The following is a 56187-nucleotide window of genomic DNA, read 5'->3' on the forward strand; positions in this document are numbered from 1 at the left end:
AGCAGGTGTTGTTACTGAAATTATTGAATAATAAATAGAAGATATTAAAAGAAGGGGCGACCCTTCTTTTAATATCTAAAAAAATATGTGAAAATCCAAAAAAAATCTTAATTAGGGCTTGAGTTTTCTTTGAAATTAATATAAAATGATATAGTGTGCAATTGACATGCGATGAGGCAAAAGGTTGCTTAATTTTTAAGGGAATTTTTGCCGAGAATGTCCGATTTAAAATCGGGCGACTGGTATTACCTTGTCACTGGACCGGTTGATAAAAAAAATATACAAAACACCCGGTTAAGTGTATAGGTGATTCCACGTCGCATGTGTAAAATATAACATGCGATAGAAGGAGGGAATTTTATGTCAAAAAACAATGGTAAGGGAAAACAAAAAATAAGAATCAGACTTAAAGCATATGATCATGAGATTCTTGACTCATCAGCTCGTAAGATTGTAGAAACAGCTAAGAGAACAGGAGCAACAGTATCAGGTCCTGTGCCTCTACCAACAGAAAGACAAGTTATAACAATCTTAAGAGCAGTTCACAAGTATAAGGATTCAAGAGAACAGTTCGAACAAAGAACTCACAAGAGATTAATTGATATTACAAACCCTTCACCAAAGACTGTAGATGCGTTAATGAGACTTAACTTGCCTGCAGGCGTTGACATTGAAATTAAATTATAATTCTTAGCATGATTGCACGTTATGTGTAATCCGCTGTAAGATTATAGGAGGTGTAGATATGAAAGCTATATTAGGAAGAAAGATTGGTATGACTCAAGTTTTCACAGAGGACGGATTAGTTATACCTGTAACAGTAATTGAAGCTGGACCAGTTAAGGTTGTACAAAAAAAGACTGTTGAGAAAGATGGATACAACGCAATACAAGTTGGTTTCAGTGATATAAAAGAAAAGAAAGTTAACAAACCACTTAAAGGACATTTTGATAAAGCAGGAGTAGAATACAAGAGATATTTAAGAGAGTTTAGAGTTGAAAATGCAGACGAATATGAAGTAGGACAAGAAATTAAAGCAGATGTTTTCAGTGCAGGAGACAAAGTAGATGTAACAGGAATTTCAAAAGGTAAGGGATTCCAAGGTGTTATCAAAAGACATAATCAATCAAGAGGACCAGAGAGCCACGGTTCAAAATATCATAGAGCTGTAGGTTCACTAGGTGCATCTTCATTCCCATCAAGAGTATTTAAGACTAAGAAACTTCCAGGACATATGGGACATGAAAGAGTGACAGTTCAAAATCTTGAAGTTGTTAAAGTAGATGCAGAGAAGAACTTAATCCTTATAAAAGGAGCAGTTCCAGGACCTAAAGGTGGATTATTAACAATAAAACAGAGTGTTAAAGCTTAAGAAAGTTACTTTTTATAGAAGGGAGGACATAAAATGCCAAAGGTAGCTTTATATAATGTATCTGGACAACAAATTGGTGATATAGAGTTAAGTGATAGCGTATTTGGTGTTGAAATTAATGAACACGTATTATATGAAGCTGTAAAGAATCATCTTGCTAATAGAAGACAAGGTACTCAATCAGCTAAAACTAGATCAGAGGTGAGAGGTGGCGGAAGAAAGCCTTGGAGACAAAAAGGAACAGGTAGAGCACGCCATGGAAGTATAAGATCACCTATCTGGAAAGGTGGCGGAGTTGTATTTGCGCCAAAACCAAGAGATTACAGTTACAAATTACCAAAGAAAATCAAGAGACTTGCTATGAAATCAGCATTAAGCTCAAAAGTAGTAAATGGAGAAATAATAGTATTAGATGAACTAAAAATGGATAGACCTAAAACTAAAGATATGGTATCAATCTTAAACAACTTAAATTCAAATAAAAAAGCTCTTATAGTAATGAGCGAAAAAGATGAAAATGTAGTAAAATCAGCAAGAAACATACAAGGTGTATCAACTACACTTGTAAATACATTAAATGTTTACGATATATTAAACTGCGATTCTTTCATAATAACTAAGGATGCGGTTCGAAAAGTGGAGGAGGTGTATGCATAATGCGTAGCCCACACGATATTATAATAAAACCTATTATTACAGAGCAAAGTATGAATGATATGTCAGAAGGAAAATACACCTTTGTAGTAGATAAAAGGGCTAATAAAACTGAAATCAAAAACGCAATTGAACAAATATTTGGAGTTAAAGTTAAAAAAGTTAACACAATGAATATGAAAGGTAAAGTAAAAAGAATGGGTATCCATGTAGGTAGAAGACCAAATTGGAAGAAGGCTATTGTTACTTTAACTTCAGATAGTAAAGGTATAGAGTTCTTCGAAGGTATGATTTAGCGGTAGAATTAGTTAGAAGGAGGGAACGGAAATGGGTATAAAGAGTTTTAAGCCTACTTCACCAGCTAGAAGACAGATGACTGTTTCCACTTTTGAAGAGATTACAAAAAAAGAGCCGGAAAAATCATTAACAGTATCTTTAAACAAAAAAGCTGGAAGAAATGCTCATGGTAGAATAACAGTTCGTCATAGAGGTGGCGGAGCTAAGAGAAAATATAGAATTATAGATTTTAAAAGAAATAAAGATGGAATTCCAGGAAAAGTTGCTGCTATAGAATACGATCCAAACAGAACTGCAAATATAGCACTTATTAATTACGCAGATGGTGAAAAAAGATATATTATAGCTCCATACAAATTAAAAGTTGGAGATATTATTGAATCAGGAGAAAATGTTGATATTAAAATAGGTAATGCATTACCTTTAAGAAATATACCAGTTGGTACTACAATTCACAACATAGAATTAAAGCCTGGCAAAGGTGCACAATTAGTTAGATCAGCTGGTAACTCAGCACAACTTATGGCTAAAGAAGGTGACTACGCTTTAGTTAAACTTCCTTCTGGGGAAGTAAGAATGATAAGATTAGAGTGTAGAGCAACAATAGGTCAAGTTGGAAACATAGATCATGAAAATATCACTATAGGTAAAGCTGGTAGAAAGAGACATATGGGTATAAGACCTACAGTTAGAGGTAGTGTTATGAATCCTAACGATCACCCACATGGTGGTGGTGAAGGTAGAGCACCAATCGGTAGACCGACACCTGTTACTCCATGGGGTAAACCAACTCTTGGATACAAAACTCGTAAGAAGAATAAACCATCAGATAAATTTATTGTTAGAAGAAGAAAGAAATAATGTAGTTTTATATAAACTAAGATGCGTCGGTTAAAAATAATGTGGCTTTGAAAGGAGGATCATAGATGGGTAGATCACTAAAAAAGGGTCCTTATTGTGATCCTAAGTTATTAAAGAAGATAGAAGAAATGAACAAAAAGAATGAAAAGAAAGTTATAAAAACTTGGTCACGTCGTTCAACTATTTTCCCACAAATGGTTGGTCACACTTTAGCTGTTCATGATGGTAGAAAGCATGTGCCAGTTTATATAACTGAAGATATGGTTGGTCACAAATTAGGAGAATTTGCTCCAACAAGAACTTATAGAGGTCATGCAGATACAGAAAAAACAACTAAAGTTAGATAGATAATAGATAGATAAAGGAGGGAATTCAGGTGGAAGCTAGAGCTATCGCTAAATATGTTCGTATTTCACCCAGGAAAGTTCAGATAGTAGCAAATTTAATAAGGGGCAAAAATGTTAATGAAGCTCTTGCTATTTTAAAGTTTACTCCTAAAAAATCAGCTAGATTATTAGAAAAAGTTGTTAAGTCAGCCCTTGCTAATGCTGAAAACAACTTTGATATGGATAGAGACAATCTTTATGTAGCTGAGGTTTATGCAAATCAAGGTCCTACATTAAAAAGATGGAGACCGAGAGCACAAGGTAGAGCATATCCGATTCTAAAGAGAACTAGTCATATAGGAGTAGTGCTTAAGGAAAGAGAATAGATAAGGAGGGACTGAAATGGGTCAGAAAGTAAATCCACATGGACTTAGAGTTGGTATTATAAAGGATTGGGACTCTAGATGGTATGCTGGAAAGAAAGAATTTGCGGATTTTCTAGTAGAAGATTATAATATACGTAAATTTTTAAAACAAAAATTATATATAGCTGGTATTTCAAAAATAGAGATTGAAAGAGCGGCTAATAGAGTAAGAGTAACTATAAATACTGCTAAACCAGGAATGGTTATTGGTAAAGGTGGTCAAGGAGTAGAAGAGTTAAGAAGACAATTAGAGAAATTAACTAAGAAAAAAGTTATAGTAAACGTTGAAGAAGTTAAAGTACCTGAATTAGATGCTCAATTAGTAGCAGAAAATATAGCAGCTCAAATTGAAAGAAGGGTATCTTTCAGAAGAGCTATGAAGCAAGCTATTCAAAGAAGTATGAGAGCGGGCGCTAAAGGTATCAAAACTGCTGTATCAGGAAGATTAGGTGGAGCAGACATGGCTAGAACAGAAGGATACAGCGAAGGAAATATACCTTTACAAACTTTAAGAGCGGATATAAGCTACGGTTTTGCTGAAGCAGATACTACTTATGGTAAAATAGGCGTTAAAGTATGGATATACAAAGGAGATGTACTTCCAACTAAAAAAGCTGACAAAAAGGAAGAGAAAAAAGAAATGTAGTTTTAATCCCTTAGGAAGGAGGAAAAAAATATGTTAATGCCTAAGAAAGTAAAACATCGTAGAGTACACAGAGGTAGAATGAAGGGTAAAGCAACTCGTGGTAATAAAATAGCTTACGGTGAATTTGCATTACAAGCTTTAGAACCAGCTTGGATTACTTCAAATCAAATAGAGGCTGCCAGAAGAGCTATGACTAGACACGTTAAGAGGGGCGGTAAAATCTGGATCAAAATATTCCCAGATAAGCCAATAACTCAAAAGCCAGCTGAAACTCGTATGGGTTCTGGTAAAGGTTCACCAGAATATTGGGTAGCTGTTGTAAAGCCTGGCAGAATATTATTTGAAATGGCAGGAGTGCCTGAAGATGTAGCAAGAGAAGCTATGAGATTAGCATCACATAAATTGCCAATAAAATGTAAATTTATAACTCGTGAAGAGGCAGCTCAAGAAGGTGGTGAAGCTAATGAAAGCTAAAGAATTGCGTGAATTAACAACTCAGGAATTGAATACTAAATTAACTGATCTTAAGTCAGAATTATTCAATCTTAGATTTCAATTAGCGACAGGACAATTGGATAATCCAATGAGAATAAAAGCAGTTAGAAAAGACATTGCAAGAGTTAAGACTATTTTAAGAGAAAGAGAATTAAATAAGATGAACGCATAGTAGTTCCAGAAAGGAGGACTATTTAACGTGAGTAGAGGAAATAGAAAAGTTAGAATAGGTCGTGTAGTAAGTGACAAAATGGATAAAACTATTGTAGTTGCAGTTGAAACATTTGTATCACATCCATTATATGGAAAGCAAATGAAAAGAACTACAAAGTTTAAAGCTCATGATGAAAACAATGAATGCGGAATTGGTGATATTGTAGAAATCATGGAAACAAGACCTTTAAGTAAGGATAAGAGATGGAGATTGGTTAGAATAGTAGAAAAAGCTAAGTAATCCTAAGGATTTGAAAGGAGGTTATCTCATGATTCAAGCAGAATCACGTCTAAAAGTTGCTGACAATTCAGGAGCAAAAGAATTATTATGTATAAAAGTTTTAGGCGGAACTAGAAGAAGATATGCTAATATCGGAGATATAATAGTATGTTCTGTTAAGAGTGCAACACCTGGCGGTGTTGTTAAAAAAGGAGACGTTGTTAAAGCTGTTGTTGTAAGAACTAATAAAGGTGTTAGAAGACCAGATGGTAGCTATATAAGATTCGAAGAAAATGCAGCTGTTATAATCAAGGATGATAAATCACCTGTAGGTACACGTATTTTCGGACCTGTAACAAGAGAATTAAGAGAAGGTAACTTTATGAAAATAATATCACTAGCACCTGAGGTATTATAAGAGGAGGTGTAGGTAATGCATGTAAAAAAAGGAGATACAGTAGTAGTAATCTCAGGTAAAGATAAAGGAAAAAAAGGTAAAGTGCTAACAGCAATGCCTAAGCGTAATAGAGTTATTGTAGAAGGCGTAAATATGCAAACTAAGCATACAAAGCCTAGTCAAAAATCTCCGCAAGGAGGAATTATACACCAAGAAGGACCAATCCATGTATCAAATGTAATGTTATACTGTGAAAAAGATAAAAAAGGTGTTAGAGTTGGATATAAAGTGTTAGAAAACGGTGAAAAAGTAAGAGTTTGCAAAAAATGCGGTGAAGTTTTAGATTAGTTCTTACTGCTGAAAGGAGGTACACCAAATGACATCACGTTTAAGAGAGAAGTATGTAAACGAAGTAGTTCCAGCTTTAATGGAGAAGTTTAAATATAAAAACATTATGGAAGTACCAAAGATAGAAAAAGTTGTACTAAACATGGGAATTGGTGACGCAAAAGATAATCCTAAGTCACTAGAAGCTGCTGTTGAAGAATTAACTTTAATAGCAGGACAAAAAGCTGTTGTTACTAGAGCAAAGAAAGCAATATCAAACTTTAAAATACGTGCTGGTATGCCAGTAGGTGCAAGAGTTACATTAAGAGGAGAAAGAATGTATGATTTCTTAGATAAATTCATGAACATTGCTCTTCCAAGAGTAAGGGACTTTAGAGGTGTATCAAGTACATCATTTGACGGAAGAGGAAACTACTCACTTGGTATTAGGGAACAGCTTATTTTCCCTGAAATTGACTATGATAAAATTGACCGTGTAAGAGGTTTAGATATAACTGTAGTAACAACTGCTAAGACAGATGAAGAAGCTAAAGCATTACTTGAACTAATGGGTATGCCCTTTAAAAAGTAAGAAGGAGGGAGTTAAGTGGCAAAAAAATCATTAATTGCTAAACAGAAAAGAAAACCAAAGTTCAGCACAAGACATTATAATAGATGTAAAATATGTGGTAGACCACATGCTTATCTAAGAAAGTTTGGAATATGCCGTATTTGCTTTAGAGAATTAGCATATAAAGGGCAAATACCAGGAGTTAAAAAGGCAAGCTGGTAAAGTTAGCTAATATGGAAGGAGGTAAACCCTAATGGTAATGACTGATCCAATTGCAGATATGCTTACAAGAATCAGAAATAGTAATAATGCAAAACATGAAACTGTTGACATCCCAGCTTCTAATATGAAGAAAGCAATAGCTGAAATCTTGTTAAATGAAGGTTTCATTAAGGGATATGATATTATAGATGATAACAAGCAGGGTATTATAAGAATACAGCTTAAATACGGAAAGAATAATGAAAGAGTAATTACAGGATTAAAGAGAATTTCAAAACCAGGATTAAGAGTATATGCTAAGAGAGATGAAATACCAAGAGTATTAGGTGGACTTGGTATAGCTATTCTTTCAACATCAAAAGGAATAATGACTGACAAAGCAGCAAGGAAAGAAGGCGTAGGCGGAGAGGTTATCTGCTACGTTTGGTAAAGTTTTTAAACCAGAGAACAGGAGGTGTAGTCATGTCTAGAATAGGGTTAAAACCAATAGCGATTCCTGCTGGCGTTGAAGTAAAACTAAGCGACAATAATTATATGGTTGTTAAAGGACCAAAAGGACAATTAGAACAGCAACTTCATAGAGACATGAAAATAAACATAGAAAATAATGAAATAACAGTAGTAAGACCTACTGAAAATAAAAAGCATAAGTCACTACACGGATTAACAAGAACTTTAATAGCTAACATGATTGAAGGTGTGACTAAGGGTTATTCTAAGACATTAGAAATCGTAGGTGTTGGATATAGAGCGCAAAAACAAGGTAACAAGCTTGTATTAACTCTTGGTTTCTCACATCCAGTAGAAATGGAAGCTCCTGAAGGTATTGAAATAGAAGTACCTGCTAACAATAAAATAATTGTTAAAGGTATAGACAAACAAAAAGTTGGTAACTATGCTGCGGTAATAAGAGATTTAAGAAAACCAGAGCCTTATAAAGGTAAAGGTATTAGATATGAAGGCGAAGTTATTAGACGTAAAGAAGGTAAGACTGGTAAATAGCAGGAAAGGAGTGATTAAGAGTGTTTAAGAAAGTACGTAGGAACGAAAACAGAAAGAAAAGGCATTTTAGAGTAAGAAACAAAGTACATGGAACTCCTGAAAGACCAAGATTAAACGTATTTAGAAGCGCTAAGCATATATATGCACAAATAATAGATGATGTAGCAGGAAAAACTTTAGTTGCTGCTTCAACTCTAGATAAAGAAATTAAAGAAAATGTTAAATATACAGGAAATAAAGAAGCAGCTAGATTAGTTGGTAAATTAGTAGCTCAAAGAGCTTTAGAAAAGGGTATTGAAACTGTTGTATTCGATAGAGGTGGATTTTTATATCACGGAAGAGTTAAAGAACTTGCTGAAGGTGCAAGAGAAGCAGGACTTAAGTTTTAGTTAAAGGAGGGGAATTAATGCAACGCGGACGTATTGATGCTAGCGAATTAGATTTAAAAGAAAAAGTTGTTAACATAAATCGTGTTACAAAAGTTGTTAAGGGTGGTAGAAACTTCAGATTTAGTGCATTAGTTGTTGTTGGAGACGAAAATGGTCATGTTGGAGTAGGTATGGCTAAAGCATTAGAAATACCTGATGCAATAAGAAAAGCTATACAAGATGCTAAAAAGCACTTAATTAAAGTTCCTATTGTTGGAACTACTGTTCCACATGAAATAATAGGAGAATTCGGTGCTGCTAGAGTTCTATTAAAGCCAGCTGCGGAAGGTACAGGAGTTATTGCAGGAGGTCCTGTACGTGCAGTATTAGAGTTAGCTGGTATCAGAGATATAAGAACTAAGTCATTAGGATCAAACAACCCTAGAAATATGGTTAATGCTACAATAGAAGCACTAAAGCAGCTAAAAACAGCTGAAGAAGTAGCAAGATTAAGAGGAAAATCAGTAGAAGAGTTATTAGGGTAAGGGGGTATACACCTTGGCAAAAATAAAGATCAAACTAATAAAAAGTAAAATAGGTAAAACTGAAAAGCAAAAAAGAACAATTGAAGCTTTAGGTTTCAAAAAAGTTGGTCAAATAATAGAGAAGGAAGATACTCCTCAAATTAGAGGTATGATACAAAAAGTAAGCCACATGGTTGAAGTAATTGACTAGTTAAAGAGGAGGTGTTTAGAGTGAAGTTACATGAACTTAGACCAAATGAAGGAAGTACAAAGGCTCGTAAGAGATTAGGTAGAGGTACTGCTACTGGACAAGGAAAAACTGCTGGTAGAGGTCAAAAAGGTCAAAAGTCACGTTCAGGTGGCGGAGTAAGACCAGGATTTGAAGGCGGACAAATGCCATTATATAGAAGACTTCCAAAGAGAGGTTTTACTAATAGATTTGCAAAAGAATATGCAATAGTTAACATAGAAACATTAAATAGATTTGAAGATAATACAGAAGTAACTCCAGAATTACTTCTTGAAACAGGTATAATCAAGAAAGTAATGGATGGAGTTAAGATACTTGGTGATGGTGAATTAAATAAAAAATTAACTGTAAAAGCTCATAAATTTAGTAAATCTGCTATTGAAAAAATTGAGGGAGTTGGGGGAAAGGTAGAGGTGATCTAATATGCTAACTACTCTTAGGAATGCGTGGAAAATTCCTGATTTAAGAAAGAGAATGTTATTTACCTTATTAATGCTAGTTATATTTAGATTGGGGGCTAATATTCCAGTACCAGGAATAGATAAGCAAGTAATAGCTGAAATGTTTAAAGGTGAAGCTGGTGGGCTTCTAGATTTTATGAACTTGATGGCTGGTGGTGCTTTTAAAAACTTTACAATATTTGCACTAAACATTTATCCTTACATTACAGCTTCAATAATTATTCAATTACTTACAATTGCTATTCCTAGCCTTGAAGCTTTAGCAAGAGAAGGGGAAGAAGGAAGAAAGAAACTTGCTAAATATACAAGATATGGTACAGTAGTGCTAGCATTAATACAGGCAATAGGTTACAGTGTAGGTTTCTTTAATAGAGCTTTAATAAATAAAGATTTTCTTTCAGTATCAGTTGTAGTAATTACATTAACTGCAGGTACAGCTTTCCTAATGTGGTTAGGTGAGCAAATTACAGATAAAGGTATAGGTAATGGTATTTCGCTCATTATATTTACAGGTATTATTTCAAGAGTACCTGGTGGATTAGCAAAGATGATTAATCTTCTTAAAGTTGGGGAAACAAATGTTATTGAGATATTAGTATTCTTAATACTTTCAGTGTTAATAATTGCAGGGGTTGTTGCAATACAAGAAGGTCAGAGAAGAATACCTGTTCAATATGCTAAAAGAGTAGTAGGAAGAAAAATGTATGGTGGTCAAAGTACTCATATACCATTAAAAGTTTTAATGGCAGGTGTAATTCCTGTAATCTTCTCAACTTCATTATTAGCATTTCCTCAAACTTTAGCGTTCTTCTTTAAAGGAGGATTTGCTGAGTGGGTTAACAAGTATTTATCATTAAACGGCAACCCTGGTGTTATAATTTATTCAACATTGAACGCTTTATTGATAATTTTCTTCACATATTTCTATACAGCGGTTCAATTTAATCCTTATGAATATGCAAACAACTTAAAACAATATGGTGGTTTTATTCCTGGAATAAGACCAGGTAAACCAACAGCAGAATATTTAAACAAAGTTATTTCAAGAATTACATTAGTAGGAGCATTAACACTTGCTATAATAGCTTCACTTCCAACTATTATCTTATCTACTACAAATCTTAATATTAGATTTGGTGGTACTGCACTTTTGATAGTAGTTGGTGTTGCTCTTGAAACTATGAAGCAGATAGAAGCTCAAATGTTAATGAGACACTATAAAGGATTCTTAAAGTAGCTTTGGATTACTCCACAAGGAGATGATTGTTTTGAGATTGATATTATTAGGACCCCCTGGAGCTGGTAAAGGTACCCAAGCTTCAGGGATTGTAAAAAAATATAATATTCCACATATATCAACAGGAGATATCTTTAGAAAAAATATAAAAGAGGGCACTGAATTAGGTAAGAAGGCAAAAGAATATATGGATAAGGGACTTTTAGTTCCTGATGATATAGTTGTAGCTATTGTAAAAGACAGACTAACTGAAAGTGATTGTAAGGATGGATTTTTGTTAGATGGATTTCCTAGAACAGTAGCTCAAGCAGATGCACTTGAGGCTGAATTAAAGAACTTAAATATGCAATTAGACAAAGTAATAAATATTGAAGTTGATAAAGAAGCACTTATAGAAAGAGCAGTAGGAAGAAGAATCTGCAAAGAATGTGGAGCTACATTCCACATCAAGTTTAATCCTCCCAAACAAGAGGGGATCTGTGATGTATGTGGAGGGCAACTATATCAGAGAAAAGATGATACAGTAGAAACAGTAACCAAAAGAATAGAAGTATATCTCGAGCAGACTAAGCCCCTAATTGATTATTATAAAGATAAAGGTATACTTGCAAATATCGATGGAATGCAGAGCATTGATAAGGTATTTGAAGATATCGTAAAGGCTTTAGGGAGCGGTAAATAATGATTATAATAAAATCTAAAAGAGAAATTGAAAAGATGAGAAGGGCGGGTAGGCTTGTTGCTGAGACTCACGCCTTTCTCCAACAATTTATCAAGCCTGGCATTACAACGAAAGAGTTAGATAGAATTGCTGAAGATTTCATACTGAAAAACAATGGTAGACCAGCTTTTAAAGGATATAACGGTTATCCAGCTTCTATTTGTACGTCAGTCAATGAAGAGGTTGTTCATGGTATACCTGGATTAAAAAGGCTAAAAGATGGCGATATTATAAGTATAGACATTGGTGTGATTGTAGATGGTTATTATGGTGACAGTGCTAAGACACATCCAGTAGGAAATGTATCAAAGGAAGCTCTTAGACTTATTAAAGTAACTGAAGAATCTTTTTATGAAGGTATAAAATATGCAAAAGTAGGATATAGACTTTCAGATATATCCCATGCAATTCAAAAATATGTAGAGAGTAATGGTTTTTCAGTTGTAAGAGATTTTGTTGGGCATGGTATCGGACAAAAAATGCATGAAGACCCACAAATACCTAACTTTGGCCCACCAGGCAAAGGACCAAGATTAAAAGAAGGTATGGTTTTAGCTATTGAACCAATGGTGAATGCAGGAACATATCATGTTCGAATTCTTAGCGATAATTGGACGGTAGTTACGTTTGATGGAAAACTGTCATCTCACTACGAACACACCATAGCCATTACAGATGGTGAGCCTGAAATATTGACTGCTTTATAACAAATAAGAGGTGAATTTTATGGAGACTACTAGTGATATTCAAATAGGTCAAGTTGTTAGATCAAAAGCTGGTCGAGATAAGGGAAGAGTTTTTGTTGTTATTGATATTTTAGATGATAAATATGTATCGATAGTAGATGGTGACTTAAGAAGACTTGATAAACCAAAGAAGAAAAAAATAAAACACTTAATTGTCTATAAGACTGTATTAAAAAACATAAGAGAAAAGATTGAAAAGGGAGAGAAATTTAATAACGCTTATGTTAGAAAATCTCTTAAACCTTTCAATGAAGAGATATAATTTCCTTGAATAGGAGGTTAGGTTGCCTAATGTCCAAAAAAGATGTTATTGAGGTAGAGGGTACTGTTGTAGAGGCTCTACCAAATGCGATGTTTAAAGTAAGGCTTGATAATGGACACGAATTGTTAGCTCATATATCAGGCAAACTGAGAATGAATTTTATAAGAATTCTTCCAGGTGATAAAGTAACAGTTGAATTATCTCCGTATGATTTAACTAGAGGTAGAATTACATGGCGTAAAAAGTAGCAAGGAGGGATTGCTGTGAAAGTAAGGCCATCAGTTAAACCAATTTGTGAAAAATGTAAAATTATTAAAAGAAAAGGTAAAGTAATGGTTATTTGCGAAAATCCTAAGCATAAACAAAAACAAGGTTAATATTATAGACACAATATACTAGCTATTTATTATACTTTTTAGTATAATATTTATTTGGGTTAATGAATATCGCGGCTGCTAAGAAATAAAGAGTTGTATACAGATAAAACTAATTGATTCACAGTATTAGGAGGTGTAGAGATTAATGGCCAGAATTGCTGGTGTTGACTTGCCAAGAGATAAGAGAGTAGAAATAGGATTAACTTATATATTCGGTATCGGAAGATCAAGATCAAATGAAATATTAGCTAAAGCTGGTATTAATCCAGATACAAGGGTTAAGGATTTAACTGAAGAGGAAGTAAGCAAATTAAGACATATTATAGATAACGAGTATATAGTAGAAGGTGACTTAAGAAGAGAAATAGCTTTAAATATCAAGAGATTAAAAGACATTAACTGCTACAGAGGTATCAGACATAGAAGAGGTTTACCTGTAAGAGGTCAGCGTACAAAGACTAACGCAAGAACTAGAAAAGGTCCTAGAAAAACAGTAGGTAAGAAGCGCAAAAAGTAATAGATAAAGGAGGGACTGTAAGTGGTAGCTAAGAAGAATAGAAGAGCTCGCGTTAAAAGAAGAGATAGAAAGAACATCGAAAGAGGTCAGGCTCATATTAAATCAACATTCAATAATACAATAGTTACTTTAACTGATACTCAAGGTAATACTATTGCTTGGGCTAGCGCAGGTCAGCTTGGATTTAAAGGTTCAAGAAAATCAACTCCATTTGCTGCTCAAATGGCTGCTGAAACTGCTGCTAAAAAGGCTATGGAACACGGATTAAAAACTGTAGAAGTATATGTTAAAGGGCCAGGAGCAGGTAGAGAAGCAGCAATAAGATCATTACAAGCTGCTGGGCTAGAAGTTAGCCTAATAAAAGACGTTACTCCAATTCCACACAACGGTTGTAGACCACCTAAACGTAGAAGAGTATAATTATATAGATACAGGAGGTGTAGAGAATGGCAAGATATACAGGTCCAGTTTGTAGACTTTGTCGTAGAGAAGGACTTAAACTTTACTTAAAGGGAGATAGATGCTATACAGATAAGTGTGCAATTGCTAGAAGAAACTATGCTCCAGGACAACATGGTAAGTCTAGAAGAAAGTTATCAAACTATGGTATCCAGTTAAGAGAAAAGCAAAAAGTTCGTAGATATTATGGAATATCAGAAAAGCAAATGAGAAAATACTTCGGAATGGCAGACAAAATGAAGGGTATCACAGGTGAAAACCTATTAAAAGTATTAGAAATGAGATTAGACAATGTCGTATTTAGATTAGGATTAGCTTCAACTAGAGCAGAAGCTAGACAATTAGTTACTCATGGACACTTTACTGTTAATGGTAAAAAAGTAGATATTCCTTCATATCTAGTTTCTGTAGGAGATGTTATTGCAGTAAAAGAAAAGAGCAGATCATCAGTTAAGTTTAAAGAATTAATTGAAAACCATCAAGGAAGAGTACCAAAATGGTTACAATTTACAGCAGAAAAAATGGAAGGTAAAGTTATCGCTGAGCCTTCAAGAGAAGATATAGAATTACCAATCGAAGAACACTTAATCGTTGAGTTATATTCTAAGTAATAGATAAATTAGAATCAGTTGCCCTCAGTATCACAAAAAAGCTTATAGGGAGGGTTATTAGTAAATGATTGAAATAGAAAAGCCAAAAATTGAGATTGTTGAGATGAGCGAAGACAATACCTATGGTAAGTTTGTTGTAGAACCTTTAGAAAGAGGTTACGGAACTACTTTAGGTAATTCACTTAGAAGAATATTACTTTCATCTTTACCAGGTGCTGCTGTTACCTCAATAAAGATTCAAGGAGTATTACATGAATTTTCCACCATTCCTGGAGTAGTTGAAGATGTTACTGAGATAATATTAAACTTAAAAAGTTTAACAGCTATAATGCATACTAATGAGCCAGTAACATTAAGAATAGAAGCAGAAGGACAAGGAGAAGTAACAGCTGGAGATATTATTACAGGGCCTGAGGTTGAGATCTTAAACAAGGACTTACACATAGCTACGCTTGATGAAGATGGAAAGCTTTATATGGAACTTGAAATGGCTAAAGGGCGCGGATATGTTCCAGCAGAGAAAAATAAAAAAGAGAATCATACAATAGGAGTAATACCTATAGATTCAATTTTTACTCCTGTTAAAAAAGTAAACTTTAAAGTTGAAAATACAAGGGTTGGTCAAATTACTGATTATGATAAGTTAATCTTAGAAGTTTGGACAGATGGTAGTATTAAGCCAGATGAAGCTACTTCATTAGGTGCTAAGATTATGAGTGAGCATTTAAATCTGTTCATTACATTGACTGACCATGTAAATGATGTTGAGATTATGGTTGAAAAAGAAGAAGACAAGAAAGAAAAAGTACTAGAGATGACAATAGAAGAATTAGATTTGTCAGTTAGATCATATAACTGCTTAAAAAGAGCGGGTATTAACACAGTGGATGAATTAACTAAGAAAACAGAAGAAGACATGATGAAGGTTAGAAATCTTGGTAAAAAATCCCTTGAAGAAGTTCAACGCAAATTAGCAGAACTCGGATTGAGCCTAAAGAAGAGTGATGACTAAGAAGTAAGGAGGGAAGAGGGATGGCAAAATTAAGAAAACTAGGTCGCAGAACTGACCACAGAAAAGCAATGTTAAGAAACTTAGTAACTAGCTTATTAAAAAATGGAAGAATTGAAACAACAGAAGCTAGAGCAAAAGAAACTAGAAAATTAGCTGAAAAAATGATAACTCTTGCAAAAAGAGGAGATTTACATGCTAGACGTCAAGTTTTAGCATTTGTATATGATGAGACTGTTGTTAAAACATTATTTGATGAAATTGCACCTAAATATGCAGAAAGAAATGGTGGTTATACAAGAATATTAAAAATTGGACCTCGTAGAGGCGACGGTTCAGAAATGGTAATAATAGAATTAGTATAGATAGTGTAGGGGATTAAGTTGTTAGCTTAACTTAGTCCCTATTTTCTTAAGTTTTCATATGAGTGGGGATAGATATGAAAGAAGTAATGGTTAAAATGGATAATGTAACATATGAGTACACTAATAATGAAGAAGAGCGTATAGCAGCAGTAAAGAATATTAATTTGGAAATATATAAAGGTGAATTTCTTGTAATTTTAGGACATAACGGTTCAGGTAAGTCTACTCTTGCTAAACTAATGAATGCACTTTTACTACCATCTGAAGGTAAGGTTTATGTAAATGGGATAGATACGACTGATATGAAGAGAATTTGGGATATTAGACAGACTGCTGGAATGGTATTTCAAAATCCAGATAACCAAATTGTTGCAACCATAGTAGAAGAAGATGTAGCGTTTGGACCTGAAAATCAAGGTATAGAACCGATTGAAATAAGAAAAAGAGTAGACGAGGCTTTGGCTGCAGTTGAAATGTTAGAATATAAAGAGTACGCACCACACCTGCTTTCAGGTGGACAAAAGCAAAGAATAGCTATAGCAGGAGTTTTAGCTATGAAACCTGAGTGTATAATTCTAGACGAACCAACAGCTATGCTTGATCCATCTGGCAGAAAAGAAGTTATGAGCACAATAAAAAGACTTAATAAAAATGAAAAGAAGACTATTATACACATAACACATTATATGGATGAAGCTGTTTTAGCAGACAGGATAATTATCATGGAAGAAGGACAGATTATAATGGAGGGTACTCCTAAGGAAATATTCAGTCAAGTAGAAAAATTAAAAAGCATGGGATTAGATGTGCCACAAGTAACTGAATTGGCATATAAACTAAGAAAAGAAGGTATTGATATACCTGCAGATATACTAACAGTTGAGGAATTGGTGAGTGTACTATGACTATTGTTATAAAAAATCTAACTCATATTTATAATCCAAAAAGCCCATTTGAGACAAAAGCTTTAGATAACATAAATTTAGAAATTGCTAAAGGAGAGTTTGTAGGTTTAATTGGACATACGGGTTCTGGTAAATCTACCTTAATTCAACATCTTAATGGTCTTTTAAAGCCTACATCTGGTAAAATCTTTATTAATGATTTGGATATAACATCTAAAGATGTAAGCTTAAGAGAGGTTAGGCAGAAGGTAGGACTAGTATTTCAATATGCTGAATATCAGCTTTTTGAAGAAACAGTAGCAAAGGATATAGCTTTTGGACCTAAGAATTTAGGTTTATCCGAAGATGAGATAGAGAAAAGAGTTAAAGAATCAATGGAAATGGTCGGACTAGATTATGAAGCCTTAAAAGATAGGTCTCCGTTTGAGTTAAGTGGAGGTCAGAAAAGAAGGGTTGCTATAGCGGGAATACTTGCTATGAAGCCAGAGATTCTAATACTAGATGAACCGACAGCTGGATTAGATCCAAGAGGTAGAGATGAAATACTAGGGCAAATTAAAAAATTACATGAAAAATATAAGATTACAATAATACTTGTTTCACATAGCATGGAAGATATAGCTAAATTGGTTAATAGGTTGATAGTTATGTATAAAGGTAAAATAGTGATGACTGGAACACCTAGGGAAATTTTTAGTAAAGCTAATGAGCTTGAGAAATTGGGGTTAGGAATACCTCAAATAACATACTTCATGAAAGCTCTAAAGAAAAAATGGGTGAGTATTAGAGATGATGTAATAACAGTAGATGAGGCTAAAGAAGAAATTCTGAAAGCTATAAGGGGAAATAATTATGATTAGAGATATTACTATAGGTCAATACTATCCTGGAAATACAGTTGTTCATAAGTTAGACCCTAGGGTAAAGATAATAATAACATTTTTGTTTATTATGGCATTGTTTTTTATAGATAAGTTTTTACCATATTTATTTATATTAGGTTTTATTTTAATGGCTATTTTAATATCTAAAATTCCAATAAAATACATATTGAAGGGTTTAAAACCTTTACTTCCTATTATTTTAATTACATTTGTATTGAACCTATTTATGACTAAAGGACAAGTAATTTTTGAAATAGGCCCTTTAGACGTAACAATAGAAGGTTTAAATAAGGCGTTATTTATGGCACTTAGATTAATCTTTTTAATAGTAGGTACATCATTACTTACATTAACAACATCTCCAATATCACTAACTGACGGCATAGAAAAATTATTGAATCCATTTAGAAGAATAGGAGTTCCAGCTCATGAATTAGCAATGATGATGACGATAGCATTAAGATTTATTCCTACTTTACTTGAAGAAGCAGATAAAATTATGAAGGCTCAGATGGCTAGAGGAGCAGATTTTGAAAGTGGGAACATTTTGAATAGGGCTAAGAGCTTAGTTCCATTATTAGTTCCATTATTTGTGAGTGCCTTTAGAAGAGCAGATGAATTAGCTATGGCTATGGAAGCAAGATGTTATAGAGGTGGAGAAAACAGAACACGAATGAAACAGTTAGTATTAAAGGAAAGAGACTTCATAGCATTAGGTATAATGATTGCTTTGTTTGTAATAATAGTATTGTATAGATATTTGTAGGTGGTATGTTCAATGAGGAACATAAAATTAGTTATTGAATATGATGGAACTCATTATTTTGGGTGGCAGAAGCAGCCAGAATTAAAAACTATTCAAGAGGAAATTGAAAAGGCAATTAAAAAAATAACAAAAGAAGAGGTAAAATTAATAGGTTCTGGTAGAACTGACAAAGGAGTACATGCAAGAGGACAGGTAGCAAATTTTCATACTAATTCTAAAATTCCTGCAGATAAGTTCAAATTTGCATTAAATAGCGTGTTACCATTTGATATATCTATAAAAGAATCTATTGAGGTAGATGAAAGTTTCCATGCAAGATATTCTGCTAAAGGAAAAGAGTATAGGTATTTAGTTTTAAGCAGTAAAACAAGGAGTCCTCTTTTGAGAGATTATTCATATCATATACCTTATACTTTAGATTTATCTAAGATTAAAGAAGGTGCTAAATTCTTTATTGGAACACATGATTTTAGAGCATTTATGTCATCTAGAAGCTGTATAGAAGATACAGTCAGAACTATTTACAAATTAGAAATAGTCGAAGAAGGAGATTTAATTGAGTTTAGAGTTACAGGAAATGGTTTTTTATATAATATGGTAAGAATCATAGTAGGTACTTTAATTGAGGTAGGGTGTGGAAAGAAAAAAATAGAAGATATACCTAAAATTATAGAATCAAAAGATAGGAACAAAGCAGGTCATACAGCCCAGCCTCAAGGATTATATCTAGAAAAGGTAATTTATTAGTAGTGTCTTGACACGCAAGGCTCGTTGTATTACAATATATAGAGTGTGAGAATAATGAAAATCCACTAGCCCCGGATTTTTCATATAAATCTCAAAGCAATTTTGGTAAATAGGGAGGGAAAAAGGTTGAAAAGCTTTTTAGCTAAGCCACAAGAAATTGAAAGAAAATGGTATATAATAGATGCAGAAGGTAAGACTTTAGGTAGATTAGCTAGTGAAGTAGCAAAAATCTTAAGAGGAAAGCATAAACCAATATACACTCCACACGTTGATACTGGTGACCATGTAATAATCATTAATGCAGAGAAAATAGTTTTAACTGGTAAAAAATTAGAGCAAAAATACTACAGATACCATACAGGATATCCTGGTGGTTTAAGAGAAGTTCCATATAAGAAATTAATGGCTGAAAATCCTGAGAAAGCAGTATTCTTAGCTGTTAAAGGTATGTTACCAAAGAATAGATTAGGAAGAAAGATGATTAAAAAGTTAAGAGTTTATAGAGGTTCAGAACACAACCATCAAGCACAAAAACCTGAGGTTTACGAAATATAGTGCTTAAGGAGAGGAGGACTGTAAGTGGCTAAGGTGCAATACTACGGAACTGGTAGAAGAAAGACTTCTGTTGCTAGGGTAAGATTAGTACCTGGTGAAGGTAATATTACAATAAATAAAAGAAGCATAGATGAGTATTTTGATTATGAAACATTAAAAGTTATAGTAAGAGAACCATTAGTTATAACAGATACTTTAGGAAAATATGACGTTATTGTAAAAGTAGAGGGTGGCGGATTCACTGGTCAAGCTGGAGCTATAAGACATGGTATTGCTAGAGCTTTACTTAAGGCTGACGAAGAGTTAAGACCAATACTTAAAAAAGCAGGAATGTTAAGAAGAGACCCAAGAATGAAGGAAAGAAAGAAATACGGATTAAAGAAAGCAAGACGTGCTCCACAATTCTCAAAGAGATAAAAAAACACTGGACTTTGTGTCCAGTGTTTTTTTCATGTTCTTTGGCTATTTTAAGAACTTACCATCCTTATAGAATAATTCACCATCTGCATAAATTTCTCCACCATCTTTCATATCACATAGCATATCCCAATGGATAACAGATTTATTTTTACCACCTGATTCTCCATATGCATTTCCTAAAGCTAAGTGAATAGTTCCACCTATTTTTTCATCAAAAAGCATATTCCTAGTAAACTTTTTAATACCATAGTTAGTGCCTATTGCAAATTCACCTATGTATCTTGCTCCTTCGTCAGTATCTAATAGTGCATGTAATAAGTCTTCACCTCTTGTAGCTTCAGCTTTTACAACCTTACCTTTTTTGAATGTTAAACGTATATCTTCAATTTCTTTTCCCATATATATTCCAGGAAAACTGAATCTAATATACCCTTCAACACTATCTTCGATTGGTGCTGTAAAAACTTCACCGTCAGGGAAATTAATATTTCCACAACAATTAATCCATTTTCTTCCTCCTACTCTTAATTTTAAATGAGTATCTTTAGATTTTATCTCAATAAAATCTTTATCTTTTAGATAGTCAATTATCTTTTCATGATGCTTTTTAACATTTTCCCAAGCTTTAATAGGGTCATCTTCATTTAGTAAGCAAGCATCAAAAATGAATTCTGTATATTCATCTAATGACATATTACTTTCTTGTGCACTTGAATGAGTAGGATATTGGCATAAACACCATCTTAACTCTCCAGAATCAGCTCTTTTGTGAAAAATGTCGCTGATTTTTTTGTTTGATTTAACACTTAAAGCCATTCTTTTTGGATTAACACCTGATAATTCTTTAGTGTTGTACTCACCACTTATGCTAAGAATAGCATCAATTACTTTAACCATATTTAACTTCAGTGGAGATACATAGCTTAATTGCTCTTCGTTTGCTTCCTTATAGAATATTTCATTTATTCCAGCAGGTTTTAGAAAAACTTCAGGGTGAGCGCCTACTCTTAAGGCTTCCCTATAAACTTCTTTGATTAAAGGCATTGCTAAATCTGAACCTTGTATAACAAAAATATCCCCCTTTTTGATCTGTAATGAATAATTTACCAATACATTGGCCATTTTCCTTAATCTTGGATCAACCATAAAATACCCCCTTTCAGATTACCTAGTATATATTCTACAAAAATTACTAACATCCTCTTAAATTACCAGATTTACTAATAAATTATGAAAACTATTATTAATTAAACAAAAGTATTGTAATATAGACAAAGCCTTTTTAAATATTATTAAATGAGAATTTCAACGGGAGGAATACTATGAAGCTAATAATTATAAAAAAAGAATGGATAATTATATTTCTTTTAATATTAATAAGTTTTATCTTTTATATAAATTCGAATAATTTCGTAACAACATCTTTATATCTACCTATTACTGACAAAGTAATAATTATAGATCCAGGGCATGGAGGAATTGATCCAGGGGCAGTTGGTAAGTTAGGAAAAAAAGAAGATGATATTAACTTACAAATAGCCCTCAAGTTAAGGAGATTAATAGAACAGACAGGAGGAATAGCTATTCTAACTAGAGAAGAAGATAAAGGATTATATACAGAAAAATCGAAAACCTATAGACAGAAAAAGAACGAGGATTTAAGAAATCGAAAGATATTTGTAAACGAAAGTGAAGGAGACATATTTATAAGTATTCATTTAAATAGTTTTCCACAATCTAAATATTATGGAGCTCAAACGTTTTACAAAAAAGGATGTGAAGACAGTAAGAAATTAGCAGAGATTTTGCAAGAAGAATTAAGAAATGTTCTAGATAAAAACAACAAGAGAGTTCCACAGGATAGAGATAATATATATTTACTCAGAGAAGTAAACATTCCTTCTGTGTTAATAGAATGTGGTTTTCTTTCAAACCCCAATGAAGAAAGACTTTTAAGTGATAGTAAATATCAGGAAAAAATTGCTTGGGCAATATATATAGGTATTATGAGATATTTTAAAGAAGTGAAAAATGAATAAAATAATATAGTTAAAGGGTATTATTATTCTATGGAAAACATTTATGAAATATAATCTACGTCTCAAAAGAACAAAATCTTTGATTTGAATAAATTATAAGGAAGATTTTGCTTATATCCATAAACGGAAATTATATTTAAAATTATTCACAATTTAATAAGGTATATAATTTCCTATGGATTATAAAAAAAGGAGGAATACTAATGGGAAAAATATTAGGAGCATACGTACTTCCTCATCCGCCAATTATAATACCTGAAATAGGAAAAGGACAGGAAAGTAAAGCTGCAAAAACTATTCGTAGTATGAAGCAGATAGCGTCTGATATCAGTAAAAAAAAGCCTGATACTATAATTATTGTTACTCCACATGGACCTTTATTTACTGATGCAATATCAATTCTTTATGAAGATAAACTTGTAGGAGATTTTAGGAAATTTGGGAGTGAGGAAATATATTTTGAGATAGTTAACAATAAAAGAATTGTGGATAATATTATAGAGAAAGCATCTTATAAAGATATTGTTTGTGCAAAAATTGATAAAGAGTTTGCATCAGACTATGATGTTGACTATAAACTAGATCATGGTGCTTTAGTGCCATTATATTTTATAAAAAAAGAGTACTCTGATTTTAATCTAGTACATATAACTTACGGTTTATTGTTACCTATTGAGTTATATAAATTTGGGATGGTATTAAAACAAGTCATTGAAGAAAGTAAAGAAAATATAGTATTTATAGCTAGTGGTGATTTATCTCATAAATTAACAAAAGATGCTCCTAGTGGTTACAATGCAAGAGGTAAAGATTTCGATGAAATGATAGTAAAGTTATTAGAAGCTGGAGATAGAGAAGGATTAATGAAGATAGATTTTAATTTCGCAGAAATAGCTGGAGAGTGTGGTCTTCGTTCAATTATGATAATGTGTGGTTTATTAGATGGATATAAAACTATATCAGAAGTAATTTCATACGAATATCCTTTTGGTGTTGGTTATTGTGTAAGCTATACAGAGATTGAAGGAACCTCTAAAGATAATATGCTACTTGACAAACTTATTAAGCATGAAAAAGAGAAAATGCAAAGAATAAGAGAAAATGAAGATGAATATGTAAGATTGGCAAGAGAAAGTCTAGAGTATTTTATTAAGAATGGTAAAGTTATGGATATGCCTGCTGATATTAATAATGAAATGATTATGAACAAAGCAGGAGTTTTTGTATCAATAAAAAAAGACGGTAAATTAAGAGGATGTATAGGTACTATAGCTCCAACTGAAGAAAATATAGCAAAAGAGATTATAAGAAATGCAATTAAAGCAGGTACTGAAGATCCACGTTTCTATCCTGTAGAAGAAGATGAACTTGAAAGGTTAAAATATTCTGTTGATATTATTAAGGAGCCAGAAGAAATAGATACAATAGAAAAATTAGATATTAAAAAATACGGTGTTATTGTAAGAAAAGGATATAAGATGGGAGTTCTTCTACCAGATTTAGAAGGTGTGGATAGTCCAGAAGAGCAGGTACTAATAGCCTTAAGAAAAGCAGGCATAAGACCTGATGAAGGATATATTTTAGAACGATTTGAAGTTATAAGGCATTGTGGATAGATTGTTAATAATTACATGTGGATAAATTGTGTATTGTGGAAAAAAATTATTATGTAAAGTTAAACATTGTTAAACTAAGTAAATATGGTATTTATAAGTTTACATAAGTTATCCACCACTATATGTGGATACTGTTGATAATGTGGATAAAAATAGTGGATAATTTAGAAGCGGCCTATGGCCGCTTTTGTGTTATATTACATTCTTTTATCATATAATCTTATAGAATGAAGGAATAACGGGGGTTATATTTATGTTTATAATCATTTCAAAAAAGAAGTTATATTTAGCTATATTGATATTAGTTATAATAATTGTATTTTTAATAGCGGTTAAATTTTTGTTTTTAAGACATATACCAATATTTATTGATAAAGAGATTACTCATGAAATTGAGAAAATTTTCAACTTAAGAAGTCAAGCTATTTTAAAACAAGATGAAAGTTTGCTGTCGATGCTTTATAATACATCGACAAAATATGGTAGATGGGCTTTTGAACATGAACTTAAAAGAATGAAATATTTACATAAATGGGCTGATAAGCAGGGAGTGAAGTTTATAAGTATAAAGCCAAAAACTATAATTAGAAAAGTGAGAGAAAAGGGACAAGGGTTTTATATTAATTTAATGGTATCTACTGAATATAAATACGTTTATGAAAATGAAAGTAATATAAATTTATTTAGAATAGGGACATATCATTCATTGGATATTGTTAAGGGTGAAGAGGATGAATGGTTTATTACAAGAGAATGGTATACTGATCCATTTGCAGATTCACTAAAATTAGATGATATTAAGACAGAAGAGATAAAAACTTATATATTATCGCATAAACCTAGAGATTTATCTAAAATAAGTAAGCGAAGGAAATCAGCAGTTGAATATGCAGATAAGTACTGTGGAGCAGCTGGATCTGAAAAAACAGGCTATAGATATAACAGCAAATATATAAATTATAATTCTAGAGGAGGCGATTGTGCAAACTTTGCATCTCAAATTTTGTTTGAAGGAGGAAAATTCAGAAAGACTTATACGTGGAATTATAATAAAGGTGGCAGTAAAGCTTGGGTTAACGCACATGCATTTAAAGATTATATGCTGTACAGTGGTAGAGCTTCATTAATAGCTTATGGTAGTTATGAAAAAGTTTATAAAGCTGCTTACAAACTACTTCCTGGTGATTTTATAGCTTATGGTAGAAAAGGAAAGGTAACTCATATCTCTGTTGTTACAGGTGCAGATTCTAAAGGTTATCCACTGGTAAATTGTCATAATACAGATAGATACAGAGTACCATGGGATTTAGGCTGGAGCGACAAAGGTATAAGATTTTGGTTAGTTCGTGTTCATTATTAATCTATAGAAACACACAGAAAATTCAAAATAATAAAAAGATTACTTCTTTATCTTTACTACTTTACTTTTGTAAAGCAATAAAGTATAATTTGTATTATCATCAAATATAAACTTAAGGAGGAGATACAAATGAAGAAAAGTTACGCATTACTAATTTTAGCACTTATTTTATTATCTTTATCTTTCACAGGTTGTGGTCAAAAAAATACAGAAGACCAATCATTAGAAGAAATTAAGAAAAAGGGATATTTTGTTGTTGGCCTTGATGATAATTTCCCTCCAATGGGTTTTAGGGACAAGTCAGGTGAAATTGTAGGATTTGATATAGATATGGCGAAGGAAGCAGCAAAAAGAATGGGTGTAGAAGTTAAATTCAAGCCAGTAGATTGGGATGGAGTAATATTAAGTCTTAAAAAGAAAGATATTGATTTAATCTGGAATGGTTTAACAGTAACAGATGAAAGGAAAAAGCAGATTAGCTTTTCAAAGGTTTATCTTTCAAATAGACAGATTATAATTGTTAATAATGATTCAGCTATAAATAGCAAAGATGATTTAATAGGAAAAGTAGTAGGTGTTCAACTTGGAAGCAGTAGCGAGCAAGCTTTAAATTCAGATAAAACTTTAGTTGAAACTTTAAAGAATGTAAGGAAATATTCAAATAATATTGAAGCATTATTAGATTTAAAGGCAAAAAGAATTGATGCAGTTGTTATAGATGAAATAGTTGGAAGATACTATATAGCTAAAAAACAAGATGAATACAGAATACTTGAAGAAAATCTTGGAGATGAATCATATGCAGTTGGAATAAGGAAAGAAGATGTTTCATTCAGAGAAGAATTAGACAGAGTACTTGATGAAATGAAAAAGGACGGAACAGCTGCTGAAATATCTAAGAAATGGTTTGGTGAAGATATAGTTATTAAATAGGGAGAGAATAGAAAATGACATATATTTTAGATGTTACAAGATTTATACTAAGAGGTGCTATAACAACTTTTAATTTGTATATTGTAACAGCTATGTTGTGTGTGCCTTTAGGGATTTTATTGGCTGTGTTTAAAATATCGAGATATAGTATTTTATCAAAAGTAATAGGTCTATATACATGGATATTTAGAGGTACTCCTTTGCTTTTACAATTATTCTTTGTGTATTATGGGCTGCCTGTAATAGGTATTTCTTTGATGCCTTTTACGGCAGCTGCTCTTACTTTTGTATTAAATTATTCAGCATATTTAACAGAAATATTTAGAGCTGGAATTGAATCAATAGATAAAGGTCAATTTGAAGCAGCTAAATCGCTTGGAATGAATTATAGGCAAACTATGACTAGAATTATAATTCCTCAAGCTGTAAGAAGAGTTATTCCACCAACTTGTAATGAAGCTATAAATCTTGTAAAAGATACTGCACTAGTGGCGGCTATAGGTATGGGTGACTTGTTAAGAGCAGCTAAAGAAGTACTTACGAGGGATTTTACAATAACCCCATTTATTATAGCTGCATTACTTTATTTGGGAATAAGTTCTGTAATTGTAGCCATATTTAGAAAAATTGAAGATAGATATTCTATATCTGATTAGGAGAGAGTATTATGATAAGAGTAGTTAATGTGAACAAGAGTTTTAAAGACCTTAAAGTATTAAAAAATATATCTTTTAATGTAAATAAAGGAGAAGTAATATCAATAATAGGTCCTTCGGGTTCTGGGAAAAGTACTCTTTTAAGATGTATAAGTCAGCTAGAGGAAATAGATTCTGGATATATAGAAATTGATGGTGTACCAATTACTAAAAATGGATATAAAAAGATAGGTATGGTTTTTCAAAATTTTAATTTATTTCCTCATAAAACTGCACTTGAAAATATTATTGAAGCTCCTATTATAGTAAAAAAAATCAATAAAGATAAAGCAATAAAATTAGGGAAAGAACTGCTTTCAAAAGTAGGTTTACTTGATAAACAAGATTATTATCCGTCTCAGCTTTCAGGTGGACAAAAACAGAGAGTTGCAATTGCTAGGGCATTGGCAATGGAACCTGAAATAATGTTATTTGATGAACCAACTTCGGCTTTAGACCCAGAGCTTGTAGGAGAAGTTCTAAATGTAATTAAGGAACTTGCCAAGGAACATATGACTATGCTTATAGTGACACACGAGATGAGATTTGCAAAAGAAGTTTCAGATAGAGTAATATTTATGGACGAAGGAGAGATCATTGAAGAAGGTGATTCTAAGAAAATATTTGAAAATCCTGAGCATCCTAGAATAAGGTCGTTTTTGAGTAGAATGATATAAATATGACTTCGGGGAAAACCCGAAGTTTTTTGTATGTAAATATTTCTGATATAATATCATTAAAGAGAAGTAAAGGAGTTGAATTTATGATAGATAGATATTTAGAAATACATCCTGAAGTGGAAAAAGCAATAAAAGAAGGAAAACCTGTTGTTGCATTAGAATCTACTATAATATCTCATGGTATGCCTTATCCTCAGAATGTTGAGACTGCAAAGAAGGTAGAAGAAATAGTAAGGCAAAATGGAGCTATTCCTGCAACTATTGGGATAATAAAAGGGAAATTAAAAGTAGGTTTAAATGAAGAAGAGATTGAATACATGGGGAAAGCAAAAAATGTATTGAAAGTAAGCAGAAGAGATATACCTTTTATAATAGCAAAGAAGCTTGATGGAGCTACAACAGTAGCTTCAACTATGATAATTTCTGCATTTGCAGGTATAAGAGTATTTGTTACAGGAGGAATTGGAGGAGTCCATAGAGGAGCACAGGAAACATTTGATATTTCTGCTGACCTTATGGAGCTTGCGAAGACAAATGTAGCAGTGGTTTGTGCTGGAGCGAAATCTATATTAGATATAGGTTTAACTTTGGAATATTTAGAAACTCATGGAGTGCCTGTAGTAGGATATAAGACAAATGAATTCCCAGCTTTTTATACTAGAAAAAGCGGATTTAAAGTTGACTATAGAGTAGATTCTGTAGGTGAATTAGCAAAAATTATTAAGGCAAAATGGGATTTAAATCTAGAAGGTGGTTTAGTCGTTGGCAACCCAATACCTGAAGAATATGAAATGGATTATGATATAATAAATAAAGCAATAGATGATGCTATTATTGAAGCAAATGAAAAAGGAATAAAGGGAAAGGACATAACACCATTTTTACTATCTAAAATAAAACAGATTACTGAAGGAAAAAGTTTAGAATCTAACATTCAGCTAGTTTATAATAATGCAGTAGTTGGTTCAAAACTTGCTGTTGAGCTAAGCAAATTATACAAGGGATAAGTATAATAAATGACCTGCTTTAGGGGTGATTTTTATGAATTATGTAGCAGTATTTAAAGAATTCGGTATGGTAGTTTTAGACATGCCAATTCAAAAATTAGGAATAGCTATATTTATATTTTTATTTACTATAATAATGAGAAATGTTTTTGCAAAATACTTTTTGAGAATAGCTTTAAAGTTCACAAGTAAGACTAAGTCAGAAATTGATGATGATTTAGTTAAAGCTTTTAGCAGTCCGTTAAGGGCATTTATAGTTATATTAGGTACTTATTTTGCACTTAAGTTATTTCCTTTGAGTTTTTCAACTGAACAGTTTATTTCAAAACTATTCCGTTCTTCAATAGTAATAATTATTGCATGGGGATTTTATAACTTAGAAGGCACATATTCAATACTATTCGAATTAATGGGAGATAAATTCAATTTAAAAACTAGCAAAGTATTAAAACCTTTCTTCTCTAAGATAATGAGAGTGATAACAATAGTGCTTACATTAGGGATAGTAGCTGAAGAATTTGATTATGATGTTAGTGGATTTATAGCTGGTTTAGGTATAGGTGGTTTGGCAGTAGCTATGGCTGCTAAGGATTTTCTGTCAAATATTTTTGGTGGAATTGTTATCATTATGGACAAACCATTTGATATTGGTGATTGGATAACGTCATCAGATATAGAGGGTGTTGTAGAAGATATTAGTTTTAGAAGTACTAAAATTAGAACATTCGATAAAGCAATAGTAACAGTTCCAAATTCAATGCTTGTTGGACAGCCGATAATCAATAATTCAAGAAGAGGTATAAGACGTATTACTTTTAAGCTAGGGGTTACATATAGTACCCCAAGAGAAAAATTAGAAAAATGTATAAATAGAATAGAAGAAATGTTAAAAAACCATCCAGGGGTAGATAAAGACACAATATTTGTTAAATTTGATGGGTTTAATGATAGTAGTTTGGATATTTTACTATACTTCTTTACTAATACATCAGAGTGGGCAAGATATTTAGATATTAAACAGGATATTAACTTTAAGATAATGAAAATATTAGAAGAAGAAGGAGTAGAAGTAGCTTTTCCAAGTACAAGTATATATTTTGAAAATGCTTTAAAAACAGAACAATTAAAGGGGGAAATGTAGGGTTTGTTGATAAAGTAAAAAATTATAAATTTTTTATAATCCATAGGAAATTATAAACCTAATTAAGTTGTGGATAATTTTAAATATAATTTCCGTTTATGGATTTCAACAAAATCTACCTTATAAATTAAATCGAAGATTTTGTTCCAAACTTTGAGTTGACAGGGAATAGGAGACAGAAAAAAGAAATTTAAAATTGAAAATGTAAAATGTAGAATTAATATATAATTGACAGTTGATGGTCATTAGAAACAGTAAAGGTACGGATATATATTTAGCATTTAACATTTAAAATTCAACTGTTCAGGAGGATTAGTTATGGGTGTTTTAGATAAAAAACTAGTGCCAATATTATTGTTTTTAGCAGGGGTCATGTTTATTTCAGCAGGTATAATTATGGCAGCTAAACCTAATGTAAAATATATAGACTATACTGATGAAGAAATAAAAAGAAGAGCTAGAGAATTAGGTATGGTAGATATAAAAGAAATTATAGAAAAGAATCAGTCTAAAAATGAAGAGAATAAGGATACTTCAAACAAAACGAAAGAGAAAGAAGAAGTTAAAGAGGAAAAAGATATAGTATTATTTGAAATAAAAAAGGGAGAAACTAGTGAAAGTGTAGTAGAAAGATTATTTAAAGAAGGTTTAATAGCAGATAAAGATGAATTTGCTAAAGTTGTATTTTTAAAGAAAGCTGAAAGACGCTTTAAGTATGGAGTATTTGAATTAAAAAAGGACATGGATTATGAAACTATAATAGATATACTTACAGGAATTAAATGAGAAATACATGAAAAGCCAAGGGTACTTGCCTTTGGCTTAAATTTTAAATTAGAATAGTTATAATAATAGATGGAAATGTTGTTAGTAAAGAAATAAATATATTTGCTATAAGTAGGTGAAAATATGTATATACATTCTTTTGGACCAATAGTTGATGAAAATTGTAAAGTTTTAATATTAGGTTCGATACCAGGAGTGAAATCATTAGAAAAAAATCAGTATTATGGACATCCAAGAAATCAGTTTTGGAAAATAATATATACGATGTTTAATGAAAAAGTAGAAGAAGATTATGATAAAAGAGTAAAGTTTTTATTAACTCATAAAATAGCTTTATGGGATGTAGTTAAGTCTTGTTATAGAGAAGGAAGTTTAGATTCTAATATAAAAATACCAGAAATCAATGATTTTAAGTCACTTTTTTTAAGATATCCTAATATAAAGTTTATATTTTTTAATGGTTCTAAAGCAGAAGAGATTTTTAAAAGAAAAGTTGATAAAGAACTGGTAAAAGAAAAACAATTATTTAGGCTACCATCAACTAGTCCAGCTAGGGCTATTTCTTTTGATGAAAAATTGAAATATTGGATGAAGGTAAAAGAATGTTTAGAAGAATAGTTTGTTATATAAAAAAATAATAGATTATTATAAAAAAACGGTGAGCTATCGCTTACTGTTTTTTTGTTAGTTAAATCTTAACAAAGTTTGCACCAAGTAAGGAGTAGTTTAATACTATCATTCACATATGTTAGAATTAGAGGCAGGATTATGAAATAAACTCTAGAATATAATTAAAAATGTAAATATATACATTGTAAATAGAGGTTATATCAAAGATTAAAAATGAAATTGGGAAATCACTTAAACTTATTTATTAAATTTTTTAGTGAGGATGATTAAGTATAAGGAGAATCGACTTATGTTCAAATATTTAACTATTCCAGTATATAACACTAAAAAGTATATTGAGCAATTAATAAATGATGAATATAAAATTACATATGGAATCGTATTCTTGTTGTTATTAGGGGGTTTATACACAATTACTGTATATGTTGGTTATATAAGAGGATTTGGAGCAGTTGTAGAACCATTTCTATCAATTCCTGCTGAAGAGTATTATTTGTGGGAAACTTTTTTTACTATACCTATTTTTTTCTTAATAGCAATTGTTTTTGCTGGCGTGAGTAGGCTGCTTTCTATTATGTTTCACGGAATTGGTTCATTTGAAAACAATTTTGTGATTTACTGCATTGCTTCGGTTTTACCAACATTGATCACAATGTGGATTCCTGAGACTATGCTAATTATATTTTTTCCAGATATGCGAGCAACTCCTTTAGGGGGGTTCAAAATAATGCCATCATGGATTGATTTAATACGCCAAATAATAGGGGTAATATGGCCTATGATAATTACCATAATTGGCATTAATATTTCAGAAAAAATTGGATGGTTAAAGAGTAGTATTGTTACTGTAGTTTCATTTATTCCGACGGCAGTTCTTATGCTTATATTTATAAGGTGAAATTAATAATAAGAAGGGAAATCAAAAATATTCTTTAATATTAGATAGATTGATTAAAAAAGATTCATAAATATAAAAAGTATAACTTTGGACTTGACATATAACTACAAAAAAGTCAAAGGATTATCTAATTTTTTTATTAGAAGGGGAGTGGAAATGAAAAGGAAAATATTAATTTTAGTATCAATGTTTATGCTTTTAATGACAGGATGTTCAAAAGTAAAATATAAGGAATTGGAGAAAAATTTAGAGGGGAAAATTGACCAAATAGCAAATAAAATCAAAGAAAAAAGTATGGAAAATAGAGAAGAAGTTTTAAAAAACTATTACGAAACAACAGAAACTAAACAAGTACCAGAAGTAATAGCAAAATATATATTACAGGATTCAAAAGAGACTTTTGATAATTTAAAAATAAATATAAATGGAGATATATACAAATTTGAACCATATTATATATCACAAAGGTAATGAATATGATACTCAATTAATATCAAAAAAAGATAAAAAATTTAATGTGTCTATATTAACAAATTTAATAAGAAGAAAAAGAGATGGTACATTTAAAATTTATAGAGAAGTATTCATAACTATAAGAGTTAAAGAAGAAAATAGTAAGTTTTTATTTGATGAAAAAGATTATTTTATAAAATCTAATTATCATCAAATATCAGCAATATATTTAGCAGATAATTATAATGAAAATTGGAGTGATTCTAAAAAATTAAATTGTAGCTATATAGGATACACTGAAGAAGATAAAGATAAAATAATAACAGTAATACGAGCAGAGTATTTAGACGAAGATTTAGCTGTAAAATTTACAATAAACAAAGAAATAAAAGATAATACAATAACAATAACTGCAAAAGAGGTAGACAAAACAGAAATAAAGAGGTAAGAAATTTTTAATAACTTAACAAAAGCGTATATAAAAGTTAAATATTTAATAAAATCATAACTTTGGACATGTGGTCCGAAGTTTTTTTGTATCATAAACTTCCTATTAATCTTAACAAAGTTTGTACAAAAGAAGGAATAGTTTAATAATGTCATTAGTATATATTAGAATTAGAGACAGGATTATAAAAGAAACTCTGTAATATAAATTTAAAAATGCAAAATATACCTTTTAAAATAAATGGGATTATAGAGATAATATTAAAAATTAAAAATGAAATGAGGGGATAGCTTGAACTTATTTATTAAATTTTTTAATGAGGATGATTTAGAAAAAGGAATAGTAAATTATAGGTTAAAACCTATAATTGAAATTAACGAAGGTATTCTATTTATTAATAAAGATGGCATAAATCAGTGTTTAGCAAGTTTTGCACCAAAAAAGTATGGACAAAACAATATTAAAGAATTAAAGATAAAAGATATAGATATTGTTAATGGACGCATAATTATAAAATTCGATATTATTGAAGAATTAAATGTTACTTCAAAAGAAGCCAATGCTCGTGCTTGGCACATTGCAGTAAGAGAGGGGCGTATAAGAAGAGAAGAACTTTTACCTTTAGTATCAATTATTACAGATGACCAGTTAGATGAAATCATATATGGAAAATACAATTTATATACAAGAAAATCAAGAAGTAACATAGAGAGGCTTGAGGAGTTAGAACGAAAGAATGATTGGTTAGGTATATATAAACTATTTGAACCTATAGACCAAATAAAAAATAAATTTAATGATATTTGGAATGATCCAGAAATTTTAAATAGTATATCATTTGCATGCGCAAAATTAGCACAGATAGGCGATGTACCTAGAGATAGGGTAGAAAGAGAAAAATATCTTAAAGAAAAAGCTAAGTATAGAAAAGAAGCTGAATTAATCAGAAAAAGATGTATAGAACTTAACCCTGACAATCCAGCTTATCTATCAAATTTAGGATATCTATATTATCACAATGTTATAGAACTAACTCGAGCTAGAGGTCGTAGAGATGGAAATGTAATTGACGAAATAAATAAAGCTATTGAATATATAGATAAAGCATTAATGATAGATGATACGCGAATTAAAGATCATTATAGGAAAGGTTATTTATTAACAGAAAAATTACCTAAGCAATTGCTTTATGGAGTAGCAGATAGTGATATACAACAAGTTGATAAAAAACGTGATGAGGGGATAGAGGAACTTAAAGCAGCTGTTATTAATTGGGAGAGATTAGATACTTTTATTCCTAGAGAATCATTTGAAAAAAGCAGGTGTAGAAAAGAATATATAAAATCAATATATCACTTAGGAAAAGCTTATTATGATAAGTTTAGTGTAAAGAAATATTGGAAAAGTGTTTATTATTCATTAGTTACAGACAATTCAGATTATTTAGAATTAACATTTAGTGATTATGTTGTTGATAATTTAAAAAAATCTCAAGATTATTTTATTAAATGTTGGAATGTAGAATTAGAAAACGATATAGATATTAGAAATGTAAATGAAATTAATAAAGTGAGCAAAAAATGGGTTTGTAACGCTGTTGATAAGCTTTATAGATTAGGAATTATAAATTTAGATTTTTATTGGGTTATTAAAAATAATTCAAGATATAATGAAGTCACAAAATTGAAGTTTTTAACAGTAGCTGAACAATATTTAAAATCTAGTTTATCAGTTAAATGGAATGACTATAATGAGAGAAAATCTAAAGATTATGTAGCAGAAAAACTAGCTAGAGTCTATATTTCTCGTGGAGATTATAATAAAGCAGTAGATATAATCAAGCAGTATTGCAATAAAAATATTAAGTCGTATATAGCCAATACTTTATCTTTAGCATTATATCTTATGAATAATTATGATAAAGTAGTTAAATATTTGCAAGAACCAGTTAGAGATAGACATAACAAAAATAAAGAACAATCAATAATACTGCTAGGATATGCATATATGAAACTTAATGAATACGATAAAGCTATAAAAACATTTAAACTTCTAAATGAAGAACAATTTGTAAGCTCAACAGCTTCAGAAATATCAGATGCTGCAATAGAGGAATGTATGGAGAAAAGTGAAATTCCGTTCTAAAATCAGTTTAATAAGGTGATGATTGATGAATGTAAGAAAAAATAAAATCATATTGGAAAATAAAGAGTTGATAGATAATTTTTCTATTGTTGATGATAAAAGACAAGTTCCTCTATATATAGAAAAGCTTATATTACATATTTTATTAAAAAATGTTTTTGGAAAAACCTTATTTAGTAATAATATAAATGATTATTTAAAAGAAATACCATCTTATTATCTAATGAAAGTTGCTAACTTGATAGATAGAGAAATGTATGTTTCTAATCAGAAAACGGATTATACGGATAAATATTATCTTTATTTATTGTATTATTTACCATGTAATATATATAAAATTTGGAAACCTTTTTTAGATTTATTATTAAGGTATGAAATGAAAGTTAAATTAAAAGTCTTAGATATAGGCACAGGACCAGGTTCAGTGCCTATAGGTATAATTGAATTTTTTAAAATATTGAGTCGTTCATTTAGTAAATATCGATATTTTATTGAATTTCAATTAGTTGATTCACAAGAAGAATTTCTAAATATTGCAAAATTTATTCTTACAGAAATACAGAAAGATTTACCTCAAAATTTAAAGATAACTTTTAATACTAATAAAATTAATATTGGGGAAGATGATACTATATTTGATTTAGGAGTTTTTGATATTATTACAATGAGTAATTTTTTAAATACAAATGAAATTGGCGATTTATATGATCCACTTAAATTTTTATCTAAAATAAAAGATAATTTATCAGAAGATGGTTCAATAATTATTATTGAACCAGGAGAAAAGAATAGTTGTATACAACTTAAAAATTTGAGAAATGAAGTTATTAACAATAAGATACTTAATATTTTTTCACCCTGTGTACCATTATGGGAAGATAAAGAAACTTATTTATGTAATTGTTTTACTACAGCTAAATTTACATGGAATAAACCTAAAATTATTAAATATTTACATGAATTTGGGCTAAGGAGGAACAAATATAAAGAACACGTTGCATTTAATTATGTAATTTTTAGAAAAGATAATAGAAAGAAATACAGAGCAGATAAAAATAAATTGAATTACACTTTTTTAAGAGAATTATGGGAAACAGATGAAGAAAGAGTTAATATCCGTGGAATTATTAGATTTGTTAGTTTAAACAATAATAAATATACTTTCTCTATTTGTGATGGAACGATTAGTGATTATAATAAATATAACGTATGGATTGACTTTAGTAGTAGCGATGTATTAGAAAAACATAAGCCATTAATTACTAGGATGAATATGGGTGAAAAAATTGTAATAAAAAAAGCGAAGATGATTAGAAAATCTAACAAATCTATAAGATTAATAATAGATGAAAAAAGTAAAATAGATGGATGTTATTAAATTAAAAAAGTTGGTGAAAGCCATGATATTAAGTGCAAGCAGGCGTACAGATATTCCAGCATTTTATGCTGAATGGTTTATGAATAGAATAAAAGAAGGTTACTTTTACAGAGTAAATCCTTTTAATACAAAACAAGTTAAAAAATTCAGATTATCTCCAGATAATATTGATGTGATTGTTTTTTGGACTAAAGATGCAAAAAATTTCATTTCTTATTTAGATGAATTGGATAGAAGAGGATTTAGATATTATTTTCAATATACACTTAATGATTATCCAAAATTGTTTGAGCCCAATTTGGATGATATATCAGAGAGAATAGAAACTTTTAAGAGATTGAGTAATAAAATAGGCAAAGATAAAGTTATTTGGCGATATGATCCAATAATTATAAGTAATATTACGCCAATAGAATATCATCTTGAAAAATTAGATATGCTTGCTAATGAGCTTAGTAATTATACTAATAGAATTATAATTAGTTTTGTTGATTTATATGGAAAAGTAAAAAACAGAATGGATAAGCTTAAGCAAAACAAAGGAATAGAGATACAAGATATTACGATTTATTCTAATAGAGAAAAGTTGATAGATTTTTGCAATAGTATAAAGCGTATAGCATTAAATAATAACTTAGAAATTTATAGCTGCAGTGAAGAAATAGATTTAACTAATATAGGCATAGAACATGGTAAGTGTATAGATGTTAATTTAATTAATAAGCTATTTGACCTATATTTGCCATATAAGAAAGATAAAAATCAACGAAAAGAATGTTTATGTGCTGAAGCTGTCGATTTGGGAATGTATAATACATGTGATCATAGATGTATTTATTGTTATGCTAATATAAGTGATAAAGCAATTATTAATAATATGGCAAAACATGATATAAGTAGCCCAATTCTTATTGGAAAATATGACGGAGTAGTAACAGATGGTGATAATAAAGGTGAGCAGCTAAGTATGTTACAAAAGTATTTGTAAAATAACGAATAAGTAGATTTTAAGAAAAACAGTGAGCAGTTAGCTTACTGTTTTTTCTATTATTATATTTATTTAGCTTAAGCATATAATTAAGTAGATGGAGGTGATAGGGGATTGGGCAAAAATAAATACATAGTTTTTATAATACTCATAGTAATTTTTTTATTATTTATAAAAAGCAATGATGAATTAATAAGTTCAGCAGGATTAAAAAAAGATAGTTTGAAAGAAGTAAATAAATTACATAGAGAATATGAGATATGGGAAGAGAAACAATTAGAAGAACATTATAATTATAAAAATTTAGTAATCCTAGTTGATATAGATAAAAAATATCTATATCTTTATGATGCTGATACAAATAAAGTTATAAAAAAATATGTTGTAGCTACAGGAAAGCCAAGTACTCCAACACCTATAGGCAGTTTTAAGATAATTGAAAAAGCGAAATGGGGTGGAGGATTTGGCTCAAGATGGATGAGAATAAATGTACCATGGGGAAAATATGGGATTCATGGAACGGATAAACCTACATCTATTGGTTATAATGCTTCACATGGATGCGTTAGAATGAGAAATAAAGATATAGAAGAATTATATGGTATTGTTAAGTACAATACACCAGTTATTTTATTTAGTGGTCCATTTGGACCATTCGGTTATGGTTTTAGAATATTAAGACCAGGCGATAGGGGTTCTGATGTACAGGAAGTTCAAAGAAGACTAAAAAGAAAAGGATATTATTATGGACCTATAGACGGAATTTATGGTGATTCGATGAAGTATGCATTATATAGATTTCTTAAAGATAATAAATTACCCAAAGATGACAGAATAGGATATTTAGTATATAAAAAATTGGGTATAATTTTAATGGAATAAACTTAATAAAGGCTTTTTCTATGTTGTAATAAAAGCAAAAACGGACTATAATTTAAACGTGATATTGTATGAAGAAGGGAATGATGAACATGTTTAAAAAAATAATATTACTAGGGGTAGGAGGTTTTATTGGAAGTAACTTAAGATATTGGATAACAGGATGGGTAACAGATATCTTTGGTTCATATTTACCTTATGGAACCCTAGTTGTAAATGGATTGGGTAGCTTTATACTTGGATTTTTGATGATGTATGGTGCTGAGGTTGTAGAAATAGATCCTCAAATACGTTTACTTATCGGAACAGGTATGTTAGGTGCATTAACTACATTTTCTACATTTTCATATGAGACAATTAACTTGTTCAGAGAATCTAGTTATTTTTTAGGTCTATTAAATATTTTCTTAAATATGGGAATAGGTTTAACTTCAGTATGGTTAGGTTTTGTATTAGCTAAATCTCTAATTTAGGGGGATTTTTATGAGAACACAAAGTAAAGGGAAATTGCTTAAAATTTATATTTCTGAATCTGATAAATATAACGGATTATCGCTATATCATTTGATAGTAGAGCAAGCAAAAGAATTAGAAATGGCTGGAATTACAGTATATAGAGGAATAGAGGGATTTGGAGGACATCATAATCTGCATACGACACATATCTTTAGATTATCAGATGATTTACCAATAGTATTAGAAATAATAGATTCAGAAGAAAAAATAGACCAATTCATATCAAACATAGAGCAGTTTATAAATGATGGTTTAATAATAACACAAGAAAATATAAATATGATTAAGTTTAATGATAAAAAATAGCTTTGTTAAAAGTTGCAAGATATTGTTGAATAATGAAGAATTTTTTGTTTAATTTAGCTTGAGCAGGGTATAAGCGTATATAGATATATATTTAATACGCTTTCTAGAGGAGGGGGAACTAATGTTATCAGAAAGATTATTAAAAGAATTAAATGAACAAGTTAAGTACGAGTTGTATTCAGCTCATTATTATTTGGCAATGGCTGCGTATTGTGCGCAGCAAGATTTAGATGGATTTGCTAATTTCTTTAAAGTTCAAGCTGAAGAAGAAAAGTTCCATGCTATGAAGTTTTTTGATTTCATAAATGAAATGGGTGGAAGAGTTACAATGCAAGCACTTGAAGAACCAAAAAATGATTATGAATCATTAGTAGATGTTTTTAAATCTGCTTTAGAACATGAAAAATTTGTAACTAAGAGAATATATAAACTTATGGATATTGCTACTGAAGAAAAAGAACATGCTACAATAAGTTTATTAAAATGGTTTGTAGATGAGCAGATAGAAGAGGAAAATAGTATGAAAGCTATACTTAAAAAATTAGAAAGATTAGGAGACAATAGTCATGGAATTTACATGCTAGATGAAGAACTAGCTCAAAGGACTTTTACTCCGCCAGTTGCATAATGCAAAAAACAAAGGTAGACTTTAAATTTAAAGCCTACCTTTGTTTTTAGTTAATATTATTTAATTATCTAGTTGTAGTTGTTCCACTCATGCTTCTTTGAGCTTGCTCAACTAGTCTCTTAGTCATGTAACCTCCTACGTAACCATTTTGTCTTGCAGTTAGGTTACCTTTATCCATTGAGTCGTAGTTTGATAATCCTAGTTCGTTAGCTATTTCAGCTTTCATTTGATTTAATGCTTGTCGAGCTTCAGGAACTACTATTTTATTTCTTCCTGGTTTTTGATATGCCATCATTTACCCTCCTTAATGTATTTTTTTATTTTTGTTTTATTTTGTTGTACTAATATTATGTGTAATAATACGCTAACTAAACCATGTAATTTTATGCAGCATTACATCAGGATAGTAAATGATGTAGAATATGATTACTATACAAATTAATTCTGCATATTGTATAAATTAAAAAAATATCATTTTTATTCCAAAAAAAATTAAAATAATTCCTCCAAGAAAATCTGCATAATCTCTTATAAATTTGAGTTTTCTAATATGTTTGCTTATAAAAAAAGAAATAGTTGTAAAAATTGAGGTTGTAAAGCCAACAATAATACAATTTTTAAATAGCATTAATTTAGAAGTGAAAACATTAAATATAGAAAAACCTATAACTAAAGCATCTATACTAACAGATACTCCTAATATCAGTATTAAAACATAATGAAGAGAGTTAAATTTATCTTTATTATCAAAACCTTCTTTGAACATTAAAGTACCAACTAGCAATATTATGCTCCCACCGACTAAACTTGGAAGCTTAAAAACATACCTATTAAAGAGGTTTCCCAAATATCCTCCTATGAATGCAAAATAAAACTGAAAAAATCCAAAAATTATTATTGTAAAAAAAACACAATTTTTTTTAATTTTTTTATCTAAACCAAGAGATAATGCTACTCCAAATGCATCTAATGCTAGTGCAACAGATATTAAAAACACGTCAAATATAAGCAAAAATACCCCTCCTGATAGGTTTGAGTTTACGTACATTACATACTTATGTTTAGGATATGTTTAATATTATTGAATATAATTTAAATATATCTAATACAATGTATTAAAAATTAAGGAGATGGTCATATGCTCTCTCCAAGCCTTGAAGATTATTTAGAAGAGGTTTATAGATTATCAAGAAACAAAAAAGAAATAAGAGTTAAGGATATAGCAGATTGTTTAGGAGTTTCAATGCCTTCTGTTGTTAAGGGATTAAAAAAATTACATGACTTGGAATACATAGTGTATAGACCCTATGAGAAAATTTATATCCTTGAAAAAGGAGAAAAAGAGGGAAAGTTTTTAATAGAGAGGAATAGGATATTGCGTGAGTTTGTTGAAATTATCGGGTCGGATTGTGATGTAAAACAAGAAGCAGAGGCTATGGAACACTACTTTACTATTTCTACGATAAAATGCATTGAAAAATTAGTTAAATTTTTTAAGGAGAACAGTGACGTTTACGAAAAATTTAAAAATTATAAAATACAGAGTAGTTTAGAAAATGTCAAAGGAAAGACTGACAGCTAGTAGCAATTAGCTATTCGTCACTCGCCATTCGTTTTTTGAATATCGAAAGGCGAATGACGAATAACAACTATATCTAGTACCTAGTACCAAGTGCCTAGTATCTAGTGTCTAGTACCAAGTACCTAGTACCCAGTACCTATTTTATGATTATAGCTAATAAATTTATAATTAATGTAACTAAAATGGCTATCGAAGTAGTTAGTATAGCAGTAAAAACAGGCCATTTAATGCTATTTGTTTCATTTTTTATAGTTAGTAGAGTTGTTCCACATGGAAAATGTAATAAAGAGAATAACATAAAGTTTAATCCTGTTACCCATGTCCAGCCGTTATTAATTAATAAGTTTCTTAGAGCATCTAAACTATCTAGTTCAATCATAGCTCCTGTAGATAAATAACTCATAATCAGGATTGGAAGCACAATTTCATTTGCAGGTAGACCTAATATAAATGCTAGTAAAATAAAACCATCTAATCCCATTAAATTACCAAGAGGATTTAAAAAGTAAGCAATATGATTTAATAAGCTTATTCCACCAATGTTGATATTAGCAACCAGCCATGTTACAGCTCCTGCTGGTGCGGCTACTAATACTGCTCTTGATAAAACAAACAATGTTCTATCTATTAAGGATCTAATTAATATTCTGCCTATTTGAGGTTTTCTATATGGTGGTAGTTCGAGAGTAAAAGTTGAAGGAATACCTTTTAAAATTGTATTAGACAGTAGCTTTGATACTAATAAAGTTATAAATATACCGATTAGAATAATACCTATTACTGATACTGTTGCAGCAATTGTGCTAAATTTTGGAGAGACTAGTGAACTGAAAAAAATTGTTGATACTGCAATAAGCGTTGGAAATCTGCCATTGCAAGGGACAAAACTATTTGTAATTGTAGCTATCAAACGTTCTCTTGGTGAGTCAATTATTCGAGTTGCTATAACTCCTGCTGCATTACATCCAAACCCCATACTCATTGTTAAAGCCTGTTTTCCATGAGTTCCAGATTTTCTAAAAAAATTATCTAAATTAAAAGCTACTCTAGGTAGATATCCTAGGTCTTCTAATAATGTAAATAGTGGAAAAAATATAGCCATAGGTGGTAGCATTACAGACACTACCCAAGCAAGAGTTCTATACATTCCTAAAACTAATATACCATGCAGCCAATATGGAGCATTAATATACATAAAAAATGCAGTTAGCTTATTTTCTAAACCAAATAATATTTTGCCTAATAACTGTGACGGATAGTTAGCACCTTGTATAGTTATCCAAAAAATTAGACCTAAAAGTAATAGCATGATTGGGTATCCAAAAATTCTAGATGTCAGTATATCATCAATTTTTTTATCCCAATTAATTTTTCTTTTATCTTCAATTGTTAGAACTTCATTTGCTATTTTTTCTGCTTTTTCATATATAGCAGTTACTATGTTGTCACTAATATTTACATCTGTTTTGAGTTTGTTATTTAATATGTTAGAAATTCTACTTGATGCATCTTTAATGGAGTCCATAAATTCACCTCTCTTAATCCGAGTATTTTTTAAGAATATTATCTATAGAATTAGAAATAGCTTTATCTCCATCTATTAGCCTTAATGCAAGCCATCTGGTGTTATATTTTGCACCTAAAGTTTCTGCTAAAATTGGCTCAATCTCTTCAACAATAGATTCAATCTCATCACTATATTTTAATCTATAGGGATTTGCCTTAATATTTCCATTAATCATTTGATAAATTGTTTCTAATAATTTGTCTATACCTTTATTATCTCTTGCAACAGTAGGGATTACTGGTACACCAAGTCTATTTTCTAGTTTTTCTATATCTATTGATATCCCTTTACGTTTTGCTTCATCCATAAGATTAAGGCATACGATAACTCTATCAGTTATTTCCATAACTTGAAGTACGAGATTTAGGTTTCTTTCTAGACAAGTTGCGTCAGTAATTACAATAGTTATATCTGGATTGCCAAAACAAATAAAGTCTCTGGCTATCTCTTCTTCAACTGAGTTAGCTAACAGAGAATAAGTTCCAGGTAAATCTACAAGTAAAAATTCTTTATCTTTATACTTAAATGTTCCTTTAGCATTACTTACTGTTTTTCCAGGCCAATTACCAGTATGCTGATTTAATCCTGTTAAAGTATTAAACAAAGTACTTTTTCCTGTGTTAGGATTACCTGCTAATGCAATTACTATCATATCTTTTTCTTCTTTAACGGTATCGTATTTGTTCTTTAGTAGTGATAAACCTGTTGATTTACTGGTAAGTCCCATTTATTATCCTCCTCAATCTAAAATTTCAACGATTACATTTTCTATTTCTTCTTTTCTTAGAGCAATTATTGCTCCTCTTATGTTATATGCTATCGGATTTCCAGAAGGACTTATTCTTTCAGTTTTAACTATTGTATTTGGTATAAGTCCTAAATCCAGAAGTCTCCTTCTAGGAAGTATATTTTTTGATAACATTTTTATTCTGGCTTTTTTCCCAACAGGAAGCTCATTTAATGGAATTTCATGTTTCCTAATTTTATAACTAACAAATGATTTGCTTACAAGTTCCATAACATCACCTCTCTAGTTAGCTTAGGTTAACTTAAACTAAAAAAAATAATTAGTCTTGGCTAACATTAGATATCAAATAAGTTTCTAATGACATTATATGGGATGGATTAAATATGTGTGACTAGGATAAATGAAGAAGAAAAAGGTTAGTTATGAATAATATAGTTGTATTACAATTAATTATTAACTGTTGTATATTATTTAAAAACAGGAATTATATAGAAGGATTTCCTATGAGAATTATAGAATTTTTATAATCCATAGAAAATTATATACCTTATTAAATTGTGAATAATTTTAAATATAATTTCCGTTTATGGATATAAGCAAAATCTTCCTTATAATTTATTTAAATTGAAGATTTTGTTCTAGAGAACTTTGAATTTTATAAAAGGGGTTTTGCTATGAGTAAGATAAGTAATTGTCTGAGAATGCTAATTCTTTTAAAAAGTAGAGGCAAAATGAAAATAAAAGAGCTAGCTGAAATACTAGAAGTAAGCGAAAGAACAATACGAGAGTATAAAAATGAACTAGAAAAAGCTAGGATATATTTACTAAGTGAACCTGGAAAGAATGGGGGATATTATTTAGATAAAAACTCATTTATTTTTAATTTAGATTTAGAAGAAGCAGAAATTTCTTCTTTTTTAATGGCTAAAGAATTTCTTGAAAAAGAAGATAATTTTATGTTTTTAAAAGAATATGAAAGAGGTTTAGATAAAATTAAGGCTGCTTTAGAAAGAAGATATGACGATAGCGAAAGTCAACATATAATAAAAGTTTCGAGACCCAACATAGATTTAGAAAATGAAAAGAAAAAATATTTGGATATCAGCAGTTCAATAATATCAAGGAATAAGTTAAAAATTAATTATTTTTCAATAAATTCGGGTTTAGCTGAAAGGATTATAAGACCATATACACTTTTTATGTACAAAGGGTTTTGGTATTGTATTGGATATTGTGAGCTAAGAAGAGAGATTAGAGATTTTAAATTATCTAGAATTAAAAGTTATGAATTGCTAAATGATACTTTTGATAAACCAATTGATTTTAAATTAAGTGACTATTTAGGACATAATAGCATTTTTAAGGACAAGCTTTATAGTATAAAACTGAAAATAAAATTTCCTATGTCTATTATAGTCAGTGAAAGGATTTGGAGTGAAAATCAAAAAATAATATTTAACCAAGAAGACAACTCTATTCTATTTGAAGCAACAATGAGTGGTTTGCCAGAGATAAAATCATGGATTTTAAGTATGGGTAGTTGTGTAGAAATATTAGAACCTAAAGAATTGAAAGAAGAAATAAAAGAGGAAGTAAAAAATTTAAAAGATTTATACAAAATTTAATATGTGACAAATATACTTCCACGTATATATGGTAATATTTTCTTAAATAAAAGGGAAGGAGGTGATTTAATGAGGTTAAGCTGCTCTTATGAATGCGATGTTTTACCTTTATCTTACAGAATGATGTTTGTAAGTTTAATAAAAAAATCACTAGAAAAATCAAACAAAGAATATTTTAATACCTTGTATTATTATAAAAACAAATCTAATAAGAAAAGTAAAAATTTCTGTTTTTCAGTGTATTTAAATGATTTTAGTAAAGAAAATGAAAATTTCAAAGTAAATGGGAAAATAATTTTAAACATAAGCTCACCAGATCATGAATTTATGATAAATCTTTATAATGGGTTACTTAAAAATACAGAGTTTGAGTATAAAAGCTATAGACTAAAAAAAGAAAGAGTAAGGCTTATAAGAGAAAAAAGGATATTGAAAGATAAAGCTATTTTTAAAACATTGTCACCAATTTACATAAAAGACAAGGTGGGTAATTCGCTATCACCAGAAGATGAAAGATATGAAGAAAATCTTAATTACATATTAGATTTAACTTTAAGAAATTTTAGAGGATATGGGCTGAAAAGAGAGATAAAATTTAATCCGATTAATCTTACTAAAGTTGTAGTTAAGGAAAAAATAAGAGGCTATATTGAAAAAAATGATAATGATTATTTGTATTTAAATTCATATAAAGGTAGTTTTTATCTCGAAGGGGATGTAGAAGATTTGAATGATATATATATGCTTGGAATTGGTTTCAGAAGGAATCAGGGATTTGGAATGGTGGAGGTGATTTAATCTGAAGTTAAGGTTATATTTGAATGATTGGTTTGTAAACATGGGGATAATAGGTTTTATGAGAATTTTAAAAAAAGCTGGTAGATATAATGAATTAAATATTGAGGACAATTTTATAGAGTTTGATAGTTGTTTATTAGAAAATTTCCACAAATATTATTTTAATTATTTTTTAGAAAGATATGATATTTATAAAAGAGAAAGTAAAAAAGTTGATATTTATTTGCAAATAGGCAAGAAAGAGGAAAAATATAAAGATGCGGTAGAGTGGATTAAAAATGTGGTTGGTAATAACAGAAATAAAGTAAAAGGGAAGTTTGAAGATAAAAGTATAGAATTAAAATTTAATGAATTATATAGTCAATTAGGCAAATTAAAAAAACATATAAATTATAAACAATTAGAGGATTTAGTTGAAGAATTTAAGGTGTTGATGGAAACAGAAGAAGTAAACGAGAAGTTAACGTTAAATTATTTTAGGAGTATATTATCAACACATTTTTTCGGGCAAGCGAGTTTTTTGCAAAAAGGTTGCTCAAGTAAGAGTTTGGTAGAACAAAGTGCTATAATGTTTAAAGATTATATAAAGCCAATATTAGAAGAAGTTAGATTATATAATAAAATAGAAAAAATTAAGGATATTAAAGAATTTGGAGAGTTTATTGACCAAGAATTGAAAAACAAGAATAATTCAAAATTTTATTTAAAAATTCTTAAGTACGTAAAAAAGAATGTTTTAAAGAAAGGAATTGAATTAGAAAAGATAAAAGAATATTTGTTTAATAATTTTGGTCACTGTTCTATATGGGAAGAATATATAGCTTCAACGGATTATACAGAAGCTATTTTTATACCCTTAGCTGTAAGTAATACTAATGCACAGAATTTTATGTGGAATTTAAATACTTCATATCCTATTAGTAATTTAATTAAATTTATTTTGCTTTGTTCACCAGCAGGCACTACAGATATGAAAAATAATTATTTTGGATTTGTAAATATGGATGCTAGTGTAAATGAGTTATATAGAGTGAATGAAAATTTTATGAGCATGAAGGATGAAGAAAATCCTTTTGAAAGTTTAGTTTATGACATACTTAGTGAAGCAACTAAGAAAAGTGTATGGACTTTACAAAATATTTTATTTATAGAATTTAGTGCAAATTATGATGCTAAGAATTGTAATTTAAAATATTTTAATATTCCAAAGAATATTGCTAAATATTTTAAGAATTATAGTAAGAAGGATTTGGTATTAATATATGATAAAAAATTTAAAGGCAATCTTGTAAATTATATTCTGAATAACAAGGATATGAAGTATTTAATACAAGATAAGCTTAGAGAAAATATAAAGAATTCTTATAAGGATTCTTATGATTGTTTTCTTGCAACTAGAGCTAGGTTTACTTTAAAAAAAGTTATTAAGGGGTGTGAGGAAGTGGATAGTAGTAAACTATGGGTAATATATAAGAGCGGTCAAGATTTAAATTCATATTTTAAAGAAAAAGAATCAGAAAACAAAATACAAGGTATTGCATATAGATTGTTAAATGCTAGTAAATCAGGTAATAAAAAAGAATTTATGGATTCATTATTAAGAATATTTATGGCAGCAGGTAAAGAAGTACCAAGTTTATTCTTAAATGTTATGCATGAAAAGGATTTGGATTTTGAAACAGTAGCACATTCTTTTATATCAGGTTTAATTTCTAATAGCAATAGAGAAGTGAAGGGGGATTATTAATATGAAAAGAGGATTAACGGTTACAATTATTTTTCAAGCAAATTCTTTGAATTATGTTGGGAAAATAGGTAATATTATAGAGATAAAAAAATTAAGTAGAAATAATGGGAATACTTATACTTTTGCCTCAAGGCAATGTTTGAGATATGATATTGTAAGACTTGGTAATGAGTTATTCAATTGGAAATTAGGTACTGTTTGTAAAAATGGTACTATTCAATTTACAAAAGATACTACTATAGATAAATCGGAAGAAGTAGATTTATTTGGGTATATGATAACTGAAAGTAAATCTAGTGCTATTACTCGTCCAGCAACAGTTAGGTTGAGTCATGCAATTTCAATAGAGCCATATAGGAGCGATATGGAATTTTTAACTAGCAAAGGGTTGGCAGATAGAATAGGTGAACATCCTGATCCAGTAAATATAGAGCAGCATCAGAGTTTTTATACTTATACTGTAACTATTGATTTAGAGAAAATTGGCGTAGATAAAAAAACAAATTCAGATGAATATATAGTTTTAGATAATAAAGAAAGAGCTAAAAGAGTTAATCAGTTACTAACAATTTTAAAAGTATTAAATAGAAACATAAGAGGTAGACAAGAAAATCTATCACCATTATTTATAATAGGAGGAGTTTATGATATACCTAATCCATTTTTCCAAGGAAGAGTAGATTTGTTAACAAAAGGAGGAAAATATTATATTAATACAGATTCTATAAAAGATACTTTAGAATTAACTTTGTTTGATAAATCTATAAAAGAAAATACTTATATAGGATTAGTGAGTGGGATATTTGAGAATAAAGGTGAAATAGAAAAAATATTACCAGATAGAGTTTTATCAATAGAAGAGTTCTTTAAAGTATTACAAAATGAAGTAAAAAGGGTGTATGGGGTATAAGCTATGAGAGTGTTAAAATTGAAATTATTCCAGGAAACAGCTTGTTATAAAAAGCCTTTTGCTTTCAAAACTTGGGAAACACATCCTTTACCACCTTATTCTACAGTAATAGGAATGCTTCATAGTATTTTAAATGCAGAAGAATATATTTCTATGAGTATAAGTGTTCAGGGTAATTATGAAAGTAAATTCACAAACTTTCAAAGTATATATTTTTACAAACCAAAAGAAATAACTAAAATGCCTCTTAATATTCATCTTTTATACAATGTAAATCTAATTATTCATGTTAGAGCTGAAAATGAAATATTAGAGGAAATAGTTTTTGGTATTAAAAACTTAAATGAACATTTATCTTTAGGTAGAAAAGAAGATTTGGTTAGAATTGATGAAGTGAAATTTGTTGAAGTAAAAGAAATAGATATTGATGAATTGGATGACGGAAGAAAAATAGAGTGTCCAATATATATTCCTATTGAACAATTACCTGAAGATGTATGGGGTATAAGCTATAGGCTAAATTGGAAGTATAAAGTTATAAATGGATTAAGACAATGGGAAAAAATAAATGTGAAATATGTGGAAAGTGGTGAAATTATTAGTTATGATAACTTTTTACAAGATGAAGAGGGTGATTTAATTTATTTTAATACCCCACTATAATGTGGGGTATTTTTTGGAGGGATCTATAATGATTTATGCAAAATCAGAACCAGTAGAAGGTTTAAAAGAGCATACAGATAGGCTAATAAGAAATTATGAGAATCTAAAGAAATTATATAGTGATAAATTGAATAATGAAATAATGTGGAAACTCTTATTAATTGCTGTTAAATATCATGATGTAGGTAAGGTATATTCACCATTTCAAAATGTAATAAGAAAAAAGATAGGATTACAGCTTTTATCTGAACCTATTTCATATGATATACCTCATAATTATTTATCACCTGCTTTTATTCCATATAATAAACTTAATATTAATAAAGATGAAATGAAGATATTAATACAATCTATTGGGTATCATCATGAAAGGGATAAGGAAATTGATATAGATAAAATCAAGGAAATAATAGATAAAGATTTAAAAAAATCGATAAAAGTATTAAAAACTGAATTGGATATTGAAATTGCTGACAAGATAGGGACTAAATATGTATCAAAATTAATAAAAAGAATAAAAACAGATGATAATTTTTATTATTTGTATGTTTTAGTAAAGGGATTATTACATAGAATAGATCATTCTTCATCTGCTCATCAAGATGTAGAAGTTGATAGGCATAAGAATGTTGGGGAATATACTTTGAGATACATGAAGAGTAAGAAATTTAGTTTAAGGGATTTACAAAAATTTGCATTAAAAAATAAGGATAGAAATTTAATAATTATAGCTTCAACTGGTATTGGAAAAACTGAATCTGCTCTTTTATGGATAGATAATGACAAAGCCTTTTTTACACTTCCTTTAAGAGTAAGTATTAATGCATTGTTCGATAGAGTTAGGAAGGATATTGGATATAGTTATGTTGGATTATTGCATTCAAGTAGTTTAGATTATCTTGATGAATCAGGATACGAAAATTGGGAAGAAATATATGAACAATCAAAGATGCTTTCAAGTAAATTGAATTTTTCTACGATAGACCAGGTTTTAAAATTTCCATTTAAATATAGAGGGTATGAAAAAATATATGCAACAATGGCTTATTCAAAGGTAGTAATAGATGAAATACAAGCATATAAGCCAAGTATAGCTGCAGTTATATTAAAAGGTTTAGAAATGATATATAAAATAGGCGGAAAATTTATGATTATGACAGCTACTCTTCCCACAATATATATAGATTATCTGAGAAATAGAGGGATAATACAAGAAAAAGATCTTGTAATTAGAGAATTTCTAAGTAGTAAAATAAGACATAAGATAAGTGTGAAAGAAAAAGCAATTTATGAAGATATTGATGAGATTATTGAGAAAGGGAAAAATAGTAAGGTAATAGTGATAGTAAATACGGTAGATAGAGCTATAGAAATATATGATTATATATGTAGAAGAAAAGGTAAATTACAGAAAATATATTTATTACATTCTATGTTTATACAAGAACATAGAGCTAAATTAGAAGATGAAATAAAAGATTTTGCAAAAGATAAAAACTTAAAAGGGATATGGATTACAACTCAGCTTGTAGAAGCATCTATAGATGTGGATTTTGATTATTTATTTACAGAATTGTCAACATTAGATAGTTTGTTCCAAAGATTAGGAAGGTGTTATAGAAAAAGAGAATATGATATGAATGAACCAAATGTTTATATTTATACAAAAGATGTTAAAGGTATAGGAAGCATTTATGATAAGGATATTTTTGAATTAAGCTATAAAAAGATAAAAAAATATAATATGAAAAAATTGACTGAAAAAGACAAGGTAAAAATGGTTGAAGAATTATATTCTAGAGAAAGTCTTCAGAGTACAGAGTTTGTAAAAGAATTCGAAAAAGCTTTAACTTTTTTAGATAATATAGATGATTATGATATTAATTCAAAAGAAGCTCAGAAAATACTTAGAGATATACAGAGTGTGACAGTTGTTCCTAGAGAAATATATGATAACATACAAGATTTAATTAATCAGTTTAAAAACGAAAAAAATAGAGATAAAAAAAGAGAGATTAGAAGAAAGATTATGAGAAAGACAGTAAGTATTCCGATCTATAAAGCAAAAGGCAAAGTAACTAAAGTAAATATAAAAGGATTAGAATATATAGGAATATTAGAGAGAAAGTATGAGTTTGATGAAAAAAAGATATGCGGTAAAGGTATACTTATAGAACAAGAGCTTGCAAATATATTGTAAGGTAAGGTGATGTAATGGAATTTAATCTAGATAATTTTAAAGTTCAAGGAGTAAAAGTAAATTACTATTATATATGTAAAAGGAAACTATGGTTATACTCAAAAGGAATAACCATGGAACAAAATAGCGATAGAGTAATGATAGGTAAATTAGTTCATGAAAACTCTTATAAAAGATTAAAGAAAAAAGAAGTATTAATAGATGATATGTTAAAAATAGATATTTTAGATAATGATTATGTAAGAGAAGTGAAAATAAGTAGTAAGATGACAAAAGCGGATAAAATGCAGCTTATGTACTATTTGTATTATTTAGATAGTTTAGGAATAAAGAAAAAAGGATTAATAAACTATGTAAAAGAGAAAAGACAAGAAGAAATAGAACTAACTGATGAATATAAGAGGGAAATCGAAAAAACTTTAATTGACATTAAAGAAATTTCACAAAAAAGAAAACCTCCTGAATTAGTTAAATTACCATATTGCACGAAATGTGCATACTACGAGTTTTGTTTTGTTAAAGAGGAGGTGTAGCTATGTCAAGAGATTTTTATATATTTAGTAATGGAAGATTAAAAAGAAAAGATAATACAATATATTTTATAGATTGCTTAGAAAATAAAAGAACATTACCTATTGAACAGATAAACTGTATTCACTTATTTGGAGAAATAGATTTAAATTCTAAACTTATAAACTATTTATCACAGTACGGAATAATGCTTAGCTTTTACAACTATTATGGTTATTATTCTGGCACTTATTATCCAAGGAAAAAGAATGTTTCGGGTTTTACAGTAGTAAATCAAGCAAATCATTACAATGATTATGAAAAAAGACTTTATATAGCAAAAGCATTTGTAGACAGTGCTGTTCATCATATTCTTAAAAATATGAGAAGACATAAAGAGGGAATAGAGGATTTAATAGAGAGAATTCAAAACGAGAGAAAAAATATAGAAGAAGCACAAAGAATAGATGAATTAATGGGGATAGAGGGGAGAATAAGAAAAAGTTATTACAAGTCATTCAATAAAATATTAAAATCAGATTTTGGTATTCAGAAAAGAGAAAAAAGACCGCCAACTGATCCAGTAAATGCAATGATATCTTTTGGAAATAGTTTGATGTATACAACTGTATTGTCTGAAATATATAAAACACAGCTAGATCCAACGATAAGTTTCCTTCACGAGCCATCAGTTAAAAGATTTTCATTAGGATTAGATATTTCAGAAATATTTAAACCTTTAATTGTTGATACAGTAATATTTAGTTTAGTAAATAATAGAGTAATAACATTTGATGAATTTGATATAGAGGAAGGAATATGTTATCTAAATGAAAAAGGTAGAAAGAAATTTATTTCAGAGTATGAAAGAAAATTAGGTACAACTATAAAACACAGAAAATTGAAAAGAAAAGTATCTTATAGAATGTTTATAAGATTAGAATGTTATAAGCTTATTAAACATTTCATAGGCGATGAAGAATATAAACCTTTAAAGGCTTGGTGGTAATATGTTTGTTATACTTACATATGATGTTGGAGAGAAAAGGGTTAATAAAGTTAGAAAAAAATTAAAAGAATATTTAATTTGGACACAAAATTCAGTATTTGAAGGGGAAATAACGGAAGGAAAACTGAAAAAGTGTCTTTATGAGGTAAATAAAATTTTAAACAAGCAAGAAGATTCTCTTTATATTTATGAAATTAGGACATCTAGTCATATAAAGAAAAAAATAATTGGTATTGATAAAAGTTTTGATGATATTTTTTTATAATTCATAGGGAATTATATATCTAATTAAATTGTGGATAATTTTAAATATAATTTCCTTATGGATATGGGTAAAATCTTCCTTGATAATTTATTTAAATCGAAGATTTTGTTCTAACCATAATTTTTAGTATAATGATATGATAGATGATGGGATTTATTAAATAAGTTTTTGAAAAGTACTTTAGGATTTTGTTTTAAATCATAATTGAGAAATTTTAAGGTTGCAGTAAAGTAATTTTAATTAAAAAAGCTATGAAACTTAAGAAATATCTTAATCAAAAGGTCATTAATTTATCTTACAAAAAACACTATCGCAACTTTACTGCAAAAATACTAATTATAATTAAATTAAAATATGCTGTAAACTTTTAAATTTCTTATAAGTAGCTATTATAAAAATGGGGTTTTATATTAACTATGTGGAATGTAAAGACTTTTTTAAAACCTATTGCATTAGTAAACTGTCCTTTGTTTTATATTAACTATGTGGAATGTAAAGGCAAATTATACAACTAATATTGATAGTAAAGTTTTTGAGTTTTATATTAACTATGTGGAATGTAAAGTTTTTTAGCCAAATTGTTGCATGATCTTCACCTATAGGTTTTATATTAACTATGTGGAATGTAAAGTATCTCCATCTCGTTCTAATACTTTTGAATTATATTTAAGTTTTATATTAACTATGTGGAATGTAAAGTCTAAAGCATTCACTTCACTAACAAACATATCTATTTGTTTTATATTAACTATGTGGAATGTAAAGGTGAAACCTTCCAATTCAGGGTTATAATCTGGTAACAGTTTTATATTAACTATGTGGAATGTAAAGAGTTTCTTACCGACATTTGGTCCAAATAATGCTTTACCTGTTTTATATTAACTATGTGGAATGTAAAGGGGTTTTTCTATTACATTCAGTCCTTCTATATCTAAGTTTTATATTAACTATGTGGAATGTAAAGATAATACTATCTAAATCATTATTACCTGTTGAATTAACGTTTTATATTAACTATGTGGAATGTAAAGGTAAACAAAATTTTCTTTACATTCTTATCTACAATATCAGTTTTATATTAACTATGTGGAATGTAAAGTTCCACCATCACGAACTAAATTTCTACCCTTATAAGTTTTATATTAACTATGTGGAATGTAAAGGCTGCTCTTATTTCCCTTTTATATTCCCTAACCTGTGTTTTATATTAACTATGTGGAATGTAAAGTAAATATTGACTGCTCTTACTGCTACTGAATATGTCAGTTTTATATTAACTATGTGGAATGTAAAGTAAATATTGACTGCTCTTACTGCTACTGAATATGTCAGTTTTATATTAACTATGTGGAATGTAAAGGTGAATGATGCTCAAGCAGTTAGTTGGTTGGAGTCTATGTTTTATATTAACTATGTGGAATGTAAAGTTCGTAAGGCTTCTCTATTTCATTAACATTATTTATTCGTTTTATATTAACTATGTGGAATGTAAAGAAGATGTGAAAAGATGTGAAAGAGAGGGGGCTATTATGTTTTATATTAACTATGTGGAATGTAAAGGAATACTACATCAACTTGGTCTAATCCCCAAGGAAGTGCGTTTTATATTAACTATGTGGAATGTAAAGTGAGAAAAAACCTGATAAAGTCACACGCACAAAGCAGTTTTATATTAACTATGTGGAATGTAAAGTTAGAGGGTGCTGAATATTTTAACAATGTTTTGGATGGTTTTATATTAACTATGTGGAATGTAAAGTAATTGAAAAAATATATTTCCCTTATGATTCAGTAAGTTTTATATTAACTATGTGGAATGTAAAGTTTTCTTTTAGTATCTTACTTGCTCTATCAAATTGTTTGTTTTATATTAACTATGTGGAATGTAAAGATAGGTAAACCACATGATAGATATTATGTAGTTAAATGTTTTATATTAACTATGTGGAATGTAAAGATATTCTAGCATTAGGTCATTGGCACCAGGCAGAATAGTTTTATATTAACTATGTGGAATGTAAAGATTATAGAAGAAAATGTGGCAAGATTGATAGAAAAAGTTTTATATTAACTATGTGGAATGTAAAGGGAAACTTAGAAGCAAGAATGATTCTTAAAGCTACCTCTAGTTTTATATTAACTATGTGGAATGTAAAGAGAACAAAGGTCAGATATGGTTTTGAAATATCGTTTTTAGTTTTATATTAACTATGTGGAATGTAAAGAATGGTAGGTATATTTTCAGAAGCAAAAACAGGTGGTGTTTTATATTAACTATGTGGAATGTAAAGAGAACAAAGGTCAGATATGGTTTTGAAATATCGTTTTTAGTTTTATATTAACTATGTGGAATGTAAAGAAAGAAGGAACTAAACAGTTTGATAAATGGATGGATGAGTTTTATATTAACTATGTGGAATGTAAAGTATCCTACGACTACGTCTATACTGTCGCCATACTTAACAGTTTTATATTAACTATGTGGAATGTAAAGATATTCGGTTCTTAAACCTCGAAGTATCATTAAATAATTAGTTTTATATTAACTATGTGGAATGTAAAGAATAGTATCTCCTACAACATACCTAAAAGCACCTAGTTTTATATTAACTATGTGGAATGTAAAGAAATTATAAGCATCTTCAGCATTATACTCATTTCCTTCGTTTTATATTAACTATGTGGAATGTAAAGCTTGATGAGTTCACTAAAAGGTTACAGAGTGAGGCAGATGTTTTATATTAACTATGTGGAATGTAAAGCTGGCTAACAGAAGATAGAAAACTAGTTATTGAGTTCAGTTTTATATTAACTATGTGGAATGT

General features: G+C 29.6%; 74 protein-coding genes and 1 CRISPR repeat array (1 of these 75 only partly in view). Of the genes, 68 read left to right on the top strand and 6 right to left on the bottom strand.

The annotated features are described in order from the left end of the window. The first annotated feature begins 360 nt into the window (after positions 1-360). The 38 genes from rpsJ to rpsI all read left to right on the top strand — a co-directional run bounded on the left by rpsJ (position 361) and on the right by rpsI (position 20209). Complete coding sequence (gene rpsJ / locus BFN48_RS09825; protein WP_035162201.1) at positions 361-687, top strand: 30S ribosomal protein S10; 327 nt, start codon at positions 361-363, stop codon at positions 685-687. A gap of 58 nt (positions 688-745) precedes the next feature. Beyond that, positions 746-1372: a 50S ribosomal protein L3 gene (gene rplC / locus BFN48_RS09830; protein WP_069650741.1), complete on the top strand. Its 627-nt coding sequence runs from the start codon at positions 746-748 to the stop codon at positions 1370-1372. Between the two features lie 33 nt (positions 1373-1405). Next, positions 1406-2029 carry a 50S ribosomal protein L4 gene (rplD, locus tag BFN48_RS09835; RefSeq protein WP_069650742.1) on the top strand — a complete coding sequence of 208 codons (624 nt, stop codon included), beginning with the start codon at positions 1406-1408 and terminating at the stop codon, positions 2027-2029. Next, entirely contained in the window at positions 2029-2322 is a 294-nt protein-coding gene (gene rplW, locus BFN48_RS09840) for a 50S ribosomal protein L23 (protein ID WP_069650743.1), read from the top strand. Before rplD ends, rplW begins: the two co-directional genes overlap by 1 nt. 31 nt (positions 2323-2353) lie before the next feature. Beyond that, complete coding sequence (rplB, locus tag BFN48_RS09845) at positions 2354-3184, top strand: 50S ribosomal protein L2 (protein ID WP_069650744.1); 831 nt, start codon at positions 2354-2356, stop codon at positions 3182-3184. Between the two features lie 65 nt (positions 3185-3249). After that, entirely contained in the window at positions 3250-3531 is a 282-nt protein-coding gene (gene rpsS / locus BFN48_RS09850) for a 30S ribosomal protein S19 (RefSeq protein ID WP_069650745.1), read from the top strand. 29 nt (positions 3532-3560) lie between these two features. Beyond that, complete coding sequence (gene rplV, locus BFN48_RS09855) at positions 3561-3896, top strand: 50S ribosomal protein L22 (protein ID WP_069650746.1); 336 nt, start codon at positions 3561-3563, stop codon at positions 3894-3896. A gap of 16 nt (positions 3897-3912) precedes the next feature. Further along, positions 3913-4581, top strand: coding sequence for a 30S ribosomal protein S3 (gene rpsC / locus BFN48_RS09860; protein ID WP_069650747.1), 669 nt, complete (start codon positions 3913-3915; stop codon positions 4579-4581). 30 nt (positions 4582-4611) lie between these two features. Next, positions 4612-5055 carry a 50S ribosomal protein L16 gene (gene rplP / locus BFN48_RS09865; protein WP_035162218.1) on the top strand — a complete coding sequence of 148 codons (444 nt, stop codon included), beginning with the start codon at positions 4612-4614 and terminating at the stop codon, positions 5053-5055. Then, positions 5045-5248: a 50S ribosomal protein L29 gene (gene rpmC, locus BFN48_RS09870; protein WP_035162220.1), complete on the top strand. Its 204-nt coding sequence runs from the start codon at positions 5045-5047 to the stop codon at positions 5246-5248. The genes rplP and rpmC overlap by 11 nt, the downstream gene beginning before the upstream one ends. 27 nt (positions 5249-5275) lie before the next feature. Next, positions 5276-5530, top strand: a complete 255-nt coding sequence (rpsQ, locus tag BFN48_RS09875) for a 30S ribosomal protein S17 (RefSeq protein WP_069650748.1) — start codon at positions 5276-5278, stop codon at positions 5528-5530. Between the two features lie 28 nt (positions 5531-5558). Continuing rightward, positions 5559-5927 (top strand): 50S ribosomal protein L14, encoded by a 369-nt coding sequence (gene rplN, locus BFN48_RS09880; protein ID WP_054871449.1) that lies wholly within the window; start codon positions 5559-5561, stop codon positions 5925-5927. Between the two features lie 15 nt (positions 5928-5942). Then, on the top strand, positions 5943-6254 hold the full coding sequence (gene rplX, locus BFN48_RS09885) for a 50S ribosomal protein L24 (protein ID WP_035162225.1): 312 nt from the start codon (positions 5943-5945) through the stop codon (positions 6252-6254). A 28-nt stretch (positions 6255-6282) separates the two neighbouring features. Next, positions 6283-6825 carry a 50S ribosomal protein L5 gene (gene rplE, locus BFN48_RS09890; RefSeq protein ID WP_069650749.1) on the top strand — a complete coding sequence of 181 codons (543 nt, stop codon included), beginning with the start codon at positions 6283-6285 and terminating at the stop codon, positions 6823-6825. 15 nt (positions 6826-6840) lie between these two features. After that, a complete protein-coding gene (locus tag BFN48_RS09895; protein WP_069650750.1) occupies positions 6841-7026 on the top strand; it encodes a type Z 30S ribosomal protein S14 in 186 nt (61 codons plus the stop codon). Positions 7027-7057: 31 nt separating this feature from the next. Continuing rightward, entirely contained in the window at positions 7058-7456 is a 399-nt protein-coding gene (rpsH, locus tag BFN48_RS09900; RefSeq protein WP_054871452.1) for a 30S ribosomal protein S8, read from the top strand. Between the two features lie 32 nt (positions 7457-7488). Next, positions 7489-8028: a 50S ribosomal protein L6 gene (gene rplF, locus BFN48_RS09905; RefSeq protein ID WP_069650751.1), complete on the top strand. Its 540-nt coding sequence runs from the start codon at positions 7489-7491 to the stop codon at positions 8026-8028. Positions 8029-8048: 20 nt separating this feature from the next. Continuing rightward, a complete protein-coding gene (gene rplR / locus BFN48_RS09910; protein ID WP_069650752.1) occupies positions 8049-8417 on the top strand; it encodes a 50S ribosomal protein L18 in 369 nt (122 codons plus the stop codon). Between the two features lie 17 nt (positions 8418-8434). Continuing rightward, positions 8435-8941, top strand: a complete 507-nt coding sequence (gene rpsE, locus BFN48_RS09915; RefSeq protein WP_035162241.1) for a 30S ribosomal protein S5 — start codon at positions 8435-8437, stop codon at positions 8939-8941. 13 nt (positions 8942-8954) lie between these two features. Then, positions 8955-9131 carry a 50S ribosomal protein L30 gene (rpmD, locus tag BFN48_RS09920; RefSeq protein WP_069650753.1) on the top strand — a complete coding sequence of 59 codons (177 nt, stop codon included), beginning with the start codon at positions 8955-8957 and terminating at the stop codon, positions 9129-9131. 20 nt (positions 9132-9151) lie between these two features. After that, positions 9152-9592, top strand: coding sequence for a 50S ribosomal protein L15 (rplO, locus tag BFN48_RS09925; RefSeq protein ID WP_069650754.1), 441 nt, complete (start codon positions 9152-9154; stop codon positions 9590-9592). Position 9593: 1 nt separating this feature from the next. Beyond that, complete coding sequence (gene secY / locus BFN48_RS09930) at positions 9594-10868, top strand: preprotein translocase subunit SecY (protein ID WP_069650755.1); 1275 nt, start codon at positions 9594-9596, stop codon at positions 10866-10868. Positions 10869-10899: 31 nt separating this feature from the next. Continuing rightward, the gene (locus BFN48_RS09935) at positions 10900-11550 is read left to right on the top strand and encodes an adenylate kinase (protein ID WP_069650756.1); all 651 of its coding nucleotides are present in this window, start codon (positions 10900-10902) and stop codon (positions 11548-11550) included. Further along, positions 11550-12296, top strand: a complete 747-nt coding sequence (gene map / locus BFN48_RS09940) for a type I methionyl aminopeptidase (protein ID WP_069650757.1) — start codon at positions 11550-11552, stop codon at positions 12294-12296. Before BFN48_RS09935 ends, map begins: the two co-directional genes overlap by 1 nt. Positions 12297-12315: 19 nt before the next feature. Then, positions 12316-12597 (top strand): KOW domain-containing RNA-binding protein, encoded by a 282-nt coding sequence (locus BFN48_RS09945; RefSeq protein WP_069650758.1) that lies wholly within the window; start codon positions 12316-12318, stop codon positions 12595-12597. A 29-nt stretch (positions 12598-12626) separates the two neighbouring features. Beyond that, on the top strand, positions 12627-12845 hold the full coding sequence (gene infA / locus BFN48_RS09950; protein WP_035162257.1) for a translation initiation factor IF-1: 219 nt from the start codon (positions 12627-12629) through the stop codon (positions 12843-12845). A gap of 15 nt (positions 12846-12860) precedes the next feature. Further along, on the top strand, positions 12861-12974 hold the full coding sequence (rpmJ, locus tag BFN48_RS09955) for a 50S ribosomal protein L36 (protein ID WP_008516283.1): 114 nt from the start codon (positions 12861-12863) through the stop codon (positions 12972-12974). Between the two features lie 145 nt (positions 12975-13119). Next, the gene (gene rpsM, locus BFN48_RS09960; RefSeq protein WP_069650759.1) at positions 13120-13491 is read left to right on the top strand and encodes a 30S ribosomal protein S13; all 372 of its coding nucleotides are present in this window, start codon (positions 13120-13122) and stop codon (positions 13489-13491) included. Between the two features lie 21 nt (positions 13492-13512). Next, a complete protein-coding gene (rpsK, locus tag BFN48_RS09965) occupies positions 13513-13911 on the top strand; it encodes a 30S ribosomal protein S11 (protein ID WP_069650760.1) in 399 nt (132 codons plus the stop codon). A gap of 26 nt (positions 13912-13937) precedes the next feature. Further along, the gene (gene rpsD / locus BFN48_RS09970) at positions 13938-14561 is read left to right on the top strand and encodes a 30S ribosomal protein S4 (RefSeq protein WP_069650761.1); all 624 of its coding nucleotides are present in this window, start codon (positions 13938-13940) and stop codon (positions 14559-14561) included. A gap of 64 nt (positions 14562-14625) precedes the next feature. Then, entirely contained in the window at positions 14626-15573 is a 948-nt protein-coding gene (locus tag BFN48_RS09975) for a DNA-directed RNA polymerase subunit alpha (protein WP_069650762.1), read from the top strand. Between the two features lie 20 nt (positions 15574-15593). Further along, positions 15594-15935 (top strand): 50S ribosomal protein L17, encoded by a 342-nt coding sequence (gene rplQ, locus BFN48_RS09980; RefSeq protein WP_069650763.1) that lies wholly within the window; start codon positions 15594-15596, stop codon positions 15933-15935. A 74-nt stretch (positions 15936-16009) separates the two neighbouring features. Further along, on the top strand, positions 16010-16840 hold the full coding sequence (locus BFN48_RS09985; protein WP_069650764.1) for an energy-coupling factor transporter ATPase: 831 nt from the start codon (positions 16010-16012) through the stop codon (positions 16838-16840). Next, positions 16837-17700 (top strand): energy-coupling factor transporter ATPase, encoded by an 864-nt coding sequence (locus BFN48_RS09990; protein ID WP_069650765.1) that lies wholly within the window; start codon positions 16837-16839, stop codon positions 17698-17700. The genes BFN48_RS09985 and BFN48_RS09990 overlap by 4 nt, the downstream gene beginning before the upstream one ends. Next, complete coding sequence (locus BFN48_RS09995; protein WP_069650766.1) at positions 17693-18490, top strand: energy-coupling factor transporter transmembrane component T family protein; 798 nt, start codon at positions 17693-17695, stop codon at positions 18488-18490. Before BFN48_RS09990 ends, BFN48_RS09995 begins: the two co-directional genes overlap by 8 nt. 12 nt (positions 18491-18502) lie before the next feature. After that, positions 18503-19237, top strand: coding sequence for a tRNA pseudouridine(38-40) synthase TruA (gene truA / locus BFN48_RS10000; protein ID WP_069650767.1), 735 nt, complete (start codon positions 18503-18505; stop codon positions 19235-19237). 126 nt (positions 19238-19363) lie between these two features. Continuing rightward, the gene (rplM, locus tag BFN48_RS10005; protein WP_035162278.1) at positions 19364-19792 is read left to right on the top strand and encodes a 50S ribosomal protein L13; all 429 of its coding nucleotides are present in this window, start codon (positions 19364-19366) and stop codon (positions 19790-19792) included. A gap of 24 nt (positions 19793-19816) precedes the next feature. Continuing rightward, positions 19817-20209 carry a 30S ribosomal protein S9 gene (gene rpsI / locus BFN48_RS10010; protein ID WP_069650768.1) on the top strand — a complete coding sequence of 131 codons (393 nt, stop codon included), beginning with the start codon at positions 19817-19819 and terminating at the stop codon, positions 20207-20209. 45 nt (positions 20210-20254) lie between these two features. Here rpsI and BFN48_RS10015 read toward each other — a convergent pair whose 3' ends face one another. Continuing rightward, positions 20255-21358: an aminopeptidase gene (locus tag BFN48_RS10015; RefSeq protein WP_069650769.1), complete on the bottom strand. Its 1104-nt coding sequence runs from the start codon at positions 21356-21358 to the stop codon at positions 20255-20257. Between the two features lie 176 nt (positions 21359-21534). On the opposite strand from BFN48_RS10015, the gene cwlD reads away from it, so the two are divergent. The 20 genes from cwlD to BFN48_RS10115 all read left to right on the top strand — a co-directional run bounded on the left by cwlD (position 21535) and on the right by BFN48_RS10115 (position 39738). Continuing rightward, the gene (cwlD, locus tag BFN48_RS10020; RefSeq protein ID WP_069650770.1) at positions 21535-22251 is read left to right on the top strand and encodes an N-acetylmuramoyl-L-alanine amidase CwlD; all 717 of its coding nucleotides are present in this window, start codon (positions 21535-21537) and stop codon (positions 22249-22251) included. A gap of 203 nt (positions 22252-22454) precedes the next feature. Further along, positions 22455-23867 (top strand): AmmeMemoRadiSam system protein A, encoded by a 1413-nt coding sequence (amrA, locus tag BFN48_RS10025; protein ID WP_069650771.1) that lies wholly within the window; start codon positions 22455-22457, stop codon positions 23865-23867. A gap of 253 nt (positions 23868-24120) precedes the next feature. Next, a complete protein-coding gene (locus BFN48_RS10030) occupies positions 24121-25227 on the top strand; it encodes an amidase domain-containing protein (RefSeq protein WP_069650772.1) in 1107 nt (368 codons plus the stop codon). Positions 25228-25356: 129 nt separating this feature from the next. Then, a complete protein-coding gene (locus BFN48_RS10035) occupies positions 25357-26160 on the top strand; it encodes an amino acid ABC transporter substrate-binding protein (RefSeq protein ID WP_069650773.1) in 804 nt (267 codons plus the stop codon). A gap of 14 nt (positions 26161-26174) precedes the next feature. After that, positions 26175-26816, top strand: a complete 642-nt coding sequence (locus BFN48_RS10040) for an amino acid ABC transporter permease (RefSeq protein WP_069650774.1) — start codon at positions 26175-26177, stop codon at positions 26814-26816. A gap of 11 nt (positions 26817-26827) precedes the next feature. Next, the gene (locus BFN48_RS10045) at positions 26828-27532 is read left to right on the top strand and encodes an amino acid ABC transporter ATP-binding protein (protein WP_069650775.1); all 705 of its coding nucleotides are present in this window, start codon (positions 26828-26830) and stop codon (positions 27530-27532) included. Between the two features lie 86 nt (positions 27533-27618). After that, complete coding sequence (locus BFN48_RS10050; RefSeq protein WP_069650776.1) at positions 27619-28542, top strand: pseudouridine-5'-phosphate glycosidase; 924 nt, start codon at positions 27619-27621, stop codon at positions 28540-28542. A gap of 34 nt (positions 28543-28576) precedes the next feature. Continuing rightward, on the top strand, positions 28577-29683 hold the full coding sequence (locus tag BFN48_RS10055; RefSeq protein ID WP_069650777.1) for a mechanosensitive ion channel family protein: 1107 nt from the start codon (positions 28577-28579) through the stop codon (positions 29681-29683). A 318-nt stretch (positions 29684-30001) separates the two neighbouring features. Next, complete coding sequence (locus BFN48_RS10060) at positions 30002-30469, top strand: endolytic transglycosylase MltG (RefSeq protein WP_069650778.1); 468 nt, start codon at positions 30002-30004, stop codon at positions 30467-30469. Positions 30470-30592: 123 nt separating this feature from the next. Further along, positions 30593-31087 (top strand): DNA-deoxyinosine glycosylase, encoded by a 495-nt coding sequence (locus BFN48_RS10065; protein WP_069650779.1) that lies wholly within the window; start codon positions 30593-30595, stop codon positions 31085-31087. 301 nt (positions 31088-31388) lie between these two features. Beyond that, the gene (locus tag BFN48_RS10070) at positions 31389-31997 is read left to right on the top strand and encodes a YIP1 family protein (protein ID WP_069650780.1); all 609 of its coding nucleotides are present in this window, start codon (positions 31389-31391) and stop codon (positions 31995-31997) included. A gap of 156 nt (positions 31998-32153) precedes the next feature. Further along, positions 32154-32468, top strand: a complete 315-nt coding sequence (locus BFN48_RS10075; protein ID WP_069650781.1) for a hypothetical protein — start codon at positions 32154-32156, stop codon at positions 32466-32468. Continuing rightward, entirely contained in the window at positions 32440-32898 is a 459-nt protein-coding gene (locus tag BFN48_RS10080) for a hypothetical protein (RefSeq protein ID WP_069650782.1), read from the top strand. Before BFN48_RS10075 ends, BFN48_RS10080 begins: the two co-directional genes overlap by 29 nt. A 291-nt stretch (positions 32899-33189) precedes the next feature. Continuing rightward, positions 33190-35043 (top strand): tetratricopeptide repeat protein, encoded by a 1854-nt coding sequence (locus BFN48_RS10085; RefSeq protein ID WP_069650783.1) that lies wholly within the window; start codon positions 33190-33192, stop codon positions 35041-35043. Positions 35044-35068: 25 nt separating this feature from the next. Continuing rightward, complete coding sequence (locus tag BFN48_RS10090) at positions 35069-36421, top strand: methyltransferase domain-containing protein (RefSeq protein ID WP_069650784.1); 1353 nt, start codon at positions 35069-35071, stop codon at positions 36419-36421. Then, positions 36408-37409, top strand: a complete 1002-nt coding sequence (locus BFN48_RS10095; RefSeq protein WP_242863259.1) for a DUF1848 domain-containing protein — start codon at positions 36408-36410, stop codon at positions 37407-37409. The genes BFN48_RS10090 and BFN48_RS10095 overlap by 14 nt, the downstream gene beginning before the upstream one ends. A gap of 114 nt (positions 37410-37523) precedes the next feature. Further along, positions 37524-38291 carry a L,D-transpeptidase family protein gene (locus BFN48_RS10100; RefSeq protein WP_207644727.1) on the top strand — a complete coding sequence of 256 codons (768 nt, stop codon included), beginning with the start codon at positions 37524-37526 and terminating at the stop codon, positions 38289-38291. Positions 38292-38374: 83 nt separating this feature from the next. Further along, a complete protein-coding gene (crcB, locus tag BFN48_RS10105; RefSeq protein ID WP_242863260.1) occupies positions 38375-38761 on the top strand; it encodes a fluoride efflux transporter CrcB in 387 nt (128 codons plus the stop codon). A gap of 10 nt (positions 38762-38771) precedes the next feature. Beyond that, a complete protein-coding gene (locus BFN48_RS10110; protein ID WP_069650786.1) occupies positions 38772-39110 on the top strand; it encodes a DUF190 domain-containing protein in 339 nt (112 codons plus the stop codon). Between the two features lie 121 nt (positions 39111-39231). Beyond that, positions 39232-39738: a ferritin gene (locus BFN48_RS10115; protein ID WP_069650787.1), complete on the top strand. Its 507-nt coding sequence runs from the start codon at positions 39232-39234 to the stop codon at positions 39736-39738. Between the two features lie 64 nt (positions 39739-39802). Here the strand turns inward: BFN48_RS10115 and BFN48_RS10120 are convergent, their stop codons facing one another. Next, complete coding sequence (locus BFN48_RS10120) at positions 39803-40030, bottom strand: alpha/beta-type small acid-soluble spore protein (RefSeq protein ID WP_069650788.1); 228 nt, start codon at positions 40028-40030, stop codon at positions 39803-39805. Positions 40031-40198: 168 nt separating this feature from the next. After that, positions 40199-40750, bottom strand: a complete 552-nt coding sequence (locus BFN48_RS10125) for a manganese efflux pump MntP (RefSeq protein ID WP_069650789.1) — start codon at positions 40748-40750, stop codon at positions 40199-40201. Between the two features lie 126 nt (positions 40751-40876). On the opposite strand from BFN48_RS10125, the gene BFN48_RS10130 reads away from it, so the two are divergent. After that, entirely contained in the window at positions 40877-41320 is a 444-nt protein-coding gene (locus BFN48_RS10130) for a metal-dependent transcriptional regulator (protein ID WP_069650790.1), read from the top strand. Between the two features lie 136 nt (positions 41321-41456). On the opposite strand, the gene BFN48_RS12825 is transcribed toward BFN48_RS10130, so the two are convergent. Genes BFN48_RS12825 through BFN48_RS10145 form a run of 3 tightly spaced genes read right to left on the bottom strand, consistent with a single transcriptional unit; the run spans position 41457 to position 43905 of the window. Then, positions 41457-42845 (bottom strand): nucleoside recognition domain-containing protein, encoded by a 1389-nt coding sequence (locus BFN48_RS12825; protein ID WP_069650791.1) that lies wholly within the window; start codon positions 42843-42845, stop codon positions 41457-41459. A 13-nt stretch (positions 42846-42858) separates the two neighbouring features. Continuing rightward, positions 42859-43614, bottom strand: a complete 756-nt coding sequence (locus BFN48_RS12830) for a FeoB small GTPase domain-containing protein (RefSeq protein WP_069650792.1) — start codon at positions 43612-43614, stop codon at positions 42859-42861. Positions 43615-43626: 12 nt separating this feature from the next. Beyond that, complete coding sequence (locus BFN48_RS10145) at positions 43627-43905, bottom strand: FeoA family protein (RefSeq protein ID WP_054871493.1); 279 nt, start codon at positions 43903-43905, stop codon at positions 43627-43629. Positions 43906-44309: 404 nt separating this feature from the next. Here BFN48_RS10145 and BFN48_RS10150 point away from each other — a divergent pair, with 404 nt between their 5' ends. The 9 genes from BFN48_RS10150 (at position 44310) to cas2 (ending at position 53362) form a co-directional block, all read left to right on the top strand. Continuing rightward, positions 44310-45260 carry a helix-turn-helix transcriptional regulator gene (locus tag BFN48_RS10150; protein ID WP_069650793.1) on the top strand — a complete coding sequence of 317 codons (951 nt, stop codon included), beginning with the start codon at positions 44310-44312 and terminating at the stop codon, positions 45258-45260. A gap of 69 nt (positions 45261-45329) precedes the next feature. Continuing rightward, a complete protein-coding gene (gene cas6 / locus BFN48_RS10155; RefSeq protein ID WP_069650794.1) occupies positions 45330-46058 on the top strand; it encodes a CRISPR-associated endoribonuclease Cas6 in 729 nt (242 codons plus the stop codon). Positions 46059-46116: 58 nt separating this feature from the next. Next, the gene (gene cas8a1 / locus BFN48_RS10160) at positions 46117-47805 is read left to right on the top strand and encodes a type I-B CRISPR-associated protein Cas8b1/Cst1 (protein WP_176718864.1); all 1689 of its coding nucleotides are present in this window, start codon (positions 46117-46119) and stop codon (positions 47803-47805) included. 1 nt (position 47806) lies between these two features. After that, positions 47807-48715: a type I-B CRISPR-associated protein Cas7/Cst2/DevR gene (gene cas7i, locus BFN48_RS10165; protein WP_069650796.1), complete on the top strand. Its 909-nt coding sequence runs from the start codon at positions 47807-47809 to the stop codon at positions 48713-48715. Between the two features lie 3 nt (positions 48716-48718). Continuing rightward, positions 48719-49378, top strand: a complete 660-nt coding sequence (gene cas5b, locus BFN48_RS10170; RefSeq protein ID WP_069650797.1) for a type I-B CRISPR-associated protein Cas5b — start codon at positions 48719-48721, stop codon at positions 49376-49378. A 28-nt stretch (positions 49379-49406) separates the two neighbouring features. Beyond that, positions 49407-51578 (top strand): CRISPR-associated helicase/endonuclease Cas3, encoded by a 2172-nt coding sequence (locus tag BFN48_RS10175; protein ID WP_083238894.1) that lies wholly within the window; start codon positions 49407-49409, stop codon positions 51576-51578. A gap of 14 nt (positions 51579-51592) precedes the next feature. Continuing rightward, complete coding sequence (cas4, locus tag BFN48_RS10180) at positions 51593-52111, top strand: CRISPR-associated protein Cas4 (protein WP_069650798.1); 519 nt, start codon at positions 51593-51595, stop codon at positions 52109-52111. A 2-nt stretch (positions 52112-52113) separates the two neighbouring features. Continuing rightward, positions 52114-53097, top strand: coding sequence for a type I-B CRISPR-associated endonuclease Cas1b (cas1b, locus tag BFN48_RS10185; RefSeq protein WP_069650799.1), 984 nt, complete (start codon positions 52114-52116; stop codon positions 53095-53097). 1 nt (position 53098) lies between these two features. After that, the gene (gene cas2 / locus BFN48_RS10190; protein WP_069650800.1) at positions 53099-53362 is read left to right on the top strand and encodes a CRISPR-associated endonuclease Cas2; all 264 of its coding nucleotides are present in this window, start codon (positions 53099-53101) and stop codon (positions 53360-53362) included. 402 nt (positions 53363-53764) lie between these two features. Continuing rightward, a CRISPR array of direct repeats spans positions 53765-56187; the repeat unit is 29 nt; unit sequence GTTTTATATTAACTATGTGGAATGTAAAG (it continues 138 nt past the right edge of the window).

The organism is Caloranaerobacter ferrireducens, assembly GCF_001730685.1.
GTDB classification, from domain to species: domain Bacteria; phylum Bacillota; class Clostridia; order Tissierellales; family Thermohalobacteraceae; genus Caloranaerobacter; species Caloranaerobacter ferrireducens.

What these genes read in the sequence shown, in the direction of transcription:
- rpsJ (WP_035162201.1), top strand. Translation starts at nt 361, where the DNA reads ATGTCAAAAAACAATGGTAAGGGAAAACAAAAAATAAGAATCAGACTT.
- rplC (WP_069650741.1), top strand. Translation starts at nt 746, where the DNA reads ATGAAAGCTATATTAGGAAGAAAGATTGGTATGACTCAAGTTTTCACA.
- rplD (WP_069650742.1), top strand. Translation starts at nt 1,406, where the DNA reads ATGCCAAAGGTAGCTTTATATAATGTATCTGGACAACAAATTGGTGAT.
- rplW (WP_069650743.1), top strand. Translation starts at nt 2,029, where the DNA reads ATGCGTAGCCCACACGATATTATAATAAAACCTATTATTACAGAGCAA.
- rplB (WP_069650744.1), top strand. Translation starts at nt 2,354, where the DNA reads ATGGGTATAAAGAGTTTTAAGCCTACTTCACCAGCTAGAAGACAGATG.
- rpsS (WP_069650745.1), top strand. Translation starts at nt 3,250, where the DNA reads ATGGGTAGATCACTAAAAAAGGGTCCTTATTGTGATCCTAAGTTATTA.
- rpsC (WP_069650747.1), top strand. Translation starts at nt 3,913, where the DNA reads ATGGGTCAGAAAGTAAATCCACATGGACTTAGAGTTGGTATTATAAAG.
- rplP (WP_035162218.1), top strand. Translation starts at nt 4,612, where the DNA reads ATGTTAATGCCTAAGAAAGTAAAACATCGTAGAGTACACAGAGGTAGA.
- rpmC (WP_035162220.1), top strand. Translation starts at nt 5,045, where the DNA reads ATGAAAGCTAAAGAATTGCGTGAATTAACAACTCAGGAATTGAATACT.
- rplN (WP_054871449.1), top strand. Translation starts at nt 5,559, where the DNA reads ATGATTCAAGCAGAATCACGTCTAAAAGTTGCTGACAATTCAGGAGCA.
- rplX (WP_035162225.1), top strand. Translation starts at nt 5,943, where the DNA reads ATGCATGTAAAAAAAGGAGATACAGTAGTAGTAATCTCAGGTAAAGAT.
- rplE (WP_069650749.1), top strand. Translation starts at nt 6,283, where the DNA reads ATGACATCACGTTTAAGAGAGAAGTATGTAAACGAAGTAGTTCCAGCT.
- rpsH (WP_054871452.1), top strand. Translation starts at nt 7,058, where the DNA reads ATGGTAATGACTGATCCAATTGCAGATATGCTTACAAGAATCAGAAAT.
- rplF (WP_069650751.1), top strand. Translation starts at nt 7,489, where the DNA reads ATGTCTAGAATAGGGTTAAAACCAATAGCGATTCCTGCTGGCGTTGAA.
- rpsE (WP_035162241.1), top strand. Translation starts at nt 8,435, where the DNA reads ATGCAACGCGGACGTATTGATGCTAGCGAATTAGATTTAAAAGAAAAA.
- secY (WP_069650755.1), top strand. Translation starts at nt 9,594, where the DNA reads ATGCTAACTACTCTTAGGAATGCGTGGAAAATTCCTGATTTAAGAAAG.
- map (WP_069650757.1), top strand. Translation starts at nt 11,550, where the DNA reads ATGATTATAATAAAATCTAAAAGAGAAATTGAAAAGATGAGAAGGGCG.
- BFN48_RS09945 (WP_069650758.1), top strand. Translation starts at nt 12,316, where the DNA reads ATGGAGACTACTAGTGATATTCAAATAGGTCAAGTTGTTAGATCAAAA.
- infA (WP_035162257.1), top strand. Translation starts at nt 12,627, where the DNA reads ATGTCCAAAAAAGATGTTATTGAGGTAGAGGGTACTGTTGTAGAGGCT.
- rpsM (WP_069650759.1), top strand. Translation starts at nt 13,120, where the DNA reads ATGGCCAGAATTGCTGGTGTTGACTTGCCAAGAGATAAGAGAGTAGAA.
- rpsD (WP_069650761.1), top strand. Translation starts at nt 13,938, where the DNA reads ATGGCAAGATATACAGGTCCAGTTTGTAGACTTTGTCGTAGAGAAGGA.
- BFN48_RS09975 (WP_069650762.1), top strand. Translation starts at nt 14,626, where the DNA reads ATGATTGAAATAGAAAAGCCAAAAATTGAGATTGTTGAGATGAGCGAA.
- rplQ (WP_069650763.1), top strand. Translation starts at nt 15,594, where the DNA reads ATGGCAAAATTAAGAAAACTAGGTCGCAGAACTGACCACAGAAAAGCA.
- BFN48_RS09985 (WP_069650764.1), top strand. Translation starts at nt 16,010, where the DNA reads ATGAAAGAAGTAATGGTTAAAATGGATAATGTAACATATGAGTACACT.
- BFN48_RS09990 (WP_069650765.1), top strand. Translation starts at nt 16,837, where the DNA reads ATGACTATTGTTATAAAAAATCTAACTCATATTTATAATCCAAAAAGC.
- BFN48_RS09995 (WP_069650766.1), top strand. Translation starts at nt 17,693, where the DNA reads ATGATTAGAGATATTACTATAGGTCAATACTATCCTGGAAATACAGTT.
- truA (WP_069650767.1), top strand. Translation starts at nt 18,503, where the DNA reads ATGAGGAACATAAAATTAGTTATTGAATATGATGGAACTCATTATTTT.
- BFN48_RS10015 (WP_069650769.1), bottom strand. Translation starts at nt 21,358, where the DNA reads ATGGTTGATCCAAGATTAAGGAAAATGGCCAATGTATTGGTAAATTAT.
- cwlD (WP_069650770.1), top strand. Translation starts at nt 21,535, where the DNA reads ATGAAGCTAATAATTATAAAAAAAGAATGGATAATTATATTTCTTTTA.
- amrA (WP_069650771.1), top strand. Translation starts at nt 22,455, where the DNA reads ATGGGAAAAATATTAGGAGCATACGTACTTCCTCATCCGCCAATTATA.
- BFN48_RS10030 (WP_069650772.1), top strand. Translation starts at nt 24,121, where the DNA reads ATGTTTATAATCATTTCAAAAAAGAAGTTATATTTAGCTATATTGATA.
- BFN48_RS10035 (WP_069650773.1), top strand. Translation starts at nt 25,357, where the DNA reads ATGAAGAAAAGTTACGCATTACTAATTTTAGCACTTATTTTATTATCT.
- BFN48_RS10040 (WP_069650774.1), top strand. Translation starts at nt 26,175, where the DNA reads ATGACATATATTTTAGATGTTACAAGATTTATACTAAGAGGTGCTATA.
- BFN48_RS10045 (WP_069650775.1), top strand. Translation starts at nt 26,828, where the DNA reads ATGATAAGAGTAGTTAATGTGAACAAGAGTTTTAAAGACCTTAAAGTA.
- BFN48_RS10050 (WP_069650776.1), top strand. Translation starts at nt 27,619, where the DNA reads ATGATAGATAGATATTTAGAAATACATCCTGAAGTGGAAAAAGCAATA.
- BFN48_RS10055 (WP_069650777.1), top strand. Translation starts at nt 28,577, where the DNA reads ATGAATTATGTAGCAGTATTTAAAGAATTCGGTATGGTAGTTTTAGAC.
- BFN48_RS10060 (WP_069650778.1), top strand. Translation starts at nt 30,002, where the DNA reads ATGGGTGTTTTAGATAAAAAACTAGTGCCAATATTATTGTTTTTAGCA.
- BFN48_RS10065 (WP_069650779.1), top strand. Translation starts at nt 30,593, where the DNA reads ATGTATATACATTCTTTTGGACCAATAGTTGATGAAAATTGTAAAGTT.
- BFN48_RS10070 (WP_069650780.1), top strand. Translation starts at nt 31,389, where the DNA reads ATGTTCAAATATTTAACTATTCCAGTATATAACACTAAAAAGTATATT.
- BFN48_RS10075 (WP_069650781.1), top strand. Translation starts at nt 32,154, where the DNA reads ATGAAAAGGAAAATATTAATTTTAGTATCAATGTTTATGCTTTTAATG.
- BFN48_RS10090 (WP_069650784.1), top strand. Translation starts at nt 35,069, where the DNA reads ATGAATGTAAGAAAAAATAAAATCATATTGGAAAATAAAGAGTTGATA.
- BFN48_RS10095 (WP_242863259.1), top strand. Translation starts at nt 36,408, where the DNA reads ATGGATGTTATTAAATTAAAAAAGTTGGTGAAAGCCATGATATTAAGT.
- crcB (WP_242863260.1), top strand. Translation starts at nt 38,375, where the DNA reads ATGAACATGTTTAAAAAAATAATATTACTAGGGGTAGGAGGTTTTATT.
- BFN48_RS10110 (WP_069650786.1), top strand. Translation starts at nt 38,772, where the DNA reads ATGAGAACACAAAGTAAAGGGAAATTGCTTAAAATTTATATTTCTGAA.
- BFN48_RS10115 (WP_069650787.1), top strand. Translation starts at nt 39,232, where the DNA reads ATGTTATCAGAAAGATTATTAAAAGAATTAAATGAACAAGTTAAGTAC.
- BFN48_RS10120 (WP_069650788.1), bottom strand. Translation starts at nt 40,030, where the DNA reads ATGGCATATCAAAAACCAGGAAGAAATAAAATAGTAGTTCCTGAAGCT.
- BFN48_RS10130 (WP_069650790.1), top strand. Translation starts at nt 40,877, where the DNA reads ATGCTCTCTCCAAGCCTTGAAGATTATTTAGAAGAGGTTTATAGATTA.
- BFN48_RS12825 (WP_069650791.1), bottom strand. Translation starts at nt 42,845, where the DNA reads ATGGACTCCATTAAAGATGCATCAAGTAGAATTTCTAACATATTAAAT.
- BFN48_RS12830 (WP_069650792.1), bottom strand. Translation starts at nt 43,614, where the DNA reads ATGGGACTTACCAGTAAATCAACAGGTTTATCACTACTAAAGAACAAA.
- BFN48_RS10145 (WP_054871493.1), bottom strand. Translation starts at nt 43,905, where the DNA reads ATGGAACTTGTAAGCAAATCATTTGTTAGTTATAAAATTAGGAAACAT.
- BFN48_RS10150 (WP_069650793.1), top strand. Translation starts at nt 44,310, where the DNA reads ATGAGTAAGATAAGTAATTGTCTGAGAATGCTAATTCTTTTAAAAAGT.
- cas6 (WP_069650794.1), top strand. Translation starts at nt 45,330, where the DNA reads ATGAGGTTAAGCTGCTCTTATGAATGCGATGTTTTACCTTTATCTTAC.
- cas8a1 (WP_176718864.1), top strand. Translation starts at nt 46,117, where the DNA reads ATGAGAATTTTAAAAAAAGCTGGTAGATATAATGAATTAAATATTGAG.
- cas7i (WP_069650796.1), top strand. Translation starts at nt 47,807, where the DNA reads ATGAAAAGAGGATTAACGGTTACAATTATTTTTCAAGCAAATTCTTTG.
- cas5b (WP_069650797.1), top strand. Translation starts at nt 48,719, where the DNA reads ATGAGAGTGTTAAAATTGAAATTATTCCAGGAAACAGCTTGTTATAAA.
- BFN48_RS10175 (WP_083238894.1), top strand. Translation starts at nt 49,407, where the DNA reads ATGATTTATGCAAAATCAGAACCAGTAGAAGGTTTAAAAGAGCATACA.
- cas4 (WP_069650798.1), top strand. Translation starts at nt 51,593, where the DNA reads ATGGAATTTAATCTAGATAATTTTAAAGTTCAAGGAGTAAAAGTAAAT.
- cas1b (WP_069650799.1), top strand. Translation starts at nt 52,114, where the DNA reads ATGTCAAGAGATTTTTATATATTTAGTAATGGAAGATTAAAAAGAAAA.
- cas2 (WP_069650800.1), top strand. Translation starts at nt 53,099, where the DNA reads ATGTTTGTTATACTTACATATGATGTTGGAGAGAAAAGGGTTAATAAA.